General features: G+C 40.7%; 55 protein-coding genes and 1 pseudogene (1 of these 56 only partly in view). 7 read left to right on the top strand and 49 right to left on the bottom strand.

Going from position 1 to position 57,671, the window contains the following annotated elements:
* Positions 1 to 385, bottom strand: the 5' portion of a protein-coding gene (gene tmk, locus HMPREF3108_RS01535) for a dTMP kinase (RefSeq protein ID WP_048777479.1). It extends 254 nt beyond the left edge of the window; only the first 385 of its 639 coding nucleotides appear in the window; the start codon lies at positions 383 to 385; its stop codon lies beyond the left edge, outside the window.
* A 253-nt stretch (positions 386 to 638) separates the two neighbouring features.
* Between tmk and HMPREF3108_RS01530 the strand changes: the two genes are divergently transcribed.
* Positions 639 to 1,502 carry a YitT family protein gene (locus HMPREF3108_RS01530; RefSeq protein ID WP_008809475.1) on the top strand — a complete coding sequence of 288 codons (864 nt, stop codon included), beginning with the start codon at positions 639 to 641 and terminating at the stop codon, positions 1,500 to 1,502.
* Positions 1,503 to 1,544: 42 nt separating this feature from the next.
* Here the strand turns inward: HMPREF3108_RS01530 and HMPREF3108_RS01525 are convergent, their stop codons facing one another.
* The 16 genes from HMPREF3108_RS01525 to HMPREF3108_RS01450 form a co-directional block, all read right to left on the bottom strand.
* A complete protein-coding gene (locus HMPREF3108_RS01525) occupies positions 1,545 to 1,964 on the bottom strand; it encodes a F0F1 ATP synthase subunit epsilon (protein ID WP_111705876.1) in 420 nt (139 codons plus the stop codon).
* 7 nt (positions 1,965 to 1,971) lie between these two features.
* Entirely contained in the window at positions 1,972 to 3,378 is a 1,407-nt protein-coding gene (atpD, locus tag HMPREF3108_RS01520; RefSeq protein WP_008809477.1) for a F0F1 ATP synthase subunit beta, read from the bottom strand.
* A gap of 37 nt (positions 3,379 to 3,415) precedes the next feature.
* The gene (locus tag HMPREF3108_RS01515) at positions 3,416 to 4,297 is read right to left on the bottom strand and encodes a F0F1 ATP synthase subunit gamma (protein WP_048777480.1); all 882 of its coding nucleotides are present in this window, start codon (positions 4,295 to 4,297) and stop codon (positions 3,416 to 3,418) included.
* Positions 4,298 to 4,312: 15 nt separating this feature from the next.
* Positions 4,313 to 5,818: a F0F1 ATP synthase subunit alpha gene (gene atpA, locus HMPREF3108_RS01510; RefSeq protein ID WP_008809479.1), complete on the bottom strand. Its 1,506-nt coding sequence runs from the start codon at positions 5,816 to 5,818 to the stop codon at positions 4,313 to 4,315.
* A 14-nt stretch (positions 5,819 to 5,832) separates the two neighbouring features.
* Entirely contained in the window at positions 5,833 to 6,369 is a 537-nt protein-coding gene (locus HMPREF3108_RS01505; protein WP_008809480.1) for a F0F1 ATP synthase subunit delta, read from the bottom strand.
* The gene (atpF, locus tag HMPREF3108_RS01500; RefSeq protein ID WP_045503861.1) at positions 6,369 to 6,863 is read right to left on the bottom strand and encodes a F0F1 ATP synthase subunit B; all 495 of its coding nucleotides are present in this window, start codon (positions 6,861 to 6,863) and stop codon (positions 6,369 to 6,371) included. Before atpF ends, HMPREF3108_RS01505 begins: the two co-directional genes overlap by 1 nt.
* Before the next feature lie 18 nt (positions 6,864 to 6,881).
* Positions 6,882 to 7,598: a F0F1 ATP synthase subunit A gene (atpB, locus tag HMPREF3108_RS01495; protein ID WP_045503863.1), complete on the bottom strand. Its 717-nt coding sequence runs from the start codon at positions 7,596 to 7,598 to the stop codon at positions 6,882 to 6,884.
* Between the two features lie 35 nt (positions 7,599 to 7,633).
* Complete coding sequence (locus HMPREF3108_RS01490) at positions 7,634 to 7,834, bottom strand: F0F1 ATP synthase subunit C (protein ID WP_045503865.1); 201 nt, start codon at positions 7,832 to 7,834, stop codon at positions 7,634 to 7,636.
* Between the two features lie 305 nt (positions 7,835 to 8,139).
* Entirely contained in the window at positions 8,140 to 8,640 is a 501-nt protein-coding gene (locus tag HMPREF3108_RS01485; protein WP_048777481.1) for a phosphatase PAP2 family protein, read from the bottom strand.
* A gap of 152 nt (positions 8,641 to 8,792) precedes the next feature.
* Complete coding sequence (locus HMPREF3108_RS01480) at positions 8,793 to 11,189, bottom strand: glycogen/starch/alpha-glucan phosphorylase (protein ID WP_070492997.1); 2,397 nt, start codon at positions 11,187 to 11,189, stop codon at positions 8,793 to 8,795.
* Positions 11,190 to 11,403: 214 nt separating this feature from the next.
* Positions 11,404 to 12,834, bottom strand: a complete 1,431-nt coding sequence (gene glgA / locus HMPREF3108_RS01475) for a glycogen synthase GlgA (RefSeq protein WP_070492994.1) — start codon at positions 12,832 to 12,834, stop codon at positions 11,404 to 11,406.
* Complete coding sequence (gene glgD / locus HMPREF3108_RS01470) at positions 12,831 to 13,970, bottom strand: glucose-1-phosphate adenylyltransferase subunit GlgD (protein ID WP_045503872.1); 1,140 nt, start codon at positions 13,968 to 13,970, stop codon at positions 12,831 to 12,833. The genes glgA and glgD overlap by 4 nt, the downstream gene beginning before the upstream one ends.
* Complete coding sequence (locus HMPREF3108_RS01465) at positions 13,960 to 15,102, bottom strand: glucose-1-phosphate adenylyltransferase (protein WP_048777483.1); 1,143 nt, start codon at positions 15,100 to 15,102, stop codon at positions 13,960 to 13,962. Before HMPREF3108_RS01465 ends, glgD begins: the two co-directional genes overlap by 11 nt.
* Positions 15,103 to 15,286: 184 nt before the next feature.
* The gene (glgB, locus tag HMPREF3108_RS01460; protein ID WP_070492991.1) at positions 15,287 to 17,188 is read right to left on the bottom strand and encodes a 1,4-alpha-glucan branching protein GlgB; all 1,902 of its coding nucleotides are present in this window, start codon (positions 17,186 to 17,188) and stop codon (positions 15,287 to 15,289) included.
* A gap of 257 nt (positions 17,189 to 17,445) precedes the next feature.
* Complete coding sequence (ptsP, locus tag HMPREF3108_RS01455; RefSeq protein WP_045773151.1) at positions 17,446 to 19,179, bottom strand: phosphoenolpyruvate--protein phosphotransferase; 1,734 nt, start codon at positions 19,177 to 19,179, stop codon at positions 17,446 to 17,448.
* A 1-nt stretch (position 19,180) separates the two neighbouring features.
* Positions 19,181 to 19,444, bottom strand: a complete 264-nt coding sequence (locus HMPREF3108_RS01450) for a phosphocarrier protein HPr (RefSeq protein ID WP_006596636.1) — start codon at positions 19,442 to 19,444, stop codon at positions 19,181 to 19,183.
* A 446-nt stretch (positions 19,445 to 19,890) separates the two neighbouring features.
* On the opposite strand from HMPREF3108_RS01450, the gene nrdH reads away from it, so the two are divergent.
* The 3 genes from nrdH to nrdF all read left to right on the top strand — a co-directional run bounded on the left by nrdH (position 19,891) and on the right by nrdF (position 23,481).
* Entirely contained in the window at positions 19,891 to 20,109 is a 219-nt protein-coding gene (gene nrdH, locus HMPREF3108_RS01445; protein ID WP_045503882.1) for a glutaredoxin-like protein NrdH, read from the top strand.
* 84 nt (positions 20,110 to 20,193) lie between these two features.
* Complete coding sequence (nrdE, locus tag HMPREF3108_RS01440) at positions 20,194 to 22,353, top strand: class 1b ribonucleoside-diphosphate reductase subunit alpha (protein ID WP_061585646.1); 2,160 nt, start codon at positions 20,194 to 20,196, stop codon at positions 22,351 to 22,353.
* 168 nt (positions 22,354 to 22,521) lie between these two features.
* Positions 22,522 to 23,481 carry a class 1b ribonucleoside-diphosphate reductase subunit beta gene (nrdF, locus tag HMPREF3108_RS01435; RefSeq protein ID WP_048777486.1) on the top strand — a complete coding sequence of 320 codons (960 nt, stop codon included), beginning with the start codon at positions 22,522 to 22,524 and terminating at the stop codon, positions 23,479 to 23,481.
* Between the two features lie 185 nt (positions 23,482 to 23,666).
* Here nrdF and HMPREF3108_RS01430 read toward each other — a convergent pair whose 3' ends face one another.
* The 26 genes and pseudogenes from HMPREF3108_RS01430 to HMPREF3108_RS01305 form a co-directional block, all read right to left on the bottom strand.
* The gene (locus tag HMPREF3108_RS01430) at positions 23,667 to 24,584 is read right to left on the bottom strand and encodes a diacylglycerol/lipid kinase family protein (RefSeq protein WP_048777487.1); all 918 of its coding nucleotides are present in this window, start codon (positions 24,582 to 24,584) and stop codon (positions 23,667 to 23,669) included.
* Positions 24,585 to 24,741: 157 nt separating this feature from the next.
* Positions 24,742 to 25,410, bottom strand: a complete 669-nt coding sequence (locus tag HMPREF3108_RS01425) for a CPBP family intramembrane glutamic endopeptidase (protein WP_070492988.1) — start codon at positions 25,408 to 25,410, stop codon at positions 24,742 to 24,744.
* Positions 25,411 to 25,414: 4 nt separating this feature from the next.
* Positions 25,415 to 25,948, bottom strand: coding sequence for a DUF3267 domain-containing protein (locus HMPREF3108_RS01420; protein ID WP_070492986.1), 534 nt, complete (start codon positions 25,946 to 25,948; stop codon positions 25,415 to 25,417).
* An 18-nt stretch (positions 25,949 to 25,966) separates the two neighbouring features.
* Positions 25,967 to 26,704 carry a DUF3169 family protein gene (locus HMPREF3108_RS01415; protein ID WP_070492983.1) on the bottom strand — a complete coding sequence of 246 codons (738 nt, stop codon included), beginning with the start codon at positions 26,702 to 26,704 and terminating at the stop codon, positions 25,967 to 25,969.
* Positions 26,701 to 26,943 (bottom strand): hypothetical protein, encoded by a 243-nt coding sequence (locus HMPREF3108_RS01410; protein ID WP_060970221.1) that lies wholly within the window; start codon positions 26,941 to 26,943, stop codon positions 26,701 to 26,703. The genes HMPREF3108_RS01415 and HMPREF3108_RS01410 overlap by 4 nt, the downstream gene beginning before the upstream one ends.
* The gene (locus HMPREF3108_RS01405; protein WP_008809497.1) at positions 26,940 to 27,143 is read right to left on the bottom strand and encodes a helix-turn-helix transcriptional regulator; all 204 of its coding nucleotides are present in this window, start codon (positions 27,141 to 27,143) and stop codon (positions 26,940 to 26,942) included. Before HMPREF3108_RS01405 ends, HMPREF3108_RS01410 begins: the two co-directional genes overlap by 4 nt.
* Positions 27,144 to 27,154: 11 nt before the next feature.
* Complete coding sequence (locus HMPREF3108_RS11040; protein WP_008809498.1) at positions 27,155 to 27,484, bottom strand: hypothetical protein; 330 nt, start codon at positions 27,482 to 27,484, stop codon at positions 27,155 to 27,157.
* Positions 27,485 to 27,630: 146 nt separating this feature from the next.
* Positions 27,631 to 28,773 carry an acetylornithine transaminase gene (locus tag HMPREF3108_RS01395; RefSeq protein WP_070492980.1) on the bottom strand — a complete coding sequence of 381 codons (1,143 nt, stop codon included), beginning with the start codon at positions 28,771 to 28,773 and terminating at the stop codon, positions 27,631 to 27,633.
* 2 nt (positions 28,774 to 28,775) lie between these two features.
* Positions 28,776 to 29,513, bottom strand: a complete 738-nt coding sequence (argB, locus tag HMPREF3108_RS01390; RefSeq protein WP_070492977.1) for an acetylglutamate kinase — start codon at positions 29,511 to 29,513, stop codon at positions 28,776 to 28,778.
* 11 nt (positions 29,514 to 29,524) lie between these two features.
* Positions 29,525 to 30,718: a bifunctional glutamate N-acetyltransferase/amino-acid acetyltransferase ArgJ gene (argJ, locus tag HMPREF3108_RS01385; protein WP_070492974.1), complete on the bottom strand. Its 1,194-nt coding sequence runs from the start codon at positions 30,716 to 30,718 to the stop codon at positions 29,525 to 29,527.
* Positions 30,719 to 30,735: 17 nt separating this feature from the next.
* The gene (gene argC / locus HMPREF3108_RS01380; RefSeq protein WP_070492971.1) at positions 30,736 to 31,758 is read right to left on the bottom strand and encodes an N-acetyl-gamma-glutamyl-phosphate reductase; all 1,023 of its coding nucleotides are present in this window, start codon (positions 31,756 to 31,758) and stop codon (positions 30,736 to 30,738) included.
* A 228-nt stretch (positions 31,759 to 31,986) separates the two neighbouring features.
* On the bottom strand, positions 31,987 to 34,605 hold the full coding sequence (alaS, locus tag HMPREF3108_RS01375) for an alanine--tRNA ligase (RefSeq protein ID WP_070492967.1): 2,619 nt from the start codon (positions 34,603 to 34,605) through the stop codon (positions 31,987 to 31,989).
* A gap of 21 nt (positions 34,606 to 34,626) precedes the next feature.
* Entirely contained in the window at positions 34,627 to 35,112 is a 486-nt protein-coding gene (locus HMPREF3108_RS01370; protein ID WP_070492965.1) for an LURP-one-related/scramblase family protein, read from the bottom strand.
* 228 nt (positions 35,113 to 35,340) lie between these two features.
* The gene (prsA, locus tag HMPREF3108_RS01365; protein WP_008809506.1) at positions 35,341 to 36,270 is read right to left on the bottom strand and encodes a peptidylprolyl isomerase PrsA; all 930 of its coding nucleotides are present in this window, start codon (positions 36,268 to 36,270) and stop codon (positions 35,341 to 35,343) included.
* Positions 36,271 to 36,472: 202 nt separating this feature from the next.
* Positions 36,473 to 37,159, bottom strand: a complete 687-nt coding sequence (locus HMPREF3108_RS01360) for an O-methyltransferase (protein WP_045503912.1) — start codon at positions 37,157 to 37,159, stop codon at positions 36,473 to 36,475.
* 1 nt (position 37,160) lies between these two features.
* Positions 37,161 to 38,963 (bottom strand): oligoendopeptidase F, encoded by a 1,803-nt coding sequence (gene pepF, locus HMPREF3108_RS01355; RefSeq protein WP_070492962.1) that lies wholly within the window; start codon positions 38,961 to 38,963, stop codon positions 37,161 to 37,163.
* Between the two features lie 188 nt (positions 38,964 to 39,151).
* Positions 39,152 to 39,537, bottom strand: a pseudogene (locus tag HMPREF3108_RS01350) (DUF1310 family protein).
* A 136-nt stretch (positions 39,538 to 39,673) separates the two neighbouring features.
* Positions 39,674 to 40,069, bottom strand: coding sequence for a DUF1310 family protein (locus HMPREF3108_RS01345; protein WP_070492960.1), 396 nt, complete (start codon positions 40,067 to 40,069; stop codon positions 39,674 to 39,676).
* 152 nt (positions 40,070 to 40,221) lie between these two features.
* Positions 40,222 to 41,175 carry a competence protein CoiA gene (locus HMPREF3108_RS01340; RefSeq protein ID WP_070492957.1) on the bottom strand — a complete coding sequence of 318 codons (954 nt, stop codon included), beginning with the start codon at positions 41,173 to 41,175 and terminating at the stop codon, positions 40,222 to 40,224.
* Between the two features lie 92 nt (positions 41,176 to 41,267).
* Positions 41,268 to 42,623: a PTS cellobiose transporter subunit IIC gene (celB, locus tag HMPREF3108_RS01335; protein WP_070492954.1), complete on the bottom strand. Its 1,356-nt coding sequence runs from the start codon at positions 42,621 to 42,623 to the stop codon at positions 41,268 to 41,270.
* 20 nt (positions 42,624 to 42,643) lie between these two features.
* Positions 42,644 to 43,129, bottom strand: a complete 486-nt coding sequence (locus tag HMPREF3108_RS01330; protein WP_070492951.1) for a hypothetical protein — start codon at positions 43,127 to 43,129, stop codon at positions 42,644 to 42,646.
* A 27-nt stretch (positions 43,130 to 43,156) separates the two neighbouring features.
* Complete coding sequence (locus HMPREF3108_RS01325) at positions 43,157 to 43,474, bottom strand: PTS cellobiose transporter subunit IIA (RefSeq protein ID WP_012130643.1); 318 nt, start codon at positions 43,472 to 43,474, stop codon at positions 43,157 to 43,159.
* A gap of 16 nt (positions 43,475 to 43,490) precedes the next feature.
* Complete coding sequence (locus tag HMPREF3108_RS01320; RefSeq protein ID WP_070493006.1) at positions 43,491 to 45,443, bottom strand: BglG family transcription antiterminator; 1,953 nt, start codon at positions 45,441 to 45,443, stop codon at positions 43,491 to 43,493.
* 90 nt (positions 45,444 to 45,533) lie between these two features.
* Positions 45,534 to 45,848 carry a PTS cellobiose transporter subunit IIB gene (locus HMPREF3108_RS01315; RefSeq protein WP_048777506.1) on the bottom strand — a complete coding sequence of 105 codons (315 nt, stop codon included), beginning with the start codon at positions 45,846 to 45,848 and terminating at the stop codon, positions 45,534 to 45,536.
* A gap of 109 nt (positions 45,849 to 45,957) precedes the next feature.
* Positions 45,958 to 46,197, bottom strand: a complete 240-nt coding sequence (locus HMPREF3108_RS01310) for a SemiSWEET transporter (protein WP_070492948.1) — start codon at positions 46,195 to 46,197, stop codon at positions 45,958 to 45,960.
* Positions 46,198 to 46,286: 89 nt separating this feature from the next.
* Positions 46,287 to 47,720, bottom strand: coding sequence for a 6-phospho-beta-glucosidase (locus HMPREF3108_RS01305; protein WP_070492945.1), 1,434 nt, complete (start codon positions 47,718 to 47,720; stop codon positions 46,287 to 46,289).
* 199 nt (positions 47,721 to 47,919) lie between these two features.
* Between HMPREF3108_RS01305 and HMPREF3108_RS01300 the strand changes: the two genes are divergently transcribed.
* Positions 47,920 to 48,285 (top strand): hypothetical protein, encoded by a 366-nt coding sequence (locus HMPREF3108_RS01300; protein WP_061596273.1) that lies wholly within the window; start codon positions 47,920 to 47,922, stop codon positions 48,283 to 48,285.
* Positions 48,286 to 48,332: 47 nt separating this feature from the next.
* Here the strand turns inward: HMPREF3108_RS01300 and HMPREF3108_RS01295 are convergent, their stop codons facing one another.
* From HMPREF3108_RS01295 to nagB, 3 genes are all read right to left on the bottom strand, one after another.
* The gene (locus HMPREF3108_RS01295; protein WP_070492942.1) at positions 48,333 to 49,505 is read right to left on the bottom strand and encodes an MFS transporter; all 1,173 of its coding nucleotides are present in this window, start codon (positions 49,503 to 49,505) and stop codon (positions 48,333 to 48,335) included.
* 96 nt (positions 49,506 to 49,601) lie between these two features.
* Positions 49,602 to 50,984, bottom strand: coding sequence for a DUF1958 domain-containing protein (locus tag HMPREF3108_RS01290; protein ID WP_070492939.1), 1,383 nt, complete (start codon positions 50,982 to 50,984; stop codon positions 49,602 to 49,604).
* Positions 50,985 to 51,123: 139 nt separating this feature from the next.
* Positions 51,124 to 51,831: a glucosamine-6-phosphate deaminase gene (nagB, locus tag HMPREF3108_RS01285; RefSeq protein WP_070492937.1), complete on the bottom strand. Its 708-nt coding sequence runs from the start codon at positions 51,829 to 51,831 to the stop codon at positions 51,124 to 51,126.
* A gap of 307 nt (positions 51,832 to 52,138) precedes the next feature.
* Between nagB and queA the strand changes: the two genes are divergently transcribed.
* Together queA and HMPREF3108_RS01275 are read left to right on the top strand one after the other, a co-directional pair.
* On the top strand, positions 52,139 to 53,167 hold the full coding sequence (gene queA, locus HMPREF3108_RS01280; protein ID WP_048777510.1) for a tRNA preQ1(34) S-adenosylmethionine ribosyltransferase-isomerase QueA: 1,029 nt from the start codon (positions 52,139 to 52,141) through the stop codon (positions 53,165 to 53,167).
* Positions 53,168 to 53,178: 11 nt separating this feature from the next.
* Positions 53,179 to 53,649 (top strand): arginine repressor, encoded by a 471-nt coding sequence (locus tag HMPREF3108_RS01275; RefSeq protein ID WP_008809514.1) that lies wholly within the window; start codon positions 53,179 to 53,181, stop codon positions 53,647 to 53,649.
* A gap of 36 nt (positions 53,650 to 53,685) precedes the next feature.
* Here the strand turns inward: HMPREF3108_RS01275 and HMPREF3108_RS01270 are convergent, their stop codons facing one another.
* The 3 genes from HMPREF3108_RS01270 to arcC form a co-directional block, all read right to left on the bottom strand.
* Positions 53,686 to 55,020, bottom strand: coding sequence for a dipeptidase (locus HMPREF3108_RS01270; RefSeq protein WP_048777511.1), 1,335 nt, complete (start codon positions 55,018 to 55,020; stop codon positions 53,686 to 53,688).
* An 18-nt stretch (positions 55,021 to 55,038) separates the two neighbouring features.
* Complete coding sequence (locus HMPREF3108_RS01265; protein ID WP_008809516.1) at positions 55,039 to 56,553, bottom strand: YfcC family protein; 1,515 nt, start codon at positions 56,551 to 56,553, stop codon at positions 55,039 to 55,041.
* A gap of 168 nt (positions 56,554 to 56,721) precedes the next feature.
* Positions 56,722 to 57,669 (bottom strand): carbamate kinase, encoded by a 948-nt coding sequence (arcC, locus tag HMPREF3108_RS01260; protein ID WP_070492935.1) that lies wholly within the window; start codon positions 57,667 to 57,669, stop codon positions 56,722 to 56,724.
* Positions 57,670 to 57,671: the final 2 nt, after the last annotated feature.

Here is a 57,671-nt window from a genome sequence, read left to right as displayed (position 1 = left end):
TAAGACCATCCGTTGCAAATTGATTGAGCCATTCAATATCTGCCACATCTAAACCACGACCAAAACCTTGATAGGCAACAGAACTATCAATGAAACGATCCATGATAACTAATTTACCAGCTTCTAAGGCAGGAAGCACTTTTTCTATCAAATGCTGTCTACGACTGGCAATATAAAGTAAAAGTTCTGTCTTTCCATCCATCTCTGTATTATTCTGGTCCAATATCACTTCTCGAATAGCCTCTGAAATTGGCACACCACCAGGCTCTCTAGTCGTCACTACTTGATGCCCTTTGGCTTCTAAAATCGGTACCAGAGCTTCTAAAACGCTAGATTTTCCAGCTCCATCCGGACCTTCTAGCGAAACCAACAATCCTCTTTTCATATGTTCCTTTTCTATGCTTATAGAGCAAGGAATACTCCTATAATGCTCTTATCTGCCTGACAGTTCATTTATCTTCCCTATAGTTTTTATGCAAACGTGGGAAACTTACAGATTCCTTACTGCCAGAAAGCAATACTCGTTCTATTTTTTTACAATTCTTTTACTATTTTATCAAAAAAAATCATTAAATTCATTACATAAGTTAGAAACATTTGATACAATATAAAAAGGAAATTTTTTGGAGGAGATTCTTATGCTGAGATTAAAAAACATACTTTGGATTATATTTGGTGCAGGCCTTTTTTCTTTTGGGATCAATTATTTAGCTATTCCCAATCATTTATTTGAAGGTGGAGTCACTGGGGTTACCCTCATTACCTACTATTTATTTAAACTTCCGGTTTCCGTTATGAACCTAGTGATCAACTTCCCTCTCTTCTTCTTTGCTTGGAAGATTCTGGGGAAACAATCTTTCTACTACAGCCTAATTGGAACATTCTCTGTATCAGCTTGGCTGGCCATTTTTGAAAAAATTCCTTTTGTAGTAGATTTAGACGGAGACTTGGTCATTGTGTCTTTGATAGCTGGTATCATCCTCGGAGCCGGACTAGGAATCATTTTCAACGCCGGTGGAACAACCGGAGGTTCCGATATTATTGCTCGTATTTTAAATAAATACACCCATATTTCTATCGGAAAACTCATGTTTGCCGTTGACTTCTTTGTTCTTTTCTTAGTCGTGATTGTCTTTAAAGACTTGCGTCTTGTAACTTATACACTGGTATTTGTCTTTATTGCTTCCCGAGTTATTGACCTTATCGCTGAAGGTGGTTATGCCGGTAAAGGTTTCTTAGTCGTTACTGGAAAATCTGAAGAATTAGCACAGGCTGTTGTTGAGGAACTGGATCGAGGTGTGACCTTGCTAAATGGAACTGGTTACTACACAAAGCAAGACTACAAAGTCATCTACTGCGTCCTAGCTCGAAATGAAATGCAGCAGATGAAGGAAATTATTCATCGAATTGACCCTCACGCCTTTATCACAATTACAGAGGCTCACGAAATTTTGGGAGAAGGTTTCACCTTAGACGAAAACAAACAACCAATCGCTCGTTAAATAATATCCACACAAAAAGGAATCCAAAATTTGGATTCCTTTTTATTTGCTTCCAACGTTAATCCGGTTAATCGCCCGTTGCAGAGCAATCTTAGCTCGGCGTTCTTGGTCAATCAAATGCTTATCATGTGCTTCTTCGATTTCTTGCTCAGCCCTGAGTTTGGCTCGCTCAGCCCGGCTGATGTCAATATCTCGCTCACGCTCAGCTGAGTCCGCCACAATCGTAATGACATTATCTGCAATTTCAATGATTCCGCCGTTGACTGCTATCCAGTCGATATGTTTATCATCATCGACTCGGCGTACCTTGACCTGATCTACTTCTAAAACAGCGATGGTATTGATGTGACGAGGTAAGATTCCCAACTCTCCATCAATGGTCTTTACGGAAACAAATGCAGCATGGTGGTCATAAACGAGACCGTCCGGAGTAACGATTTGTACTGTCATTTGAGCCATCATTCACCTCTTAGAATCCCATTTTTTCTGCTTTAGCCAGAACATCCTCGATAGAACCCACTCCACGGAAGGCATCTTCTGGTAACTTGTCATGTTTTCCTTCAAGAATTTCTTTGAAACCTCGAACCGTTTCAGCTACTGGTACATAAGAACCAGGTTGACCTGTAAACTGCTCAGCCACATTAAAGTTTTGTGATAAGAAGAATTGGATCCGACGTGCACGTGCAACCAAAGTCTTTTCTTCATCAGACAATTCGTCCATACCTAGGATAGCAATGATATCTTGCAATTCATGATAGCGTTGTAAAACTCGCTTAACTTCAGCAGCTACCGCGTAGTGCTCTTCTCCGACAATCTCAGGTGCCAAGGCACGAGAGCTTGAAGCGAGTGGATCAACAGCTGGGTAAATCCCCAATTGTACCAACTTACGTTCCAAGTTTGTCGTTGAATCCAAGTGGGCAAAGGCTGTTGCTGGTGCAGGGTCAGTATAGTCATCCGCTGGCACATAGATAGCCTGGATAGAGGTTACAGACCCCTTTTTAGTTGATGTGATACGCTCTTGGAGTTGCCCCATTTCTGTCGCAAGTGTTGGTTGGTAACCAACCGCTGAAGGCATACGACCCAAAAGGGCAGATACTTCAGAACCAGCTTGAGTAAAGCGGAAGATGTTATCGATAAAGAGAAGCACGTCTTGGCCTTCTACATCACGGAAGTATTCAGCAATTGTCAAACCAGTTAGGGCAACACGCATACGTGCTCCTGGTGGTTCATTCATCTGACCAAAAACCATGGCTGTTTTCTCAATAACGCCTGATTCTTTCATTTCCCAGTAAAGGTCGTTCCCTTCACGTGTCCGTTCTCCAACACCTGTAAAAACAGAAATCCCACCGTGCTCTTGGGCAATGTTGTGAATCAATTCTTGGATCAAGACGGTTTTACCAACTCCGGCACCACCGAAGAGTCCAACCTTCCCACCTTTCAGATAAGGTGCTAGAAGGTCGATAACCTTGATTCCTGTTTCCAGGATTTCAGATGAAGTTGATAACTCATCAAAGGTCGGTGCTTTCTTATGAATTGGTTGACGCTCTGCATCATCCCCAAACGGTGCATCCAAGTCAATAGTGTCTCCAAGAACATTGAAGACCCGACCCAAGGTTTCTTTACCAACCGGTACAGAAATCGGACGACCTGTGTCAAGAACCTCCAGACCACGTGTCAAACCATCAGTTGACTCCATGGCGATAGTCCGAACCACTCCATCACCAAGCTCAAGAGCTACTTCAAGGACGATTTTTGATTTTTTCTCATCATTTTTATAGACTACAAGTGCATTATTTATCTCAGGTAGCTTATCTCCAGCTGCAAACGCAACGTCTACGACTGGCCCGATTACCTGAGTAATTTTGCCTGAGCTCATGTTATTTCCCTCGTTTAATTTCTAATTAATCAGTGGCCTATTCTAGGGCACTAGCACCCGCCACAATTTCAGTAATTTCCTGCGTAATGGCAGCCTGCCGAGCGCGGTTGTACTGAATCGTCAAATCACTGATGACTTTTTTAGCATTATCAGTCGCTGTCTGCATGGCCGTCATGCCGGCAGCATTTTCAGCTGTCTTAGCATCAATAATAGCTCCATAAATCATGCTCTCAGCAAACTGAGGCAACAATTGGTCCAAAATCGCTTCCCGACTAGATTCTAATTCCAAATTAACGGTATAATCTTTGTCAGCTTCATTTGGATCCAAGTCAATAATCGGTAGCATTTGCTCAATCCGCATCTGACTAGTCAGACTATTGACATGATGATTGTAACAGACATAGAGCTCATCAAAGAGTTCATTTTGATACATCTCGATGGCCTTGTTAATAATCTTACGAACCTCATCAAAGCTTGGTTGATCAGCTAAGCCACGTAGTTCATAAACCGGCTGAACCCCTCTAGCTCGACAAAAGTCCGCACCAACACCCCCAATACAGAGAATCTCAAAATCATCTCCCTTTGGATGGTATTCTGCCTTCAGCTCCATCATGGCTTTAAGAATTGTGGCATTGTAGCCACCAACCAAGCCACGGTCAGAAGTGATAACAATGTAACCTGTTTTTTTGACTGGTCTGCTTGTCAGCATAGGATGGTATTTAGCATTTTCTGCCTCATGTCCATGAAGCAAATCCGTTAAGAGTTTCCGAACCTTGGAAGCATAAATTTGAAAGTTCTTAGCTGCTTCCTCGGATTTTCCTAACTTAGCCGCTGATACCATCTGCATGGCATTAGTGATTTGACTGGTGTTTTTTGTGGATGCAATTTTATTTTTGATATCGTTCAATGAAACTGCCATCTGACACCTCTATTCTTATTTAAAGCTAGACTGATTGACAAACTCAGTAATAGCGGCATCCAGAACTTCCTCACTCGGAAGATCCTTAGTCGTTCGGATTGTTTCATAAATACCTTCTTGATGTGCATCAAAGTAGGCAAATAATTCTTCCTCAAAGCGAAGAATGTCATCAACCGGAACACTGTCCAAGAAGCCATGAGTCAAAGCATAGAGAATGACTACTTGCTTTTCCACAGGAAGCGGCTTATGAACTGGCTGTTTCAATACTTCTACTGTTCGACGACCACGGTTTAGTTTTGCCTGAGTCGCAGCATCCAAGTCGCTACCAAATTTGGTAAAGGCTTCTAGCTCGCGATAGGAAGCCAAGTCAATCCGCAAGGTTCCGGCTACTTTCTTCATAGCCTTGATCTGAGCTGATCCCCCAACCCGTGATACAGAAGAACCTGCATCAATCGCTGGACGAACACCAGCATTGAAAAGGCTGTCGCTGAGGAAAATTTGTCCGTCAGTGATTGAAATCACGTTGGTAGCGATATAGGCTGAGATATCCCCCGCCTGAGTTTCAATAAATGGCAGAGCTGTGATAGAACCTCCACCTAATTCATCAGAAACCTTAGCTGAACGCTCTAAGAGACGACTGTGAAGATAGAAGACATCCCCTGGGAAGGCTTCACGGCCTGGTGGACGACGAAGAAGGAGGGACAATTCACGATAGGCTACCGCTTGTTTTGACAAATCATCATAGACAATCAAAACATGCTTGCCATTGTACATAAACTCTTCCGCCATTGCTACACCAGCATAAGGAGCAAGGTAAAGCAAAGGAGAAGGTTGTGAAGCTGAAGCTGTCACAACAATTGTATAGTCAAGTGCACCATACTGACGAAGAGTTTCTACCTGTGTACGAACTGTTGATTCTTTTTGACCAATAGCCACATAGATACAGATCATATCTTGGCCTTTTTGGTTTAGAATCGCATCGATAGCAATGGTTGTCTTACCAGTCTGACGGTCCCCAATGATCAATTCCCGTTGACCACGACCAATCGGAACCAAGGCATCGATCGCCTTGAGACCAGTCTGTAAAGGTTCAGAAACTGATTTCCGTTGCATAACACCTGGAGCAGGCGTTTCAACTGGTCTTGTTTTATCTGTTGCAATATCACCCAGACCATCTACCGGCCGACCCAAAGGATCCACAACCCGTCCAATCAAGGCTTCCCCTACAGGAACTTCCATGATTTTACCTGTACGGCGGATGGTATCCCCCTCGCGAATGTCGGTAAAATCTCCTAAAATAATAATCCCAACATCGTTTGATTCTAAGTTTTGCGCCATTCCGTAAGAGCCGTTTTCAAAGACTAAGAGCTCTCCACTCATGGCATTATCCAGCCCATGCGCACGCGCAATTCCGTCACCAACATAGGTTACTACACCTGTCTCAGTGACATCAAAATCCGGCTGGAAATTTTCAATTTGTTGCTTAATTAAAGCGCTGATTTCTTGTGCGTTAATTGCCAAAAGAACACCACTTTCTATTTCAATTTTTCTTTAACTGCTTTCAACTGACGCTTAATGCTTGTGTCAATTATCTTATGATTGGCTGTAATGGCAAAGCCTCCAATCAAGCTCCTATCCAAATTTTCCTTAATGGAACGAACCTTGAGGTTCATCTTCTTCTCAATCACAGGAATAAGCCGAGCTTTCTGCTCTTCTGATAATCCCTCTACTGAGTGAATGGTTACCTCAAATTCATTGGTTTCCTTCTCGATTTTCTTCAAGATATCGAGTAGGATTGGATAAAAGAAGTCTTCCCGTCCGTTTGTAATTAGGACTTCGATCAGGTTGTTAACCAAGACCGAATCACATGTTTGAAACAAACGAAGAACCTTACTTTTTTCAGCTTGACTGACGCCAATATGCGATAAAAAGTCAGCAAGATGGGTTTCTTCAAAAATCCCCTTAATCTGACTTAGTTCTCTAAATACATCTCTTTGCTGATTTTTTTCAAGCACTATTTGGACAAATGGAGCAGCATACTTTTCAATGATCGCATCGCTTCTCTTGTCCATTAGGCATCTCCTAGCTTGTCGATATAACTGTCAATCAATTGACTTTGAGCTTCCTTGTCTAAGGTTTGACCAATAATCTTACTAGCCAAATCAATTGACAAATCTGCCACATCACCCTTGATTGATCTTAAAGCTTCTGCCTTTGATTGAGCAATTTCTTGATTTGCCTTTTGCTTCAATCGGCTAACTTCTTCTGTCGTGTCAGCTAAAATACTCGCTTTGTTTTTCTCAGCTGTTTCTTTAGCTGTTTCAACAATAGTAGCAGCTTCTTCACGGCTTCCTGCCAAGGCTTCTTCACGCTTTTGCGCTAAATCTTCTGCCTTTTTGCGAGCAGATTCTGCTCCATCAATATCGTCTGAAATCTTTTGAGCACGCTGGTCTAAAATCCCAATAATATTGCCCCAAGCAAACTTCTTAATGAGAAATACTAAAAGAAGAAAGGAGCCGGCAATCAGGATAAAGTTGCCAATAATTTCACCTACGGTTATATTCATTTTATCTATCCTTTCTTTTTATTCTTCCTCACCATTAATTTTCTTACCAAGATACATAGATGTTAGCATGGTAAAAACATAGGCTTGGATACAGGAAATGAAGATTGAAAAACCAGTCCAAACCATGTTCATAATAAAGGCAATTGGATACCAATACGCTGCTTGATGTGCCCAAGTCAAGAGCAAACCAGCCAATACTTCACCTGCAAAAATGTTTCCATAAATCCGCAAGGCTAGCGAAGCAAAATTAGTAAATTCTTCCAAGATATTCATGGGTGTCATGATACCTGGAGTCACAAAACCTTTTAGATATCCTTTTATTCCTTGACGACGGATTCCCTCAACGTGACAGAATACCGTCACTAAAAGAGAGAAGCCCAAGTCAAAAGCGAGATTGGCGGTCGGCGATGTCCAGAGATTGAAACCATTGGTTGTCTGAACCTTGGCCATTAATCCCAAGTTATTAGCCACCGTTACGAAAAGAAAGAGGGAAAATAGAAAGAGCGAATAATTCTTCATATAATGCTCACCAACATTTCCCTTGGTAAAATCTATAACGAAATCATAGATGTATTCCAGAGCATTCTGCTTTCTTGACGGTTTAATCGTCATTTTTCGACTTGCCCAATAAACAAGTCCAAAAGTTACAAACACCGTTAGCAGAGTCATGGCCAGCAGGGTCAAATCAAAGGTCACAGGACCCACATTGATAGTTGGATTAATACTTTCTTCCAACAGATGACACCCCCTTTTCTAAAGAGAATACTTTCTTATTTGATAACAAAGGACATAGCCAACGTTACAAAGAAAGTACCTTCAACAAAGGCTACTCCCAAGATTAGGAGACTTCTCAATTGACCGATAATTTCTGGCTGACGAGACGCCGCCTTAAATAGATTACTCATAATCATACCTTCAGCAAGCGATACGCCAAAGCAGGCCAAACAAAGTCCTAAATATGTTAAATTCATGATGAATTCTCCTTTTGTGTTTTTAAAATTACTTCCTTAGTTTAGTCCTAAAAAACTGTTTTGTCAAATGTTTTTACACATTGTAAGCGATTTTAATTTATTAGCCTTTTCTTCATTAAATATGGTAAATAAAACAAGCTTTTTTTCGCCATTTCTTTCTTGTTTTTTCTAAAAAATAACTATCAAATAGGACAAAAGTGCTAAAAATGTTCTTCTTTTTTAAATCAATAATAATAAATTGACGACTGCTACTAAGTATTTTTAGTTAAATTAGCGGTAGAAAAATCGAAAGTCCCTTAGGCATTTTATAATAAGAAAAGAATACTTCCCCAGAAAATTCCACAAAGATAGCCGACTAGAACATCCTTTGGATAGTGTACCCCGCCAATCACGCGCACCGTAGCTAAGCCTGCTGAAAGCAAGAGGCAGAGGAGCCCCGGTAGCCAGAAAAAGTAGAGCAAGCACATGGATATCACTGTCGCCGAAAAAACATGGCGGCTGGGCATGGACTTGCCTGATGTATCCTTGGCCAGCAAAGGTTGAATAGCCCATTTTTCGTAAGGACGTGCTTGATTCAGCCGTTTACGAATAGCCGACAACAGAGCAAATCCAATAGCTGGTAGGAGTATAAAAGCAAGCAATCCTTTCCACCCTTTATTTAGATAGGTACTAAGCAGGACTAGTCCATAGACTAAGGGCATGAAAAGTGTCATCGCCCGATTAAAACAAGCAAATCCCTTCACCCACTGAGGACGACTACGAAAGGGAGCCGTTAATTGTTGATAGAAAATTGTGTAGTCTTTCAAATCCTACCACCGTTTTTCAAATAAGTTAAGCTCATATGTTCTTTCTAATTTCGGTTTTAATTTTGGTAGTTTAAAATGAGATCCCAGTTGAATACCAAAAGAGACTAAGTACAAGGTCTCAATCTTTTAATATTCATGATTGCCAAAGAGTACTACTTCTCTAAGTTCCAGATTTCCTTAGCATATTGCTCAATGGTATCATCTGAGGTAAACTTGTCAGATGTAGCGATGTTGATCAAGCTCATGCGAGCCCATTTTTCTTTGTCACGATAGAGAGCATCAATCTTCTCTTGAGCTTCCACGTAGGCATGGAAGTCTTCCAAGAGGAAGTATTCGTCATTGTGGGTGATGAAGGCTTCGTAGATTTCAGAGCCTTCTTCACGAACATTTGGAATAGTGCCATTGACAAAGGTGTCGACCACTCGACGAATGTCTGAATTGCTTTCATAGACACCGCGTGAGTAATAATCGTGGCGGGCATAGTGCTCGTAAACCTCGTCCTTGTCCATCCCAAAGATGACAATGTTGTCGTCGCCAACCTCGTCCTTGATTTCGATATTGGCCCCGTCCAGAGTAGCTAGGGTGATGGCACCTGTCATCATGAACTTCATATTGGAAGTACCAGAAGCTTCCTTGGAAGCCAGAGAAATCTGCTCTGATACATCCGCAGCCGGAATGATGAGCTCAGCCAGGCTGACCCGGTAGTTTTCCAGGAAAACAACCTTGAGTTTGCCTTGAAGGCTTTCATCCTTGTTGACCAGATTGGCCACTTCATTGATCAGTTTGATAACAGACTTGGCAAAGTGGTAGCCCGGAGCAGCCTTGGCACCGAAAATAAAGACACGTGGCACCATATCCTTGTCAGGATTGTCCTTGAGGTCCCAGTAGAGCTTGATGATATGAAGCAAGTTAAGGAGCTGACGCTTGTAGGCGTGGAGCCGTTTCACCTGGACATCAAAGATAGCTTCTGTAGAGACTTCCACACCTGTTGATTCCTTGATGAAGTCAGCCAGACGAGCCTTGGCTTCTTGCTTCACTCGGTAGAAATCACCCAGCACTTGCTGATTGTCCTTGAATTCCAAAAGCTTACGCAGCTCATGGATATCACTTCTCCAGCCCTTACCAATTAGTTTATCAATCTCAGCTGATAAAGGCTCATCCGCAATTTGCAACCAGCGGCGTTGGATAATCCCGTTGGTTTTGTTATTAAATTTCTCTGGATAGATAGCATAAAAGTCACGCAAGGTATCTTCTTTGAGCAATTCAGTATGGAGTTTGGCAACCCCGTTAATCGAATGACCGCCAATGATCGCCAAATGAGCCATGTGGATTTGATTGTCTTTGACAATCCGAGTATTTTCAATGATTTGCGGAGCAATACCGCGACTAGCCATTTCTGTCACATAACGGTTATCGATTTCCAAGATAATTTGATAGACCCGAGGCAGGACATTCTTAAAGAGTTCAGCATCCCATTTTTCCAAAGCTTCAGATAAAATAGTGTGGTTAGTATAACTCATGGTCTTAACCGTTGCATTCCAAGCATCAGCCCATTCAAGACCATATTCATCCATCAAAAGACGCATAAATTCAGCTGGTGAAACAGCTGGATGGGTATCGTTGATATGGACAGAAACCTTCTCATGAATATCCTTGAGCGGACGACCTTGCTTGAGGTAGGATTTGATAATTGTCTGCAAACCTGCACTGGTCATAAAGTATTCCTGAATCAAACGTAGTTCTTTACCTTCATGACTAGAATCATCTGGATAAAGAATAGCTGTTATATCCTGCACACGGCGACGAGCTTCGATTGTCGGATAGTCTAGCTCATATTCTTCTGGAATCTCAACATCCCAAAGTCGCAGGTTATTGACATTATCATTGCCAAAACCAATCTGAGGTACATCATAAGGCACCGCACGCAAGGTTTTAGAATTCTCATAAACCGGTACAATTCTTCCTTCTTCGTTAGCACGGAGATAAACATTACCGAAAATTTTAACGTCTACAATATCATGATCCTTTCGAGTCTCCCAGACATTCCCCAGTCTTCCAAACCAGTCATCGGGAATTTCAACCTGGTATCCATCTACGATCCGTTGTTTGAAGAGACCATAGCGATAGCGAATCCCATTTCCAAAACCAGGATAGCCCGTTGTAGCAAGAGAATCCATAAAGGCAGCAGCCAAACGACCGAGACCACCATTTCCTAAAGCCATGTCATGCTCAGCATTTTTTACAGCTGTAAAATCTACTCCCATTTCTGCAAAACCATCTTTGACAGTATCAAGGATCCCAAGATTGAGTAGGTTAGTTTCTAACATACGACCCGGTAAAAACTCAATAGAGAAGTAATAAGCTGTTTTTTGGCGGTGTTCGACCAACTTTTTACGGCGTTCCAACCATAGTGGAGTAATATACTTACGAACAGTATTAGCCAGAGCTTGGAAGAGTTCTCTCGGCGTTGCATCAGCTACTTTTATTAGTTGTCTTTCATGTAAAATATCCTTAAAATCTCGGATAAATTGCTCTTTTGTCAGTTCCATAGTGGACGATTATCTCCCTTTCTTGATAGCGGGAAACAGTTTTTTAATATAGAAATACTTTTTTCAATCAAGATGGGAAACACTCGCTTCAGCTACAGGCTAAAAACAGAGCTCCAAAACAGCATGATAATATATAAAAATGTAATTCTCACGGAAATCCTCCCTTGTCCCATGGTCAAGAGAGGATTTGCTTATACTGATTCCAAAGTAAATGTTATAGAAGTGATTGGTACAAATCACTATAGGCTAAACTAGCCGTGTCCCAAGAAAAATCTCTTTCCATGGCCTGTTCTTGCATGGATTTCCATGCCTCCTTATCATGGGTATAGAGGTTAAGAGCTTCTTTAAAAGTCCAGCTCAACCAATAACCAGAAAAATTATTAAAGCTAAATCCAGTTCCTTGACCTGTATAAACATTATAAGGTTCTACTGTGTCTCGCAGACCGCCAACTTCATGTACCAAAGGCAAGGTTCCATAACGCATAGCCATCATTTGTGACAGGCCACAAGGTTCGAAGCGACTAGGCATCAGGAAAATATCACTGGCAGCATAAATCTCTTGGGCTAATCCCACATCAAAGAGAATGTTAGCCGAAAGCTTGTCTGGATAAGCTTGACCAAACCAAGCAAAGGCTTGTTCAAAAGCTGGATCACCTGTCCCCAAAAGGACGATTTGTACATCTTGCTGAAGAAAATTATGCAACTCTTCAACCACTAAGTCAAATCCTTTCTGCCGAGTCAGGCGTGATACAATTCCGACAAGTGGAACATCATCTCTAACAGGCAAGCCTACGCGTTCCTGTAAAGCTCGCTTATTTTTTAGTTTACCAGATAAATCAGATTTGTCAAAGTGATGGGCTAGCAATGGATCTGTTTCAGGATTGTAAATCTCTGTATCAATACCATTAACAATACCCACTAGCTTACCGGATTCCATCCGCAGAATCTGATCCAAATTGCAACCAAATTCCGGAGTCCGAATTTCACCAGCATAGCTTGGTGATACAGTTGTCACTCGGTCTGCGTAGAGAATACCAGCCTTCATCCAGTTGAGACAGTCATTCCAGCGAAGGGTTCCATCTTCGTAACGTTCATATCCCACGCCAAATAATTCCCACAACATACTATCAGAGAATTGTCCTTGAAACTCCAAGTTATGGATGGTTAGAACTGTCTTGATATTGTTATAAGCTTGAATCCAACGATATTTCTCTTTCACCAAGAAAGGGATCATAGCAGTATGGTAGTCATGTACATGGAGGACATCTGGAATGAAATCAATCCGCTCCATTAATTCTACCGCTGCTAGTTGGAAGTAGGCAAAACGTTCCCCATCATCAAAATCTCCGTAAACGTGGCCACGGAAGAAATAATGCTGATTGTCTATAAAATAGAAAGATACACCGTTCAAGACCAGCCTTTTAACTCCAGCATACTGGCGACGCCAACCAACACTGACTTCAAAATAGAAGAGATCTTCTACCTGATCGCCAAATTTAGCATCTGTCATATCATAATAAGGAAGAATGACACCAACTTGGTGGCCATGTTTGACCAGTGATTTTGGGAGAGCGCCGATAACATCTCCCAAACCACCTGTCTTCGAAAATGGTGCTCCTTCTGCTGCTACGAATAAAATCTTCATCGAATTATGTCCTCTGTAACTTTTTGGCCCTTCTTGACTACGATTGGGTCTTCTGCTGTTCCACGTATTACAACGCCTTCTGCAACCTCAACACCTTTGTCAAGGATGGCATATTCAACTGTTGCATTTTCCCCAATTTCAGCTCGAGGAAATAGAATGCTATTTTTTACTTGACTACCAGCTTTGATATTAGTGTTACGTGAGATCACTGAATTATCAACTTCCCCTTCGACAATACTTCCAGATGCAAATTGGGCGCGAGACACCTTTGAAGAAGGAGCATAATAGGTAGGTTCCTCATTCTTAACCTTGGTATATATTTTTTGATTTGGGCTAAAGAGTGAATAGAATTTTTTGCTTTCTAACATATCGAGGTTAGCCTGATAGTATGTTGCTACAGAGTGGATATTGGCCAAATAGCCAGTATATTCATAGGCAAAAGCACCTTCTTCAACCGCTAAATCACGTAGGACATAGCGAAGCTTTTGAGGGTGTTCTTTCTTAGCCTCTTCCTCCAACTTTTCAATTAACCATGGAGTATCCACAACAAAGATATCCGTAGACATATTGAAGAGTTCTGCATCTTCCCGCTCATCAAAGAGCTTATGTCCTCTGACGTGGTCCGTTTCATCAATATTTAAAACAGAGTTTACTTCAGAAATATTTTCTTTATGCAGTTTCTTATAAACAACTGTGATCGGTTGCTGCGTTGTATTGTGTAAGTGGAAAACTTGATTGAGATCTATATTGATCAAAATATCACAGTTGAGAGCAACAGTTTGGTTAGAACCAGAACGTTTGAGATAAGTCAAGAGCTGATCATAGTATTCCTCACCGACTGTAGAGCTTTCTACACGAGTATTGTAGATTCCCAAATAGTAGTGACTGAGGAGAGTAGATAGCCCCCATTCACGACCTGAACGGATATGGTCGAATACTGAGCTAATGTTGTCCTGTTGGAAGATACCAAAGACGCTACGAATTCCTGCGTTAGCCAGACTTGAAAGAGGGAAGTCGATCAAGCGGTATTTTCCACCAAACGGAAGGCTGGCCACTGGACGATGATCTGTCAAAGTAGACATGTCGTGGAACCCGACTGTATTTCCTAAAATCGCTGAATATTTATCAATCTTCATCTTTTGGTACCCCCACTTTCTCGTTGTATCCAACCACAAATACTTCCTCTGTGCCATCTATTTCTACACCTTCAGCAATGATGGCGCCTTCTCCGATAATAGCTCGCTTAATCTTAGCACCCTGACCAATAATAGCACCACTCATGATGACAGAGTCCTCAATAACAGCATCCTTTCTAACCTGAGCCCCAGTAGAAAGGATGGAGTGTTTAACAGTCCCATCAACAAAGCAACCATCAACAACCAGAGAATCTTCTACTTTGGCATTTTCACTGAGGAAGTTTGGCGGAGAAATCAAGTTACGAGAATAAATCTTCCAGCGACGGTTACGACTATCCAAAGCATTTTCTGGATTGATATATTCCATATTAGCCTCCCAGAGAGACTCAACCGTACCAACATCTTTCCAATAGCCAGCAAACTCATACGCATAAACGCTTTCGCCAGATTCAAGGTAGTTAGGGATAACATTCTTACCGAAGTCAGACATATCCACATTGCTATTTTCAGCAGCTACCAGCATATTGCGCAGGCGCTGCCAGTCAAAGATATAAATCCCCATAGAAGCCTTGGTTGACTTAGGATTTTCTGGTTTTTCTTCAAATTCAACAATCCGATTATTAGCATCTGTATTCATGATACCAAAACGGCTGGCTTCTTTGAGAGGCACATCCAGTACAGCTACTGTCAAGCTGGCATTATTGTCCTTGTGAGACTGGAGCATATCATCATAATCCATCTTGTAGATATGGTCACCAGATAAGATCAAGACATATTCTGGATTGATGCTGTCAATGTAATCAATATTTTGGAATATTGCATGGCTAGTTCCTTCAAACCAGCGATTCCCTTCACTAGCAGAATAAGGCTGAAGAATGGACACCCCTGTATTAATGCCATCTAATCCCCAGCTGGACCCATTTCCAATATGGCTATTCAAAGCTAGAGGCTGGTATTGAGTAATGACACCGACATTGTGAATGCCGGAATTAGCACAGTTAGACAGGGCAAAGTCAATAATACGATAACGTCCACCAAACTGTACTGCAGGTTTTGCAATACTCTGTGTAAGCTTTCCAAGACGTGTTCCTTGCCCACCGGCAAGAATCAAAGCTAGCATTTCATTCTTCATAGACTACTCCTTGCTAAGGTTCGAGTGCATTAAACATCAAAAACAGGAAATGTGTTGACGGAACGGTACTCCAAGGAAGACTTATACCTTACAGCATCCGAACTTATATCTCATTTCATTTCGCAAATTGCGTATCTTTCTCCGATATTTTAATACAAGTTCAATTACAACAAATGGGATAACCCTATTTTTTATTTTTAGTTGACTTTGATTTAATACGACGCTTGATCTTCCAGATGCTGGCTCCAAGAGCTGGCAGTGTAAAGGTCAAGGTCTGTGGATAATCTTTCCAAAGCCCTTCTTGAGACTGAACTGTTTCGTTATGTTCCTTCCAAACACCTCCCCATTCTTCTAATTCAGTGTTCCAAACTTCTTCATAAATGGCTGCCACTGGAACACCAATGGTAAAGTTCTTCCGCTCTACCGGCGCCATATTGAATACACAAACTAACATGTCACCTTTTTCAGTCTTACGAATAAAGGAGAGAACACTTTGATCAACATTATCTGCATCTATGATTTCGATGCCATCATAGCTCAGATCAATCTCCCAAAGCGGACGATTGTCTTTATAGAAGGCATTGAGTGTAGCAGTAAAGCCCTGCATCTTCTTGTTCATCTGATCGTCCAGATTAGACCATTCAAGTTGCTCTTCTGACTTCCACTCTAAGAATTGACCAAACTCTGATCCCATAAAAAGTAATTTCTTGCCCGGATGACAGATTTGATAGGTCAGCAAGTTGCGGAGCCCCGCAAATTGATTGTAACGGTCGCCCCACATCTTGTGCATGAGGCTCTTCTTGCCGTGAACCACTTCATCATGCGAGAACGGCAGGAGGAAGTTTTCAGAGAATACGTACATAAAGCTAAAGGTCACTAGATTAAAATCGTACTTACGATAAATTGGGTCTTCCTCGTAGAAACGAAGGATATCATTCATCCAGCCCATATTCCACTTGTAGTCAAAACCTAGACCACCCAGCTCTCTCATACCCGTAATCTTGGTGCCTGAGGAACTTTCCTCTGCAATCATCATGACATCTGGATGGGCTAGTTTGATGACCGTATTGAGGCGTTGCAGGAAGTAATACCCTTCATAGTTGCGATTGCCTCCATCTTTGTTTGGTTGCCAAGGTCCGCTATCATAGTCCAGATAGAGCATATTGCTGACAGCATCAACCCGAATACCGTCCAGATGATAGAAATCAATCCAGAATTTAATGCTGGAAATCAAGAAAGACTGAACCTGATTCTTGCCCAAATCAAAGTTGAGAGCACCCCAACCATAGTTATGAGCCCGATCGTGGTCCTGATACTCGAAAGTCGGTGTCCCATCATAGTAGGCTAAAGCATCATCATTAATAGTGAAGTGACCTGGCACCCAGTCCACAATGACCCCGATATTGTTCAAGTGACACTCTTCGACGAAATCTTGAAATTCTTCAGGCGTGCCGTAGGTATGCTCAAAGGCAAAGTAGCCCATGAGCTGATAGCCCCAGCTAAGTCCCAGTGGGTGAGCCATAAGTGGCATAAATTCCACATGTGTGTAGTTCATCTCCACTAGATAAGGAATCAAGTCTTCTTTTAACTGAGAAAAGCTATAAGGACTGCCATCTTCATTGCGTTTCCATGAGCCAGCATGCACTTCATAGATATTGACAGGTCGTGAGAAGAAGCCCCAGCGCTTCCGACGGGCTAGCCAGAGACCATCTTTCCATTTCTTTTCAGGAATAGTACGGATAACTGCTCCAGTTCCAGGACGCTCTTCCAAATAGATAGCCAGTGGATCAATTTTCAAAATTTCTTGACCACTGCTACGTTTGACATTGTACTTGTAAATATCTCCTTCCTTTGGTAGGTCTGTAAATACTTCCCAGACCCCTGCTTCATTACGTGCCATAGGAATTTGATTTTCATACCAATTAGTGAAATCACCAATCAAATGAACACTCTGAGCATTGGGAGCCCAAACACGGAAAGAGTAGCCGACTTTACCATCTACTTCTTCCTGATGTGCTCCTAGATAGTGTTGCAAATGAAAGTTTTCACCAGTTGTAAAGGTTCTTAATGCTTCGTTTTTGTCCATGCAATCACCTCTTTGTAAGCGTTTTCTATGTTTCTATTTTATCTTAATTTCGACATTTTTTCAAGTAAATTTCATAAATATTGGCAAATTTTTCCAAAAACCGAACGATTGCCCTCTCTCCGTTTTCTTATATACCAATTTCCTGTTGATCCATTTTCATCCATATATAAGTCGCTGTTTTGACGAACGAAATTTAAAGAAAAAACTATTTTGAAAATGGTTCTAAAAAAGAGCGGTTTCCCGCTCTATAAAATTAATTAATCAAAGTCCAGATATTCTTTTTCAAGCTTCAAGACTTCTTCCAACGTTGCACATTCTGTCAATGCACGTTGAGCCAGCTCTTCCATCTTCTTAGTATCTAGCTTCTTCATGAGGCTACGAGTCCGAAGAACAGATGTCGCACTCATAGAGAACTCATCCAAGCCCATACCAACAAGCAATGGTACTGCAGTTTGGTCACCGGCCATTTCTCCACACATACCTGCCCACTTACCTTCAGCATGGGCTGCCTTGATAACATTATTGATCAAACGAAGGATAGATGGGTTATATGGTTGGTAGAGGTAAGAAACTTGTTCATTCATCCGGTCTGCTGCCATAGTGTACTGAATCAAGTCATTGGTACCAATAGAGAAGAAGTCAACTTCCTTAGCAAATTGATCCGCCAGCATAGCTGCAGCCGGAATTTCAATCATGATACCTACTTGAATGTTGTCCGCTACAGCAACACCTTCAGCCTGCAACTTAGCCTTTTCTTCTTCGTAAACCGCTTTAGCTTTACGGAATTCTGTCAGAAGAGCTACCATTGGGAACATGATGCGCAATTGTCCATGTACAGAAGCACGCAAGAGAGCGCGAATTTGTGTACGGAACATTGCATTACCAGTTTCAGAAATAGAGATACGCAAAGCACGGAAGCCAAGGAATGGGTTCATTTCATGTGGCATATCGAAGTAAGGGAGTTCCTTATCTCCACCAATATCCATCGTACGAACAACCACTGGTTTTCCATTCATTCCTTCAAGAACAGCTTTGTATGCTTCATACTGCTCATCTTCTGTTGGGAAATCTTGAGAATCCATATAGAGGAACTCAGTACGGTAAAGGCCGACAGCTTCTGCACCATTTGCATTTACACCTTCAACGTCTTTTGGTGTACCAATGTTAGCCGCCAACTCGAAGTGTTTGCCATCTGCAGTTACAGTTTCGGCATCCTTAAGCAATTCCCATTCAGCCTTTTGTTTTGCATAAGCTTCACCAGCTGCTTTAAAGTCTGAAATTTGATCTTCAGTTGGGTTGATAATCACTTCACCAGTGATACCATTAGCTGCAATGATGTCCCCGTCTTTTACCAATTCTGTAATATTATTAGTACCGAGAACAGCAGCAATTTCAAGCGTACGAGCCATAATTGCTGAGTGACTAGTCCGTCCACCGATATTTGTTACAAAAGCCTTAACAAAGTTTTTATCAAGCTGTGCTGTATCAGATGGAGTCAAGTCATGTGCAATGACAACCACTTCCTCGTTAATAGAAGCTGGGTTTGGCAATTTTTTACCCAGAAGGTTTGCAAGAACACGTTTTGTAACGTCACGGATATCCGCTGCACGTTCCTGCATGTACGGATTGTCTTCCATACCTTCAAAAATTGTGATAAACATATCCGTTACTTCTTTAAGACCCGCTTCAGCGTTCACTTTTTTCGTACGGATTGTTTCTTTAATCTGACCAACCATTTCAGGGTCAGAGAGAACCATTAAGTGAGCATCAAATACTTGGGCTGCTTCTTCACCAAGGCTACCTACTGCCTTCTCGCGGATAACAGAAAGCTCGTTCTGTGAAGCTTCAAGAGCTGCATCCAAACGAGCCTCTTCTGCATTCGTATCTTCGACTGAAACAGTCTCAAATGACAAATCCGGTTGGACTAATAGATATGCCTTAGCAACAGCAACACCATCAGATGCCGCAATTCCTTTAAGCATTTCTGTCATATTATGCCAATCCTTCTTTTTCCATTGTTTCTGCAATTGCTGCAAGTGCGTCATCAGCGTCTGCACCTTCAGCAGAGATAACTACGTCTGCACCTTGACCAACACCAAGGCTCATTACGCCCATGATTGATTTTAAGTTTACTGATTTACCTTTGTATTCAAGAGTGATATCTGAAGCAAATTTACTTGCAGTTTGAACCAACAAAGTTGCTGGACGAGCGTGAATACCTGTTTCTGCCACAATGTGGAAATCTTTAGAAGCCATAATTAGACTCTCCTTTAAATAATTCTTTTTTAGGATATTTTGATAACCCTTACAATTTCTGATTATATCATTTTTTGAAATCTTTTTCAAGAATCAGTATCAGTTTTTTCAAATTTCAACAGCATTTTTCAATCTAAAATCTTATCTGACACCTTATTTTACAAGATCTATCTAGCTATGTCTCCAGCTAACTTTTTATTTGAGAATCGTTAGTACAATTTTCAAAAATATTAGAAAAGAATTTTATTACCTATGTAAAAACCTTGATATATCAATCTTTAAGATGCTTTCTCTCTTTTTTCTTTCCTTGCAAAACACCATATCTTGTATTCTACACTGTGTTATAATAAAATATAACACAATATTTAGTCTAATCCATTGACAAGATTTTTTCTTTGAGATATACTAAGAAAGAATTAAATTTTTAATAAACAGGAGTTCCTTTTATGGTAACGATTTACTCAAAAAATAATTGTGTTCAATGCAAAATGACCAAACGATTCTTGGATACAAATCATGTGGAATATAGAGAAATTAATCTTGACGAACAACCAGAATACATCGAGCACGTCAAAAACCTAGGCTTCAATGCTGCTCCGGTTATCCAAACAGCAACTGATGCATTCTCTGGTTTCCAACCAAATAAATTAAAACAACTATCATAAGAATAGCAAGACAAAAAGAAGGAGGAGCTTCTATAGTATATAGGAGCACTTTCTTTTGCAGAAAAAAATATAAAGGAAACGATTATGGGTTTAAAACACTTAGAAGACGTTACTTACTTCCGTCTTAATAATGAAATTAACCGTCCTGTCAACGGTCAAATCATGCTTCATAAAGACCAAGAAGCATTGGAAGCTTTCTTTAAAGAAAACGTTGAGCCGAATACTAAACAATTTTCTTCAATTACAGAAAAAATTAATTATTTAATGGAAGAAAACTATCTAGAAAAAGAATTTATCCAGCTTTATTCTCCTGAGTACATCGAAGAGCTGGCTGCTTTTATCCATGCACAAGATTTCAAGTTTAAATCTTTCATGGCGGCCTACAAATTCTACAACCAGTATGCACTAAAGACAAATGATGGTGAATACTATCTGGAAGGCATGGAAGAGCGTGTTCTCTTTAACGCCCTATACTTTGCCAAGGGAGACGAAGCCATTGCTAAGGATATTGCCAATGAAATCATCCACCAACGCTATCAACCAGCTACACCAAGCTTCCTTAATGCAGGTCGAGCTCGTCGCGGTGAATTGGTATCTTGCTTCCTCATCCAAGTAACAGATGATATGAACTCAATCGGTCGCTCTATCAACTCTGCCCTTCAACTATCTCGTATCGGAGGCGGAGTCGGTATTTCCCTCAGCAATCTGCGGGAAGCTGGAGCACCTATCAAGGGTTATGAAGGAGCTGCGTCTGGCGTTGTGCCTGTTATGAAACTCTTTGAAGACAGCTTCTCCTACTCTAACCAGCTGGGACAACGTCAGGGAGCTGGAGTTGTTTATCTCAACGTCTTCCACCCAGATATCATCGCTTTCCTTTCAACTAAGAAAGAAAATGCTGACGAAAAAGTTCGGGTTAAAACCCTCTCACTCGGTGTTGTCATTCCAGATAAATTCTACGAATTAGCTCGTAAAAATGAAGAAATGTATCTCTTCAGCCCATATTCTGTTGAACGCGAGTACGGAGTGCCATTTGCCTACCTTGACATCACTGAAAAATATGATGAATTGGTCGCTAATCCAAATATCACTAAAACCAAGATCAAGGCTCGTGATTTGGAAACAGAAATTTCTAAACTCCAACAAGAATCTGGCTATCCTTATGTCGTAAACATCGATACAGCTAATCGTTCAAATCCAATTGACGGTAAAATCATCATGAGTAACCTTTGCTCTGAAATCCTGCAAGTGCAAGAACCTAGTCTTTTAAATGATGCACAAGAGTATCTCCACTTGGGAACAGATGTATCATGTAACTTAGGTTCTACCAACGTTGTGAACATGATGACTTCTCCTGACTTTGGAAAGTCTATCCGGACTATGACACGCGCTCTTACTTTCGTTACTGATAGTTCACACATCACAGCTGTGCCTTCTATCGATCACGGAAATAGCCTAGCTCATACTTTTGGTTTAGGTGCTATGGGGCTACACAGTTATTTAGCTCAGCAGTTGATCGATTACGGATCAGCGGAAGCTGTAGAGTTCACCAGCATCTACTTCATGCTCATGAACTACTGGACTTTGGTTGAGTCTAATAATATCGCTCGCGAGCGTGGCGTGACCTTCCATAACTTTGAAAAATCTGACTATGCTAGCGGAACTTACTTTGACAAATACCTGACAGGTGAATTTGTACCTAAGTCTGACCGTGTCAAAGAACTCTTCGCAGGCATCTTTATCCCGTCTGCAGAGGATTGGGCTGAGTTGCGCGACAAGGTCAAGGCTGATGGTCTCTACCACCAAAACCGCCTAGCTGTTGCACCAAATGGCTCTATCAGCTACATCAATGACGTTTCTGCTTCAATTCATCCAATTACTCAACGGATCGAAGAACGTCAAGAAAAGAAAATTGGTAAGATCTACTATCCTGCTGCTGGTCTGTCAACTGAGACTATCCCTTACTATACTAGCGCTTATGACATGGATATGCGCAAGGTTATTGATGTCTATGCAGCTGCAACCGAGCATGTGGACCAAGGTCTTTCTCTGACTCTCTTTATGCGCAGCGATATTCCTAAAGGTCTCTACGAGTGGAAAAAAGAAAGCAAGCAAACAACTCGTGACCTTTCTATCCTGCGTAACTACGCCTTCAACAAGGGTATCAAATCCATCTACTACGTCCGCACCTTCACTGACGATGGTGGCGAAGTAGGTGCCAACCAATGTGAAAGCTGTGTGATCTAGTTTTTCTCTAGGAATCAGTCATCTCGTTTTTACTTACTGACTTGATTACCATCATCAGCTAGCAACTCAAAAGTCGGTTCGCCGACTTTTTGTTCGATCCCCTTATAAAATTGTGATAAAATAATAATGATTCTTTATCACATCACAACACATAGAAAGAGATTTCAAATGGAAACTTACTACAAAGCCATTAACTGGAACGCTATTGAAGATGTTATCGATAAGTCCACCTGGGAAAAACTGACCGAGCAATTCTGGCTAGATACGCGGATTCCCCTATCCAATGACTTGGATGACTGGAGAAAGCTGTCTCACAAGGAAAAGGACTTGGTAGGCAAGGTTTTCGGTGGTCTGACCCTTTTGGATACCCTCCAGTCTGAATCTGGTGTAGATGCCCTGCGTAAGGACGTCCGTACAGCCCACGAAGAAGCTGTCTTCAACAACATCCAATTTATGGAGTCCGTTCACGCCAAGTCTTACTCTTCTATCTTTTCTACGCTTAACACCAAGTCAGAAATCGATGAAATCTTTGCTTGGACCAATACAAACCCTTACTTGCAAAAGAAAGCTGAAATCATCAATGAGATATACTTAAATGGTACAGCTTTAGAAAAGAAAGTAGCCAGCGTTTTCTTGGAAACCTTCCTCTTTTACTCTGGTTTCTTCACTCCACTTTACTATCTGGGTAATAATAAACTGGCTAACGTCGCTGAGATTATCAAGCTAATCATCCGTGACGAATCTGTCCACGGAACCTACATCGGCTACAAGTTCCAGCTAGGTTTTAACGAACTGCCAGAAGACGAGCAAGAAAAACTCAAAGAATGGATGTATGACCTACTCTACACCCTCTATGAAAATGAAGAAGGCTATACTGAAACACTTTATGATGAAGTTGGCTGGACAGAGGAAGTCAAGACCTTCCTACGCTACAATGCCAATAAGGCCTTGATGAATCTAGGCCAAGACCCTCTCTTCCCAGATACAGCTGATGATGTAAACCCTATCGTTATGAACGGTATCTCAACCGGCACTTCTAACCATGACTTCTTCTCCCAAGTTGGTAACGGATACCTACTTGGTGAAGTGGAAGCTATGCAAGATGAAGACTACAATTACGGTTTATAAGATTATGAACCAAATAAAAACATATTTCATACGTTATAACATATGAAATATGGCGATTATAATTACGCTTCATAAAACAAAGAACCCCTCTTTCCTTCGTTGGAAAGAGGGGTTTTGTAATCTAAACTAGCAAGGAGAACAGATAAAGCAAACATCATCTAGCTTTTCTGATTTTCCCAAAATATTTAGTAATAAACATTCAAGTGGGATGGTAAGACACGAATCGTCACTGGCAGTTGGTCTCCCTCATCTCCGTCAACGTTGACGCTGAGTTCTGCTTTTGCATCAGCCAACTCAACTGTGATTTCCTTAAAGGTTAGATACTCGATATTATCACTTTTCTCACCATTGCCCGAAATCAAATCTGGCACAGAAACCAAGGTGTCAAAGAGATTTTTATCCTTAAGATACAAGAGGTGAAGCAAGCCGTCATTGACAGTGGCTTCAGGGAGAATACTCTCGAAACCTCCGATTGAGTTGGTAGAGCCAATCAAGAGTGTACTGCTCTTTATCGTGCGCTCCTCTCCATCAATCTTCAAATGGAATTCGTAAAAACTAGTATCCATCAACTGCTTGAAACCAGAGATAAAGTAGGCAAACTTGCCCCACTTGGTCTTGTCTTCAGAATCTACATTATTGATCGACTCTGGAATGGTTCCAATGGCAACCACATTCATAAAGTACTGGTCATTAATCTTGCCGATATCAAGCGGCTTGACCTTGTTGATATCCAGATTTTGGATGGCTTCTTCAGCGTCTAGAGGAATGCCGAGAGCACGCGCCAAGTCATTGACCGTACCAAGTGGAAAGAAACCAAAGGTCGGACGATAGTCTAGTTCAGCCAGACCACTGATCCCTTCATTGACTGTTCCATCGCCGCCCATGACAAAGACGCTATCATAATGGTCTTCTGCGGCTTGCTTAGCAAAAGCTGTTGCGTCTCCGCCTTTTTCAGTATGCTTGACTACTACCTCATCGAAACATTCTGCCAGCTTTTCTCTCGCCAAGTCTTCATAGGACTTGGCTTTTTCTCCTCCTGAACTAGGGTTGACAATTAATAGGACTTTGGACATAAGGAAACCTCTTTTCGTTTGATAGCTCATTATACCATCCGGAAAACACTTTCACAACTATTTGAAACTGCTAGCTTTCGAAAGTCCAGAAAAGTAGTTTGGTATTTAAACTCTATTCCAAAGAAAACACTTCTACCGTTAGACTTTTCTGCCTAACTTTAGAAGTGCTGTCTTATATTTCGTTATTCTATTGAAAGAAGACAAAGAGAACAAAGGCAAACAAATTATTGGCCATATGCAAAGCAATCGCATACCGTATATCTTTCCTACATAAATAGCCTAAGGCAAAGATAACTCCCATAATAAAATACGTTAGAAATTGACCTGGGGTTGCTGGTCTATGAAGTAGAGAAAATAAAGTAGAGGAGGCAAGAATATAGAGTAACTTTCGTAAGGAGGTCACTTGCTTTGAGAAAAAAAACTTAGCCATAAAACCTCGAGTCAGCAACTCTTCAACAATCGGAGCAAGGAAAACAACAAAAATAAAAGCAAATGCAGGCTGATAGGCAATCAGCATTTCTACATTATTTTGATTTTCCGACGGATTCGTGGGCATTAATTCTTGGAAAATTATAAAAGCAATCAAAAGAATGACCGGTAGCCAAACAGAAGAGATTATCCTTGTTTTTTTCACCTCTAATTTCAAATCATGCTGATACCATTTCCACAAAGGAATAATATATAAAGCCGATAAGAATAAAAGGATCGGGAGAGCAATATATTGAGAGGTTCCCATCATCAGAGATTCTAAGACACTAGAAATGATGCTTGAAAAAATAACAAAATAAGACAATATAACTAATGAATAAAGTCCTAAATGGACAAGGAAGGTTTTGATGTTCTTTGTATTCTTCATATTTCTAATCCTTTCGATAAATATTTAGACCAACTTCGGTATCTTCAACAAGAATTTCTTCCTTTTGACTAATGAGGATATAAGACAAATAAAAATCACAGATACAAGAGGCTGCATGAATGCTAGCCAGAGCAATGTAGGAAGGGCTGGATAGCCATTCAAGTTCACAACAGACTGTTAAAAAGAGACTGATCAAAACAAAGGGTGCCAGAGCAATGATCAACATCTTACTCCTACTATAAAAACTCCCAGGGCTAGTCGCGTAGGCCATACCGTTTTTAAAACCAAATTTGACCTTCGTTTTTTCATCACCAAAGATCTTGAAGAAAAAGCCATGGATCAACTCATGCACAACCAGCAAGGCGAACAAGTATAAAAAGTCTGTAAAGACGAACAGCCCCTCGTCTTCTTCTAACAATTCAAGTGCTACCCAAGCAAAGAAAAAGAGAAAAGGAAGGATTAATAAAAGAGCTCCTATATTAAGCCAAAGGTTCGTTTTCTTATCCGTTAAAAAATCAATCTTTCTCAGTAATTTCATAGTCAATCCTTTCTTCTTTTATTTAAAGTACTTTTTAACCATAGGATAGAACATGACATTGATATAAATGAAAATAATGGTCAGTACGTAAGCTGAAACAACATTCATCGGAGTCAGCAAGCCCACCAACCACATAAGAACATATAGGCTAGGAATGACCCGCTGATTTAGGTTAAAGAGGATCAAAAAGCTCTGTTCATAGTTAGCTTGTAGTTCTCCCTCGTCAAAGGAAAAAGCAAATTTCTTCATTTCTTCAACGGTAGGTGCCATGGATAGTTTATATTTTCGGATTTTCTGTGTCGTCTTGAGCAATACTATTTGGGCAATTACAAGAGCTAGAAGAATAACTCCATCATATAGATTAATCCAAAACACCGCACCAGCTTCTAATAATGGAAAAACATAGTTTACACCAACAAATAAAGTAAATAACGTCAAAGCGGAGGTGACATTAAATAAGATTGTCACAGATTCTAACGTTTTAAAGCTTCGACGATAAAGCTCATATTCTTTATCTTCATCCTCTTCTTTCTCCATAGACAGATGATACTTATTTGCTTGGTAGATTAAATAAAAGGTTAAAGGATAAAGAATGGTCAAGCAAACACGTCCTATGTTTTGTAGTAGTCCTACATTCAAAAAACTTGGCCAAGAGACATGTTCAATGCGAGCAGCAAAGGAGCCGATTGCTCCTCCAATGATTATGGCTAGAATTAAGAAAATTACATTTCTCATTATTCTTTTTTTCGTTGTCATGATTTTCCTTTCCTATCTCTCAATTTAGAGCCTACACTAGACTTACAGCTAGCTTTTCTTTTATGGCTTATTCTTTTATCTAGGATAGCTGCTAGAGTGAGATAAAGCACAACAGCCCATTCTAACCTCAGGGGCAATTCTATTTGAAGTAGCCCTGCATCTTTTAAAACATAAGACAAGACATAAACAATAAACAAAGATAAAAGCAAAAGTTGACGATTATTTCTAAGTTGTTTCATTCTTCCTCGATTCTAAAAACGTTCTCGACAGTTTCTCCAAAAATATGAGCAATTTTCAACGCAATGATGATAGAGGGAGTGTACTCGCCTCGTTCCAAGAGACTGATAGTCTGTCTGGATACTTCTGCTCTCCTTGCTAACTCTGTCTGATTGAGGCCATCTCGTGCTCGCAACTCCTTGAGACGATTCTTTAATTTCATGAAATTTCCTCTCAATTCTCCAGCAATTCAACAGACCGAATATCTTCAATGCGCATAAGCTTCGTTTTTTTCTGGCCTTTTTTATCAGTTTTACTAAGCTTAACCCAGTCTTCATCCACATCCACTACAAGCCAATCATTTGTCCCAATCAATTCACTTGTAATCATTGGTTTCTTTCCAATCATCTCTTTTAAAAATCGTGACATTGTTTTCTCTCCTTTTCTATTTCTTTCTAAAGACTTTATCCGTCCCTGCATCCGTTTTAACTTATTGGAAGAATCAATCCCAAAGATAAAAACCATAAAAGTCATCGGAAACAAGAACCATAAGAATACATTCATAAGCGTCCCTCCATTTCCTGTTCAAAAGTATTGTAACAGATTCTTTTCTTTTTGACAAGTATCTTTGTCAAAAAAATAATAATCATTGTCAAATTTTCTATTATCATAGACAAAAAAGAATCCAGCTCAAACTGAATCCTTTTCCTTTATTCATCTACTTCTGAAAATACTTCTTTTAAAACAGTAATCCCCTGCTGGATTTCCTCCCTGCTGATAGTCAAAGGCGGCAGGAGACGGATAACATTCTCTCCGGCGGTCAGGATAATCAAGCCTTTCTGACGAGCACCTTCAACAATCTTTGACAGACTGGCGCTTGTCTCAATCCCAATCATCATGCCCAGACCGCGAACAGCAGAAATCTTTGGATGGTCCTGAAAAGCAAGCTGTAGCTGCTCCAGTAAGATGGCACTCTTAGACCTGACTTCTTCCAGAAAGCCCATCTCTTTCATAATATGCAAGGTCTCCAAGGCAGCTGCCATGGCTAATTTATTGCCACCAAAGGTAGAACCATGACTGCCAGGTCCAAGAGCGGAAGCCAATCTGGATTTTCCTAATAGAGCACCTGCAGGCAGGCCATTGGCCAGACCCTTAGCCAGTGTCACAATATCCGGTATAATCCCATAATGCTCAAAGGAATAAAGCTGACCAGTGCGCCCCATACCTGTCTGTACCTCATCAACAATCAGCAAAATCCCCTCTCGTTGGCAAAAATCAGCCAAAACTTTGACAAAGCTTGCTTCTGCTGGACAAACTCCCGACTCACCTTGAACCAATTCCAGCATGATAGCTGCTGTATCCTGATTGACCAAGTCTTCTACGCTGGCCAAATCATTGTAAGCTGCATAGCTGAAATGAGGCACCCCATCACCAAATCCTTCCTTGATCTTATCCTGTCCTGTTGCGGCCATAGTGCCAAAGGTACGACCGTGAAAGGATTGCTGAAAGGTGATAATGCCTTGCTTGCCAGTAGCCTTACGAGCTAGCTTAATAGCTGCTTCATTGGCTTCCGCTCCGCTATTACAGAAAAATGCCAAGTAATCATAAGAACCTGCCAACGCTTGAGCCACCTGCTCTTGCAGGGAGCTAAGATAAAGATTGGGGCTGTGCCAGATGCGCCCTGCTTGCTGGATCAAAGCCCGCTGAACCTGAGGGTGAAAGCCAAGATTGGTTACGCCAATCCCCGATGAAAAATCCAAATAAGCCTTTCCCTCACTATCAATCAGATAGGTGCCCTCTGCTTTAACAAACTCAATAGGTGCCCGCTTGTAGTTTTCAAATAAATAAGTCATAATTATCCCTCTGCTATCAAGGTGCCCGTCAAAAGATTATCGCCAATCAAAACCTGCCCGACACCGGAAAGCACAGTCTGAACAGCACTCTCAATTTTGGGAATCATGCCACCCTTGATGACACCTGTCTGAATCTTCTTGGAAACCTGACTGGTCAGAAGCTGGGGCAGGACTTTTTTATCCTCCAGAACCCCTTCTATATCTGTCATCAGGATCAGCTTCTCTGCCTGCAGGCTGCTGGCAACAGCTGCTGCCAGATAGTCTGCATTGATATTTAAGAACTCGCCAACAGCATTTTCTCCTAGCGAAGCCAGCACTGGGACGATGTTCGCAGCCAGCAGCTGCTCTAGATAAGCAGTTTGAATCGCCGTCACTTGACCGACATAGCCATAGAGATCTTTATCGATAAAATCTGCCGAAACTGTCTTTCCCAAATGTGAAACCAGCTGAAGGCTTTCAATATCTGAGTCGTTCAGTTCTTGTGTCAGCGTCCGGCCGACTTGACCTAGCAAAGCCTGCTCAATAATGGGTAAGTCAGACTTAGCTGTCACACGCAACCCCTTAACCTTGCGAGTAGGCAGCTGGCGCTCTTTCATGAGTTGATTTATGACCAGACCGCCCCCATGAACGACCACGATTTTCTTACCAGCTGCTATCCACTCTTGCATCTGCTTGATAAACTTATCAGACAGCTTTTGCGCAGCAACACCGCCAATTTTTATAACAATCACATCTTTCATCGCATTTCTCCTTAGGTTCTATAGAGGGCATTGATTTTCACATAATCATAGGATAGATCGCAGCCCCAGGCCTGAGCTTCAGCGTCCCCATCGTGTAGGTCAATGGTCAAGGTCAGCAGCTCTCCAGCCATGGCATCACTAGTCTCCTCGGGGTCAAAAGCCACAGGGCTAGAAGCCTGCATGACTGGAATCCCCTCAATCCAAATATCAATATTATCTACTGAGACATCTGCTCCCGCATAGCCGATAGCTGCTAAGATTCGGCCCCAATTGGGATCTTGACCAAAAATGGCAGTTTTAACCAAGCAAGAGCCAACAACACTCTTGGCAATCATACGCCCGCTCTGTTCATCCTTGGCGTGCCGCACATTAACTTCAATCAACTTGGTCGCTCCCTCGCCATCCTTGGCAATTTTCTTAGCCAAGTCAGCCATAAGATAGCGGAGCATCTTGGAAAACTTTTCAAATTCTTCCGTATCTGGTAGAATTTCTTCATTTTGCCGGCAGCCGTTCGCCATGACTAGCACCATGTCATTGGTCGATGTATCTCCATCCACCGTGATTTGGTTAAAAGTTGTCTCCACATGCTGACTGAGAGCCTTTTGCAAGGTAGCACTGGAAATATTAGCGTCACAGGTGATAAAGGCCAGCATAGTTGCCATATTCGGATGAATCATGCCCGATCCCTTAGCCACCCCCGCCATAGTCACCAGGTCTGAGCCAAACTCTTCTGTGACTACACAGGTCTTTGTACAAGTATCTGTCGTCAAGATAGCCTCAGCAAAATCTTCTGCCTTCCCACTCACCAGAATCTGTGACAGACCATTTTTCAGAGCATCCATCGGAAGCTGCTCGCCGATGACTCCTGTAGAAGCCAGACCAACCAAGTCGGGCTCAATCTTCAGCTTTTGGGCAGTCAAACGCTGCATCTCATAGGCAGCGTCCAGTCCCTGCTGGCCTGTACAGGAATTGGCAACACCAGAATTAACCACTATTGCCTGTAATTTCTTACTCTTTTGGATTGAGGCTTTGGTCACTAGAAGCGGAGCAGCAATGACTTTATTGGTCGTATAGACCCCTGCCACACTGGCCGGTACTTCTGATACAATCCAGCCAAAATCCAACTTCTTTTTCTTAAAGCCAGCGTGCAAACCGTCAGCCGAAAATCCTAACGGACTGGCAATCGTTCCATCAATAATCTTCATATCTAACCCTTTCTCATCTAGGCATAGGACGATTGACTGAGCAAGCCATCTGTTTCAGGAAAACCCAACATCAGATTCATATTTTGAATCGCCTGACCAGCAGCCCCCTTAATCAAGTTATCCAGCACAGCTACTACCGTTAAAATGTTTGTGACAGGATTATAGTCAAAACCAATATCTGTATAATTAGTACCTACAACCTGGTGCAGATTCGGAAGAGCTGCTTGGATACGGACAAAAGGCTTGTCCTGATAGCATTCCTGATAAATAGCAGCAAATTCTTCCCGAGTCAAAGGTTCTTTCAACTTGCTGTAAACCGTCGCTACAATACCACGATTGACAGGAATGAGAGAAGTTGAAAACTGAATCTGCTGCAATCCCTCATCAAAACGCTGTAACTGCTGTACAATCTCAGGAATATGCTGATGCTGATTCAGCTTGTAAGTCACATAGTTGTCGTGCACATGAACAAAATGGCTGGATGCAGCTGGATTTTTCCCAGCCCCTGTCAAACCGCTCTTGGCATCGACAATAATGGAGTCCAGCTCAATAGCCTGAGCCTGTAGCAAGGGAATCAAGGCCAACTCTGTAGCCGTCGCATAACAGCCGGGATTGGCAATAAATCGCTTCCCTCTGACATCTGTAAACTCAGACAGTCCATAAATAAACTTTTTTTGAACATGGTCTTCAGCTGGCTCTTTCTGATACCATTTTTTATAAATATTCCCTGGCAAACGATGATCGCCAGATAGGTCAATAACTGGAAATCCCGCTTCTACAAAATCTTTTGACAAATCTTTAGCCACTCCGCTTGATGTTGCAAAGAAAACAAGATCTGCTCGTCGCATTATTTCCTGACTGTCGAACGCTTCTATTTTCAAGTCGCATATACCCTTTAAATGAGGATAAAGCTCTGACACAGGGGCCTCCATATCTTGGCTGGCATGAAGGGAAACGACCTCCACCTGCGGATGTTGCAGTAAAATACGGAGGAGTTCCATTCCTGAGTAACCAGTAATTCCCACAATCGAAATTCGCATATTTTTAAAACACCTCCGTATAAATATGCGTTTTATTTTACGTATATTTCTTCACTTTGTCAAGTATTTTATGTATTTTTATACAAAAAAACTTCGGAAATAACATTATTTTTTGAAAAAACATTCATACTTTCTTTCCTAAAAGCAAAATATCTTCTTCTCATATAGAGAAGTAAGGAAGCTGAGAGCACGGAAAAAGACCTATCCAAGTGGATAGATCTTTTTTTCTTACAATTTACCTGCTACTGCATCCAAGAGTTCTTGGATTTTCGCTTGGTTGCTTCCTCCTGCCATGGCCATGTCAGGTTTACCACCACCACGTCCATCGACGATTGGAGCCAATTCTTTAACCAAGTTACCCGCGTGAATGTCTTTGGTCTTGCTTGCCACAAGGACATTAACTTTGTCACCGATTGCTGCGACAAGAACAAGTACGTCAGAGTAGTCTTTTTGTTTCCAGTTATCCGCAAAGGTACGAAGGGCACCGGCATCTGATACAGAAACTTGACTAGCAATGTAACGGTGTCCGTTGACTTCCTTCACATCCTTGAAGACATCGCCTGCTGCTGCAGCTGCAGCTTTTTCTTTCAACTCAGCATTTTCTTTTTGAAGTTGACGAAGTTGCTCTTGAAGTCCTTCCACCTTGTGAGGTACTTCCTTGAGTTGAGGTGCTTTCAAGGTTACTGCGACGGCTTTCAAAGCATCTTCTTGTTCGCGGTAGGCTTCAAAGGCTTCCTTACCAGTCACTGCCAAGATCCGACGAGTTCCTGATCCGATTCCTTCTTCCTTGACAATCTTGAAGAGACCAATCTCAGAAGTGTTGCCAACATGGGTACCACCACAGAGTTCCACTGAGTAGTCGCCGATGGTCACAACGCGGACTTCCTTACCATACTTCTCACCAAAGAGGGCCATAGCTCCCATTTCTTTAGCAGTGTCAATATCTGTCTCAACAGTTTCTACTGCAATTGCTTCCCAGATTTTCTCATTGACCTGCTGTTCAATAGCGCGCAATTCTTCAGGAGTTACTGCTTGGAAGTGCGTGAAGTCAAAGCGAAGGAATTCTACTTCGTTAAGGGATCCTGCTTGTGTCGCATGATGGCCAAGGATATTGTGAAGAGCCGCATGGAGCAAGTGAGTTGCTGTGTGGTTTTTCATGACACGGTGACGACGATTGGTGTCGATCGCCAAGGTGTACTCTTGGTTCAAAGCAAGTGGTGCAAGTACTTCAACCGTATGAAGCGCTTGTCCATTTGGTGCTTTTTGAACATCTGTCACAGTAGCAACAAGGTTTCCTGCAACATCCAAGATTTGACCGTGGTCAGCTACTTGTCCACCCATTTCAGCGTAGAATGGAGTTTCCGCAAAGATAAGAGAGGCAGTTCCTTCTGAAACAGCTGCTACTTCAGCGTTTTCAGCTACGATAGCCACCAACTTAGAAGGCAATTGACTGGCATTGTAGTTGAAGACACTTCCCACTGTAATGTTTTGGAGGGTTTCATTTTGCATGCCCATAGAGCCGCCTTTGACAGCTGATGCACGCGCACGTTCTTGCTGCTCTTTCATGGCTGCTTCAAAACCTTCACGGTCTACAGTCATACCCGCTTCTTCAGCGATTTCTTCTGTCAATTCAACTGGGAATCCATATGTATCGTAGAGTTTGAAGACATCTTGTCCAGCGATAACGTTTTGACCTTTTTCTTTCAAGTCAGCTACAATGGTTTCTGCAAAGTGTTGACCTGAGTGAAGGGTACGGGCAAATGACTCTTCCTCGCTCTTCACGATTTTCTCGATAAAGTCACGTTTTTCAAGCACTTCTGGGTAGTAGCTTTCCATGATTTTTCCAACAGTTGGAACGAGTTTGTAAAGGAAAGGTTCGTTGATGCCCAATTTTTGACCGTGCATAGAAGCACGACGAAGAAGACGACGAAGGACATAACCACGACCTTCATTTCCAGGAAGGGCACCATCACCGATAGCGAATGAAAGGGAACGAATGTGGTCCGCGATAACCTTAAAGCTCATGTTGTCGCCATCTTGGTCATAGACCTTACCAGACAATTTCTCAACTTCACGGATAATCGGCATGAAGAGATCCGTTTCAAAGTTTGTCTTAGCCCCTTGGATAACCGCTACCAAACGCTCCAAACCAGCGCCCGTATCAATATTTTTGTGAGGCAATTCCTTGTATTCGCTACGAGGAACAGCTGGATCAGCGTTAAATTGTGACAAAACGATGTTCCAGATTTCAATGTAACGGTCATTTTCAATATCTTCTGCAAGAAGGCGAAGACCGATGTTTTCTGGGTCAAATTCTTCTCCACGGTCGAAGAAAATCTCTGTATCAGGTCCAGAAGGTCCAGCACCGATTTCCCAGAAGTTGTCTTCGATTGGGATCAAGTGGCTTGGGTCCACTCCTACTTCAATCCAGCGGTTATAAGAATCCTTATCGTCTGGATAGTAGGTCATGTAGAGTTTTTCAGCAGGGAAATCAAACCATTCTGGACTGGTCAAAAGCTCATAAGCCCAGGTGATGGCTTCGTCACGGAAGTAATCCCCGATAGAGAAGTTCCCCAACATTTCAAACATAGTATGGTGGCGAGCCGTTTTTCCGACATTTTCGATGTCATTGGTACGGATAGCTTTTTGCGCATTGGTGATACGTGGATTTTCAGGCTTGATAGTTCCGTCAAAATATTTCTTAAGAGTTGCCACACCTGAGTTGATCCACAAAAGAGTTGGGTCATTTACAGGAACCAAGCTGACTGATGGTTCTACAGAGTGGTCTTTACTTGCCCAGAAATCTAGCCACATTTGGCGTACTTGAGCACTAGATAGTTGTTTCATAATATCTCCTTATTTACTTGTTTAATTTGATTGGCTTTCCAGCATTTCCACATAGTCAATCGCGACACAGAGGGAAATGACCAGGTCTGCATAAGAGTCTTCATAGACAGTTACGGTGTAAGTTGAGGTCAAATGGAAAATCTCTTTTCGAATCTCGGCGACAAGCTGATCACGATCATCCAGCAATTTGAAATTCAAATCCCAGATGTTACCTTCAATTCGAAGACCTAATCTATCAAACTCATACTTATCACGCAAGAAGGTCAACTTCTTCCGAATGAAGAAATTCGAACCGTCACGTAGCTGAATATTAAAGCGAGGAAGCAAGGTGAAAATTTCTTTACTGATTTCACTGACTTGCTCCCCATGGGCGTCATAGATGGTAAAGGTCTTAGGAATTTTGAAAAAAGATCCCTCCACCTGATAGTTTATTACTCCTCTATCATCTTTGATATCGAAGCGTTCGCCTCCAAAACGAAACTTTTGTTTCACAAGAAATGTCTTCATAAACACCACCAAAAATCAAAAGACAAGTCCATATCACGAAGGGCGAAAAACCGCGGTACCACCTTCATTCAATGAACTTGTCATTCTCATTTCATATTCAATTTTGCAGGATGAGTAGCATGATTTTTCGTCTCAGATGGCTTGCAGCACCGCCAATTCTCTGAACTAAGAACTTGAAAAATCAATTCTCACCATTTCATTATACTTGCTTATGCTTTCTTCGTCAACTTATTTTGATGAAGAAGATGAAGTATTTGTTTGGGTGTATTGAGAAAAGAGATTTTGGAAAGCAGCATCTTTAACTTTGATGTTTGCATCTTTCAATTCTTTTGCTACAACACTTTGGATGAAGCTTGTATTGTTTTGCTTAGCAGTTAAGATAACTTGCTTCAATTTGTCTTTATAATCTTCCCACTTAGAAGACTTCTCTGTCTTGCTGACCAACTTAACGATATAATAGCTTGCTTGTCCTTGATTGCTACGAACAGTTACAAGATCTGAAACTGCATTAGCTTCTAATCCAAAAGCTGCTTTTTTCACAGCATCTGGCACATTAGTAGCTGCAGAGTCAAACTTGATTTCGCCACCTTTATCTTTGGTATCGCCATCGGTTGAATTGTCTTTAGCCAACTGTGCGAAATCAGCTCCTTCAGCTTTAGCAGCTGCTAACACTTCCTTAGCCTTATCTTCACTGTCCACCTTGATAATTTGCGCAGTTACCTCTGGTGTATAAGATTCATAGGCAGCTTTATAATTTTCATCAGTAAGTTCTTTTTCTGCAGCTTTTTTAACGGCGTACTCTACAAGCTTATTGGTTCTAATTTGTTCACGATAAGCATCTTCTGTCAAACCTGCTTGAGCCAAGACACGAGCAAAATTATCTCCATAAGCCTTTGAACTCTTTTCATAAGCTTCTTCGACTTCTTTATCAGTCACTTTCTTGCCGTATTGTTTTTCAAATACTTCTTTAATCGTTAAATTCAACAAAACTTGCTGAGCAGAAGGGTTGCTTTTCACTTTATCATAAAACTCAGATACTGTAATAGTATCACCCTTCATAGTAATGATGTCCTTGTCAGAACCTGATGTTTTTCCACAAGCAGCTAAGACAGCTACTGACAAAAGGGTTACTGCCCCAGCGACAATTTTTTTCTTCATTTTAATGAAAACTCCTTTGTAAAATTGTTAGACTTGAAACAATTCATTCCATTGTCTCTATTCTTGATTGAGTTACTGCGTTCTTTATTCTCTAAAAATGAAGTACACAGCTTGGTTTACTCACTTTTCCTATTGTACCACAAATTAAATTTGATGGCTTAAATTTTTCTAAAAATTAGATAAAATCCTATAAATCTACAGCTTATTTTGATTTTCTAAGCATCAGAAGGCCATCTCCTAACGGTAACAGACTCGCAGTCAGATCAGGACTGTCCAAAGTTGCATCAAAAAGACTATGTAAACCTCGGTAAATAGCCCGTTGGCCGCGTTTAATTTCTTCAAAAGGCTTAGCAACGTCTCCTCCTTGGAAGACATCATCAATGAGGACCAGACCGCCAGGATTGAGGCGCTTGAGGACCTGAGGCAAAAAGACCACATACTTGGACTTGGCAGAGTCCATAAAGACAAGGTCGTAGGAATCCTCTAGTGTCTCAAGCAGATCCATCGCATCACCTTCCAGCAGAGTGATTTGCTGGCGGCTGTCATACTTAGCAAAATTAGCCTTAGCCAACTCAATCATCTCTGGATTGCGATCAATAGTCGTAATCTGAGCTTGAGGTGCATGCTCCGCCATCAAAAGGGCAGAAAATCCAATAGCCGTCCCGATTTCTAAAATCTTCTCTGGCTGGAGACTTTCGAGAAGCAGGCGAAAGTAAGCCACTGTTTCATGGGGAATCACGGGTACATTTTCGGCTTTAGCAAAATCCTCCAGCTCCTTGAGTCCACCAGCGACCGGCTGGAGACGCTGTCTCATAAAGTCTACAATTTCTTCTTTAACCACTGGCCGACGCATATTGGGATTAGAGTTTTGGTTATAAGTCTCGACCATCTTATGCTAATCCCAACTTTTCTACCAAAGCTTCAAATTCATTCAAGCGGCGTTCGAAGACTGCAAAGGCTGCATTTAGATAGTCTTCTTTTTCCATATCCACACCTGCTTTTTTGATGACATTGAGCGGATAGTCAGAGTTCCCAGCTTTGAGATAGTCCAGATATTTGTCCTTGTCTTCTTGGCTACCATGGACAATCTTTTCGGCCAAGGCCGAGGCAGCTGCAAATCCTGTAGAGTATTGGAAAACATAATAATTATAGTAGAAGTGAGGAATGCGTGCCCATTCATACTGAATCTGCGGATTGTCTTCTTTTTTCAAGCCGTAGTATTTCTCGTTTAAGTCTGCATATAGCTCATTGAGAAACTCGCTAGTCAACACTTGTCCTTCTTGATCAGCCTTGTGGATAGCATGCTCAAACTCCGCAAACTGGGTTTGACGGAAGACCGTACCTCTAAAGCCATCCAAGAAGTGATTGAGAATCGCAAAGCGAGTTGCGTCGTCTTCTACTTCTTCTAAGAGTTTCTCTGTCAAGATATTTTCATTGGTCGTTGAAGCAATCTCAGCTAGGAAGATAGAGTAGTCTCCATAGACATAAGGCTGGGTTTCGCGAGTATAGCTGGAGTGCATACTGTGACCTGTCTCGTGCACCAAGGTAAAAAGATTATCTAGTGTATCCTGCCAGTTGAGCAACATAAAGGCATTGGTATCATAAGATCCTCCTGAGTATGCTCCTGAGCGCTTACCTTGATTTTCATAAACATCAATCCAGCGCTCTGAGAAGGCTGTCTTCACTCGACTCAAATAGTCCTCACCCAAAATTGCCAAGACTTCCTCAGACTTAGCCAAGGCTTCCTCATAAGTGAATTTGTAATCTGTTTCTGACAAAGGCGTGTACAAATCGTACATCTTCAAATCAGAAATACCCAAAATCTTTGCTCGCAAGGCAATATAACGCTGTAAAAGCGGAAGGTGTTTGTCTACAGCAGAAACCAAGCTATCATAGACACTTTCCGGGATAAAGTTAGCCGATAAGGCCGCCTCACGGGCAGATGAGAACTTGCGGACTTTCGCATTGTAATTTTGAACCTTAACATTTGTCTGCAAGGTCTTGGCATAAGTATGCTGATACTGTTCATAAACGCTATAAAGAGCTTCATAAGCTTCCTTACGAACTTCCCGATTTTTAGACTCTACTAAAGAAATATAGTTTCCATGTGTCAACTGGACTTCTTCGCCCTTTTCATTGTGAACCACCGGAAAGACGATATCCGCATTGTCCAAAATAGCAAAGGTTTCACTGGCAGCACCAAAGATTTCTCCAGCACCAGCCAACAACTCCTCTTCACGCTGGGTCAGGATGTGTTCCTTCTTCTGCAAAAGCTTATCAAAATAATGTTGATAGGTTTGTAGTTCAGGTTTTTCAGCCAAAAAAGCTTGGTATTGATCTTCTGTAATTTCCATGAATTCTGGCTCATAGAAAGCAAAAGTTTGGCCAAACTCACTGTAAATAGTCATTCCTTTAGCTTGGTATTCCTGATATTTTGCCACACGAGTATCCTGGTCATTCTTCATGTGAGCATAGGAATAAAGTTTCTCAATACGTCGCATCAAATCTAATTGAATTTCCGTTGTTGTCAAAAGGCTTTCTGCCGAATCCAGCAGATGTCCTGCTAGATTACTTGCATTTTTTAATTCTTCAGAAACCTGAGCAAATTCAGTCTCAAAGGCTTCATCTGTAGGGAAAATCGTACTTAAATCCCATGTATATTTTTCTTCAATTTCATTTCTTTGTTTAGCCATAAAAAATCCTCCATTCCTTTTATTTTATCACAAATTCCTTGTTTATATAAAACTCAAGTTTGAAAATGGCTGTATATTTCAATTGATAAAGCATATTAAAAAATCTTTGGATCCGTTTCCCTACGATGTAGGACTCGGATCCAAAGAGGTCGTTTTTCTTATCACTAAATTATTTATCATACGCCATATTATTCTCCTCTCAATTTCTTTGCGAGTTCACCAGAGATTACATAACCTGAATGCTCTAGCTTTCCATCAGACTCTTCCATCAATGTTGTGGTAATTGTTAATTCCGGGTCATCGTTTATTATAATCTCAACTATTAAGCCACCCATAGGATTATATTTAAGATTTTTTCATTTATTGTATATTTTTTTATTATCCCCTTTTCTGTTAACGCTTCAGGATCTTTCTTCCTTAACATTTCCTCAACTAACTTTTTAGCTTTTCGACTTTGCGCAATCTGAAGCATTTCTTCTTTTTCTGAACGACTGTTTACCACACTACAAACTCCTAAAATCATGCCTGAACTGACAGTTAGAATACTCAGAATGATGACAATCATTTTCTTCATGACGACCCCTTTCGTTTCCCTCTTCCCCAATTACCACATCCTTAGTTTTTGAATCAATACGATATTCTCTTAATGCAATATCCACATATTGCTTATCATTTAATTATTCATCATCTATTAATACCTTGCCAAACTCCTATCTTTCCAATGCTTGGGATAACTTATCAGAATAAGTGGCACTAGTGCTTTCTATCTCTCCGTCACTATTTTTATTTATATTGCAACTGATAATAAAATCAGAATTTCCATTTATTATAATATTGAAGTCTATCCCACTCATTGGATTTTTTGAAACTGAGCTTCTATCTATTTCATAACTTTGTATAAAGCCCTCTTTTTTAAATGCTCGAGGATCAACATAAGTAAACCAATGATAAAATGCTTTTTCAGCCTCTTTACTTTCTACTAGTTTAATCATTTGCATATTTTCATTCTTTTTTTCTGACTGACTGTTTACCACACTACAAGCTCCTAAAATCATGCCTGAACTGATCGTTAGAATACTCAAAAAGATGACAAAAATTTTCTTCATGATGGCTCCTTTTACTTCTGATACCTTTTGGGACGGAGACTTAATATAAAGTCTAACGTCTTAATCCATTTGGTAGTAAGTTTATTTTATTATACACGATTTTGATAGATTCTAGAATGCCCCAAAAATAGACAACTGGGCTACACCAATTTTCAGCAAGACTGATCTAAACTTGCGTAAAAGGCTGGTGGGTAGACAATCTGGTACTTTTTATCTGGAGAATTTTGATAATAACTCTGAAAGTTTTCATAATAAGTAGATAGGTCTTGGGAAATCTGACACAAGGGCTGGTCTGAACGAATCGGGCGCACTTGCGGATAAAATTCTTCTCTGGACATGGTTAAAAGATTTTTTTCTTTTTGATAATAGCTGGCCTGTATTTTCATCCACTTGGGATTTCGATAATAGAGTTGCTGACGGATATAGTGACAAATATCAGGATCTGACTTCACTAAGAAACTACTCATTTCCTGCTTGCTAAAAGGCAGGCGTAAGATATCTAATAATTCTCCTTTTTCAAAAGGAAATTCTTTTTCTTTATACTGGATTCTCCCATGAAAGTCTTCATGAATCAAATACTTCAGCCTTAGTGTCTTTCTTTCCTCGTCCAATTCCCAGATATGAAAACCCATGTTTTGACTGAAATATAGGAATTGCTTCTGCAAGGGGGTTAGTGTTTGCCTGAGCCAGAGTTTCTTTCCCAAAAGCCAGAGAACTTGATAGCCAGCTTGGCGATATCTTTGACTCCGCTCCCAAAGTCTATCTTGAGAAAGACTGCTACACTGAACCTCTAAAGCAAGGCGCTCATCAACTAAGACATCCGCTACCTGTTGCAAGTCTGGTAAAAACACTTCTACATCTACCCCAGTCGTTTGATTGGCCCAGCGAAAAAGGGCCGCCTTAAGGTTTAGATGTTCTCTACTTTCATTTTCGACACTATAATGGCAGTCGGATAAACGAATATGTGCAAAATGAGGCTGCATGATCTTCCCCTTTTTCAAACGGACAGGCCCTCCACACCCTGGGCAAAAATAATCTCCTTTTGAAACGGATGACTCCTTTAGTAAATGAAGGATCTTCCCATCCTTATCACGCGCTGAAAACATGAACACCTCCTCAAACATTTACCTCCTTTATTCGTAAAAGAAAAGAGAAACTCGTTATCAAGTTTCTCTTTTTCTATATCTAACTGCGCTTATTAAAGACTTGCTCCTTGTTCTTCTTTAAGAAGCTTTTTGTCATAAGCACGGATGAATGGATAGTAGACTAAGAAGGCTGCTAGAGCACAGACAAGGGCTACAATTATCGCTTTTAGGTCACCTGTTCCCAAGAAGGCTCCTATTCCGACAGGAGTTGGCCAAGGAACTTGGCCAAAGACTGCCTTGATCAAGTTTAGCTCCATCGCTAAATAGTAGATGGTAGCTGAGGTCATTGGTGCCAAAATAAATGGTACAGCTAGGGTAGGGTTGTAAATAATAGGAATACCAAAAATAAGAGGTTCGTTGATGTTAAAGATACCGGGAACGATTGAAGCCTTACCAATAGCGCTTAATTGCTCAGATTTGGCACGAGTTGCAAGCCAGATACATAGACCTAGAGTCGCACCAGAACCACCTGCAATAACAAACATATTAGAAAACTCGCCGGCTACAATGAAACGGGTTCCCTCTGATGCATTACTTGCCATATTTGCAAGGGCAATTGGATTAACAAAGGCAAAGATAATGTTTGCACCGTGAATCCCAACAATCCATAGCAATTGGGTCAAGAAATAGATGATCATCAAACCAATCCATGAATTGGTTAAGTGAGTTACAAAGCTAAAAGGAATCGCAATCACTTTGAAGATGTCTGTCCCCATCATCACAAGAGCACCATTGATGAAGAGAACTGTAAAGGCAACTACAAAACCAGGAATCAAAGCAGAAAAACCACGAGACACACCTTCTGGAACAGCTTCAGGCATCTTGATGACCCAGTTTTTCTTGAGACAGAGACGGTAGATCTGAACGGTTACCACCGCCATGATAATGGCTGTGAAAATACCTGTTGTGCCAAAACGAGTCACTCCATTACTAATTGCCCAACCATCAGCAATAACAGCACCTTTTTTGAGACTAGTCACCGCTGTCATAGCACCTTTTTCAAAAACAATTTGAGGGATGGTCATGATGAAGGCAAAAAGAGACAACATAGCTCCGTTGAGCGGATTCATGTTTAGACCTTCTTCTTCGGCATAAATCTTTGTCAATTCATAGCCCATAGCTAGAACGAAATAAAGTGATAAGACACCCATAGTTGCATAATAGGCAATCATGTAGAGCGATTGGAACTTATCAAATGAAGCTGCAAAAATATCTGCAACGATTGGCCAGAATGAGAAGGATTGTGGCAGCACACTAAATACTAAAAACATTGAGCCAACAATGGTAAATGGTACTGCCCCCATACCTGCAGCTGTGATCGCCCGCACTATTTTGTACTGAGCAATTTTCCCCATTGGTCCCATGAGATATTTCTCTAAGAAACCAAATAGTCCTCCTTGTTGTTCCATAACGAAACCTCCTTATATTTTTACATTATTTTTTCTAATTGCTGAAGTCTTAACAAAGCTCGATCTCGACCTTCCAAAATTAATCTTATTCTATGAAGGCTAAAAAGACTAATCAACAGGCCTACCCCCAGTATGAAAGCAATAAACAACTTGCTATTTAGCTTAGCAGTGAAGATAGGAAAAATGATCGAGATTTGATCAGTGCATAATACAAGAGCGATCAATAGAATTTGAACGATTAATTGTAAATTGAAAAACAATCTTGTTTTAGTCAAATAAACTTCTTTTGTGCCATACATTTTAAACTGCTCAGCTATTGCTAGTATAGATGAAATCAGTAAAACGATAGGAATGACTGCATATAAAGTCCAGTTAAAGAGCTGGACAAGCAACCAGTACAAATTTCCAAAAAACATGGCTGCTAAAGAATATCTCAGCATCAAATAACGGTTGAAATAAGTCGATTTCAGGCTATTTTCTTTCCGTTTTTGCTCTTGTGTTTGCATGTTCCACTCCCCTTCATCCAGTTTGTCTTATTGTTCAATCTTACGATATAGACTCAGCATCTCAAGAGCTACTTCCCGAAGCGTCATAGTTGTCATAAGGTGGTCTTGAGCATGAACCATAATGATTTCCATCTTCATCTCAATTCCACTTGCATAATCCTGCAATAACTTTGTCTGAGCTCGATGGGCTTCTACTAATTCTGTATTAGCTAGCTCTAATTTTTCCTCTGCTTCAGCATAATGACCCTCACGCATTTCCGAAAATGCTTCATGGACGGTCGCTCTAGCATTGCCACTATTCAAAATAATTTCAAAAGCGACCACTTGTAGCTCTTCTTGATTCATAAAAAGCCTCCTTACGTTATCGAATTCTGAGAAATAGTTTTTTAAAGTCTGTGAAAGTTTGACAGTTGATCATCTGTTCTTGTAGCTCTTCTTGCTCAAGCAAGAGGATAATTTTGGAAGTCAGGTTAGATAAGTCTTCGTTCCCAAAAACGGAAGGCGAAGGGAGGAATACCAGTTTTATCTTTGGATACTCTGGAGACCACACTACTCCTTCAGGTACGAGTGCAACTCCAATCTTATGACCTTTCGCATAAGCTTTGATTGGATGGGGAACAGCAACAGTATCAGAAAAAACAATCGAACTCATCTCTTCCCTTTGCTCAATCAGGTCCTTCATTTTAGGTACAAATTGTTCATCTTCTCCCTGGGACATTCTTTGTAAAAGACTGTCTATTACTTGATCTTTATTAACTTCATTAAGTACAGCAAAACATTCAGGTGAGAAATAAGCATCAAATATTCTCTCTTGATCCGACTCAACTACATTAGTTTCTTGGTCTAACTTGTAGTTTTTTATCGGTTTTAACAAAGAAATTTTATGTCTGATTTCCCTAATTTCATCCGAATTAAGAAAGATACTGACAGTAAAAACCGGAATATTAAAGACCAGGTTTGATAAATCTATAGAAGATATGATAAAATCAATATTTTTTAGACGTTCATCATTTATTTCGTAGTAACCAATCACATCAACAATACGAACCAGGTTCCCCAATTCATTATCAATTCGATGTTTAATCATTTGGGCTGAGCCATAGCCAGTTGCACAGATGACTAGTATATTAAACTTTTGTTTTTCTTTCAGGCGCTCCAAAGAAGTCATAAAATGTAGAGCTACATAAGCCACTTCATCGGCAGACAATTTTTCGTTAGCAAATATCGGCATGGCCGATAAAATATTGCCTGTCATTTCTAAGACTCCTGCATAATGATTTTGGATTTCTGCCAAAAGAGGATTGTCCATTTTGACATGATTTTTCAGCCGTACAAAGAGGGTAGACAAATGAGCAACCAAACCTTCTATTAATTGAAAATCATTCTTGAAGGGGTATTCATGTGTAAAATTACTTTGCTCTAAAACAAATAATAATTGCTTTCTGATTTGCTGAGCAACATCTTCTTTTTCACACTTATTCGTTTGTAAATTTCCCTTTGAAACCAGGTGCAGAGTTATATAATCCACTTCTTCTTTTGGAAATTTGAGTCCCGTTGAATGATAGACGCGTTTTAAGATCTTCTCTGCAATTTTGCCTTCTTCCCTATATTCATCCATTGACCAACTATCTAATTGCTTAATCTGAAAGCCTTCTCCAATTCTTTTGAGAGAAAGAGCTATGTGAATGACTAAGTTTTGAATGACAAAATCAGAGAGTTTTAATTGACCTTCCCGGCATTCATCAAGGACGATAATTGTTAATTCTTCAAGGCTAATCGGTCTACCAGAAACCTCTAGCTTAATATAATTATGAAGAATTTGGAAAAATTTGTCATGAAAGAAAAATTCAATAATAAACCGTCTAATATTACGCTCATCTCCTGTGACATAGACACCACGTTTAGGCTTACTTTCGATTTCTAAGTCGTACTTGGATAAATCCTGTCGAATCTTTTTAAAATCAGAAGACAAGGTAGATCGACTAACATATAATTCGTCAGCCAAATCATCAAAATAAATGGATTCCTGCTCAAAGAGGAGCTTATTTAGGATATAATTATATCGATCATCGATTCCTTCAATAGCTTCTGTTGACGCTTCTCCCAATACTTCTTTTTGAAGAAATTTTTGGTATACATCTTTATTATCAATAATGAATCGATAGCCATGCCCCTGTTTAGCAATAATTTTCCAGCCAGTTTGGCTAGTAGGCATCCCGACTAAACTTTTGAGGTAGTTTCTAACAGTTCTATCCGAACAGGTTAAGTGTGTAGCCAATTCCATACTAGTGATGTATTGGTCGGCATTATCCATCAAATACTGAAGAATTATTTTTTCTTTTTGATGCAAAACACTTATCCTCCTTCTTTACAAAATCAGTTGTCACTACCTCTAGTTTACCACTTAAATATTTTCTTTAATCAAATTAGCCATTTTTTCAATACCCATTGGAATTGGAATATAGGCTTGAGGAGGAATTTGAACGATTGGTTTTCCTACTTTAGCGGCAGCATCTTCAAACTGTTTATAGTACATTTTAGTTTGAGGACTAATTAAATAAAGATCAAATTTTGCATCTGCAATAGCCTTACCACCTTCAGTCGCGCTAATGGCATCTACTTCAACATCTTCTCCTTTCGCTTTCAAAAACTCTGTTGTTTTCTTTGCCATCAGTGATGAAGACATTCCTGCCGCGCAGATAATTAATGCTTTTGACATGATCATTCTCCTTTTAAAACTTATTTTTGATAACTCAATTATATATGAAAACGTTATCAATCTCCATTTAAGCTTTTTCCGTATCGAAACGGAAATGGTTTCTAAACAGCTACTTATATCTTATTTTATAGACTAAAATTATTCCTGAAAGAATAAAAGAAACACTATTAGCTAAAATGAGCGGTAAATCCTGAATGACTAGGCCATGTGCTAACCATAAGGCGATTCCTAGAACCTGCATCAGATACATACCAAGCGCTATAGATTCGGTATCTTTCGTTTTGATGACCTTAATGACCTGTGGCAAAAAGGCGAAGGTTGTTAAAACTGCTGCAATACTTCCAATCATGTTTTTCTCCTAATTTTTCCAAAAAAAGAGGCGGAAAACAGCACACTTACCATCTCCTCCTCTATATTTTGTGGTAATTTTATAGCTTACTAAAGATTAGCTCCATTTGATGCAATGACTTCCTTATACCAGTTAAAGGACTTCTTCGGTGAGCGTTCATAGGTTCCCTTGCCATCATCATACTTGTCAACATAGATAAAGCCGTAGCGTTTGCGCATTTCACCCGTACCTGCTGACACTAGGTCAATACAGCCCCAAGGCGTGTAGCCCATGAGATCCACACCGTCTTCTACTACGGCCTTTTTCATCTCGCGGATATGGGCGCCCAGATAGTCAATCCGGTAATCATCGTGAACCATACCGTCCTCTTCCACCTGGTCAATGGCACCAAAGCCATTTTCCACAATGAAAAGCGGTAGATGATAATGATCGGTAAACCAGTTGAGAGCATAGCGTAAACCTTCTGGGTCAATCTGCCATTCCCATTCAGAAGCCTCAACGAAGTTATTTTTAACCAAGTCTTCAGTCTCTATATAGTCGAAGTAAGGGTTATTCTCCCGATGGGAGTCAATAGCAAAGGACATGTAGTAGCTAAAGCCAATATAGTCAACAGTGCCCGCCAGCAAGTCTTCCTGATCCTGCTCGCTAAAGTCCACCTTGATACCCTTTCTTTCCCAGTATTTGAGAATATGCTTAGGATATTGACCAAAGACATGCACATCTGTAAAGTAATAACGCTTCTGCATAGCTTTCATAGCCATGAGAATATCCTTCGGATTGCAAGTAGCCGGATAAATAGGACACATGGCAATCATACAACCAATTTGGAAGTCAGGATTGATTTCGTGACCAACCTTAACTGCACGCGCTGAAGCCACTAGCTCATAATGAGCAGCCTGATACATGATTGCTTCACGATCATCGCCTTCCTTGTAGACAATCCCAGAGTTGGTGAAGGGAGCAAAATCCTCCTGATAATTAGCTTGGTTATTGATTTCATTGAAAGTCATCCAGTATTTGACTTTGTCCTTATAACGCTTAAAAACAACTTCTGCAAAACGAACAAAGAAGTCAATCACCTGACGATTTTTCCAACCACCGTACTCGGTTACTAGATGATAAGGCATTTCAAAGTGAGACAAAGTGATAACAGGCTCAATACCATATTTGAGACATTCATCAAAAAGGTCGTCATAAAATTGGAGACCAGCTTCATTAGGCTCCTTTTCATCTCCCTTAGGAAAAATCCGCGTCCAGGCAATAGAAGTCCGAAAACACTTAAAGCCCATTTCCGCAAAAAGAGCGATATCTCCCTTATAACGATGATAAAAATCAATGGCCTCGTGATTAGGGTAGTACTTGCCTTCTAGGACGCCCGGCGTGATTTCTCGAGGCACTCCATGGCGAGCTGCAGTCATAACATCAGCTACACTAATACCTTTCCCACCTTCCTGCCAGCCACCTTCCAATTGGTGGGCTGCAACAGCTCCACCCCAGAGAAATCCATCTTTAAATGTTGACATTTTGCATTTCCTCCTAGTTTTTACTACTTCCATTATAGGAAAAGAAAGCGCTATTTTGAATAGCAAGATTTTCCATATCAAAACGGAAAAAAGCTTTTATTTTATCCTTTAAAAAATAGAACAAAAATTTGACAGCGTTTTCAGGAAGTGTTATAATGCTCTCAACATAAATAGACTAAAGGAAAGGTGGTTTAAATTTATGTCTTTCTTAACATTTTTATTTAGTTTTTTAGGCATGGTCATTCTGATACCTGCTATTTGTTATGGCTTTTTTAAGCTATCCATTCTCTTAAAAAGCAATATACTATCGCGGGGAAATACCTACTATACTCTGATTCGATTTGAGCATTTGGACAGCATTCCTCCCTTACTAGACAATCCAAACTTCCTTAAAACAGGTAAATGGGAATACTTTCCTGAAGCTAATTACTTCAAAGGATTCTCAAAACTCTCAGACAGAGAGCTTCAAAACTGGATAGAAAAGGAATATCATCTGAATCCTGGCCAAGTGCTTGTTACTGTACCAGAAACAATGAAAGTTGCTTCTGCAGCAATCAGATTCTAAATCATAAGAATAGAAAAAGGAGACTAGGATAAACCCTAGCTCCTTTTTTATGAAAACAACTTCTGGTCTTCTTTTTCGGGTACCTTTAAAAACCAAGCTAAAGCTATCACCAAGACCATTAAACCTGCTAGAAAGAAGCTCATCATCTCATATCCCGCTGCATCAATAACAGCTCCAGCAAAATGTTGAATAAAAATGGAGCCAAGACTTCTAACCGTCTGTACTAGGGCAATAGCAGTCACTAAGTACTTGGAGTCTACAATTGCCGAGACAATCTTTAAAGTGACCATAATGAGAAGCATACCTGAAACATGCTTAGAAGCCAGGGTCAAAATGATTTTAGAGGCTAGCCCTAGATTGAGGCCATAAATTATGTATTGGACTAACATAATCAGTAACGGACACAATAAGAGCTTTTTAGCAGACAGCTTATCCATAAAAAGATAAGAATAAAAGATCAGTGGTGACTCACAGATAACAGAAATTGATACAACTGTTGAGGCCATTCCAACACTCAGACCGCTATGCTGCAACATGGCAGGAATATAAGTATGACCTGCATTTCCAACTCCTGAATAAAGAGCAACAATCAGTAAATAGTAGAGATAGGTTTTATTGGTCAAAATCTGACTGATATAAGAGTCTTTCTTGGTTTTGGGGACTTCATCTGATTTGGGGGATTCAGAGCGGATTTTAATGGAAAGGACACCGACAATTGTAATGATCATTGCTCCGATGAAAGCAATAAAAATAGCCATAGGAGAAACATACTGGTACAGTACACCAGCCAGTTGAGAACCTAAAGCATAGCCAATCGTTCCCCAGATTCGAATTTTTCCATAAGTATAGGGACTTCGTGCAGCAAGTACATCCATAACTGGATTGACACCATTAATCAGCATAACCACCAAACTGTATCCAATAGTTAAGCCTAACAAATCTCTAACTTGCATAAAATAGATTGCAATAAAGATAATGGCTCCAAAGCTAAACAGGGTCACCTTCTTGATACTCAAGCGGTCATTCAAAATTCCCATAACCGGTTGAGCCAGCATCGAAGCAAAAAAAGCGACCGATACGACCACAGATGTCTGACCAGCTGAAAAGCCCAACCCCAACATATAAACTGAAATCAAGCTTGAAAACAAGGCAAAGGATAAAAAATAAAAAGTATAAACCAGGATATAAGCTAGATAGCTATTATAAAACTTTTTAAACATCGTTCTCTCATTCTTTATAATATTAAATCTTATTAAAAAACATTGGAGTGTATTTCTAACATTACAAAAGGGCTGGGAAATCCCAGCCACTATACATTATCGCCCATTTCGACGCGAATAATTCTGAGAATCATCTTCCAGGTTATCGCGTCCAGCAAGAGGTCGATTCCGTTTTTTTCTTCGACCAGATTCAAGAAAAACAATCGCAAAAAGTACCAAGACTGGAACTAATAAAAGCAATTTGGGATCTAATAAAAGTCCAGATTTTGCCTTATTTGAAGAATTTGCTCCTTGATCATTTTTAGAATCCATAACTGGTGAGTCTCCATCGTCAGCCATTTCGACTTTCATTCCATCGCTAATTAATGTAGACAGGGTTAAAAGTCCATTATCGACTTCCAAAACGCCATCCTTCACAACTAGCTTTGGATTCGTTCCTTTTTTGACAGTCCCATAAAAATCTTTTTCAAGCTTATAGGTTTTTCCATCAATTTTGTGCTCTCCTGCAGTCAAGAGTTTCTTATATTCGTAATCTGCGTAGGCTTTTTCAATCAAAGCATTTCCAAATGGATGACGATAGTACTCACCATCCTGATCAGACCAATCTCCGACCCCCATAATCACACTGATAATACGTTGTTCACCACGTTTGACAGTTGCAATATAGTTGAAGGCTCCTCTAGGACTGGAACCTGTTTTTAAGCCATCCACTCCTTCCAGTCCATACTTGGCTCCTGGGACTGAGTAATTGTATGTCTCAAAGGTTTCTTCATAAGGTGTTCCTTTTTTGACAGTAACTACTGGCTTGTTTGTGTATTTTAAAATACCAGGATATTTCTTAACAAAATTATAAGCAAGGATTGCTAGATCGCGAGCTGTTGTCTGGTTGGCCGCATTATTATCATATCGTTGAGGAGTGTAGAAGCCTTTAAAGGATGAAGCCGCCGCTCCACTCGCATTGTACCAATGTGTATTGGTCATGCCAAGTTCTTTAGCCTTACTATTCATTTGGTCCAAAAAAGCGTCTGGATCATTATTAGATAAGTAATTCGCAATCATAACCGTCGTTGCATTAGAAGAAGGAACGACTGTCATAGTTATCAGCTCAGATATTGTATAATCTACACCCGCCACAATTTTGTTATTGGAAATTTCATAAATTCCAGCAATATTCTGGTCTGTCTGGCTAGCTTTGATGATGGTATCTTCTGAAAGCTTTCCTTGCCCCATAGCCTCAAACAAAAGATAAAGTGTCATCAATTTACTCATACTCGCTGGATCTCGAACTTCATCAATGTTATCCTGCCAAAGGACATCTCCCGTGTTCCCATCTATAATCAGTGAAGATCTGGGACGGTTGATATCTTTTACGTCTGGATAAGCTTTCCGAGTAATATCCATGAGCTCATCTGCACTAACTGTAGCTGCCCCAAATAATAATGTTACCAAGCAAACAAGTGCTAACCATTTCTTCTTCACCAGAAGCCTCCTAATTTTTCATCGTTACTAATTAGTATATCATATTTCCCAAACAAAATAGAAAATATTTTAGAAAATACATCTGAAAAGTAGATATATTTTTTCAAAAAAATCCCACCTGATAAACAGGCAGGAATTTTTAGTTATCTAATAGGCTAAGTGCTTCAGCATCTGCAATAATCGTAACATCCTCATGTCTCTGGAGTACGCTGGCTGGCAACTCCTCAGTAACAGGTCCTGCTACTGTTCCAGCAATTGCCTGAGCTTTTCCTTTCCCATAAGCAAACAAGACAATTGACTTGGCAGCCATAATATTTGCAATCCCCATCGAAATTGCCTGGGTCGGAACTTGGTCAATCGTTTCGAAGAAACGAGCATTTGCTTCGATTGTGGAAGGAGTCAAATCAACCAGGTGGGTTTGACTATCAAAACTTGTTCCTGGCTCATTAAAACCGATATGACCATTGGTTCCAATCCCTAAAATTTGGAAATCGACTGGATTCTCCGATAAAATTCTGTTGTAAGCTGCTGTCTCTTCTTCAGCATCCTCAGCTTTGCCATTTGGTAAAAAACTCTTTTTAAAAGGTTTATGAGAAAAAAGGTTTTCATTCATAAAGTAATGGTAAGATTGGGGATCATCAGCCTCTAAGCCAACATACTCATCTAGATTTACACTGACTAAATCAGAGAGATCAATATCGCTTTCAATTAATTCCTTATAGAAACTAAGCGGACTACTACCAGTAGCTAAACCAAGTGTTTTAGCGCCTTCTGCTAGCTTGCTTCTTAAGATTTCTACTGCTACTTTCCCGCCTTCATTTTGGTCAGCTACTTGAATAATTTTCATCAGAATCCTCCTGAACTTTTCTCTAATATTATTATATGGTATAGACCAATTTTTGTCAAGATAGAAATTTCCATATTTTAAATTTTGCCAGCAAAGAAAGATAAAATCGTGATATAATATAAGAATGTTACTGTATTTATTACTTTTATTTTTACTGGGTGTTGTCTTTCTCGTACTCAGCCTATTTTTTAGAGCCATCAAAACATTAAGAATGATAGCTCTTTGTATTGGGATTTTACTAACGAGCCTTCCAATTTTATGTTGTGCTTACTTTTTATGGATTATATGGACTGTTTAAGGAGAAATAATGAACACTTCCGATTTTGACTTTCACTTACCAGAGGAGCTTATTGCCCAAACTCCTCTTGAAAAACGCGATGCCTCCCGTTTATTGGTTGTAGACCGATCAAGCGGAGAATTTTCTGACCAGCATTTTGACTCAATTATTGATCAACTCCAGCCTGGCGACGCCCTTGTCATGAATAACACTCGGGTCCTGCCTGCTCGTCTCTACGGTGAGAAACCTGGAACTGGTGGTCACGTTGAACTCTTACTTTTAAAAAACACCGAGGGAGATCATTGGGAGGTCTTAGCAAAACCAGCTAAACGTTTGAAAGTTGGTGCTCAAGTTTCCTTTGGTGATGGTCGACTGACAGCTACGGTTGTGGATGAACTAGAACACGGGGGACGGATTGTCCGCTTTGACTATCAAGGGATTTTCTTAGAAGTGCTAGAGAGCTTGGGTGAAATGCCTCTGCCTCCTTATATTCATGAAAAATTAGCAGATCGCGAACGCTACCAAACTGTCTACGCTAAAGAGAATGGCTCCGCTGCTGCTCCAACAGCCGGACTTCATTTTACTAAAGAACTGCTTGCACAAATTGAAGCCAAGGGAGTTAAGTTGGTTTATCTGACCCTTCACGTCGGACTTGGCACCTTCCGACCCGTTTCTGTTGACAATCTAGATGACCACGAAATGCATTCTGAATTTTACACTTTGTCTGAAGAAGCTGCCGCTACCCTCCGTGAGGTTAAGGCAAATGGTCACCGTGTTATCGCTGTCGGAACAACTTCAATCCGAACTCTAGAAACCATCGGAAATAAGTTCCAAGGCGATATTCAAGCTGATTCTGGGTGGACCAATATTTTTATCAAACCAGGCTACCAGTGGCAAATTGTCGACGCCTTTTCAACCAATTTCCACTTACCAAAGTCGACTTTAGTTATGCTAGTCTCAGCCTTTGCCGGACGAGACCTAACCTTAAAGGCTTACGAACACGCTATTGCTGAGCGCTACCGCTTCTTCAGCTTTGGAGACGCTATGTTTATCAAATAGTAGGTAATTTTATGAACAAAATAGAAAGTAGACATCGTTTAATTCGTTCCCTGATTATGGAGAAAAAAGTCCATACTCAACAAGAACTTCAGGAACTCCTCGAAGCCAATGGTGTTATTGTTACCCAATCGACCTTATCACGTGATATGAAGGCCCTCAACCTGGTCAAGGTCACTGAGAACAATATTTCTTACTATGTTATAAATAGTATTGCTCCTTCTCGCTGGGAGAAGCGTCTGCGTTTTTATATGGAAGACGCCCTCATCATGCTACGGCCCGTTCAGAATCAAGTGGTCATGAAAACTCTACCCGGCCTAGCCCAGTCATTTGGAGCGATTCTGGATGCACTGGAATTACCTCAAATCGTTGCAACTGTCTGTGGAGATGATGTCTGTTTGATCATCTGCGAAGACAATTCATCTGCCATTGAATGTTTTGATAAGCTTAAAGAATTTGCCCCACCATTTTTCTTTAGTAAATAAGCAAAAGGAGTTGAAATTTTCAACTCCTTTTTATTTTTATTCTCCAGCCAAACGGAAGATCGTTTCCGCATAGATATCCATCGCTCGGTAAAGATCATCTAGTTTAGCTCGTTCATTAGCCTGATGTTCCGTCTGCTCAGCACCAGGGAAAAGAGCACCAAAGGCAACACAGTTTGGCATAGTACGAGCAAAGGTTGCTCCACCCGATGACATAGCTGGACTATCATCACCAGTTTTTTCTTGATAAATACTCATCAAAGTACTGACCAACTCGCTATCTTTTGGTACATATAAAGGCGCTAGATAATCAAACTCCTCATAAACCAAGCGATAATCAGATGCCTTGTCGGTCAATGTTTGAACTAATTTTTCTTTATCTGCTAAAACAGGAATTCGAATATCAATTCGGATTTCTGATTTTTCGGAACTGACTGTCAATCCGGCAATATTAAAAGATAAACTTCCGGATGGTTCATCTGAAACGGGACCAAATAAGTGGGCTCCTGTTGCATCTTCTCCTACAGCTTCAGCAATAAAAGCTAAAGCAGGATGTGGAGCAAGAACTTGGAGTACTTTAGCCAATCGAACAATTGCATTGACTCCCTCAACAGCATCTTTAGCATGTTTTGGAACACCAAGAACCGTCACCTGATTAGCTGATACTTCGTAATCAAAGCCTGTTGCTCTTAGGCCCGCAATTACTTTCTCTAAGAAAGGACCCTGGTAACTAGCTTTAGCTGGTACAACATTAAAAGCATCCCCAGCTTCAAGTTTGATAAAATCGGACCCCGGTCCATGTAACTTGACCTGTAAAAGCCCCTTTTCAGCATAGGTCAATGGGAAGGATGAATCAGGAGCGAAACCAAGAGTCGCCCTTTCTTCCAATTCATTGTATCTACCCATGCAACGCCAGAGCGTTTCCTCATCTGTTCCGAAAATGAAACGCACCCGTTTTTTGAAGCGAACTCCACTATCCAGCAATGCTTTAACTGCATACAAAGCCGCCATTGATGGTCCTTTATCATCTTGAACACCACGTCCAAAGAGATAGCCATCTTTTTCAGTTGCCTCAAACGGTGGTGTTTGCCAATCTGCTTCTTCACCTGATGGAACAACATCCAAATGACAGAGAACGGCCAGGAGTTCTTCTCCCTGACCGATTTCTGCATATCCATAATAACCTTTAGGATCGAGATAGGTTGTAAAGCCTATTCCTCGACATATTTCTAAAGTTTTTTCTAGGACATCTTGAATAGCTTGTCCAAAAGGTGTTCCATTTTCATTTTCATTAAGAACAGATGGGTAGGAAATAAGAGTTTTCAAAGATTCGAGAAATTCTTTTTTTACTTGTTCTGTTAGATAATTTTTCATGGAAGCACCTCACATCACTTAACCAATAGCTGGAATGAAGGTACCCAAGAGAAGCAACAAAATGCTGACAACGATAATGGCTACAATCAATTTACCAATGAATTTCCACCAAGTACCAAGGCTGATACGGCCAAGAGCAAGAGCTCCCATAACGATACCTGAAGTTGGTGCTACCAAGTTAAGAACACCTGAAGCTGATTGGTAAGCAGTGATAATCAAGCTTCCTTTCACATTGACAAACTCTCCTAGAGGTGCCATGATACCCATTGTTGCGCTGGCAAGACCAGATGAAGATGGGATTAAGAATGACATTGGCAAGTAGAAAATGTAAGTCAAGATAATGAATAGTTGAGATGACAGACCTTTAAGTCCTTGTTCACCCCAGTGAAGGATAGTCGCAGTAATCATACCATCGTTCATGATAACTTGGATACCACGCGCAATCGCAACGATAAGGGCAACACTGAGCAAGTCTGCAGCACCATTCATGAAGGCTGAGATAATCTTGTCTTCTTTAAGACCATAAACGATACCAATCAAGATACCCATAAAGGCAAAGAGCATTGCGCCTTCTGGGAAGTACCAAGTACCTAAAGCCCCAGTTGAAGAACCAATAATTTTACCAATTACAGGAAGACCTGTTAACCAAGAATTAAAGTTTTCAAAAAGATTGATATGAAGGTCTGTCCAAGGGATAAAGCTGGCAACCATGATAACAAATGTTGCAATGAAGAGATATAAAACATGTTTTTGTTTCTTACTCAAGACAGAAGGTGCATCATCGTTATCTGTTACATTGAAGTGTTTCAAATCTTCTTCTCTTTGGCTATATACCAAAGATTTGGTAGGATCTTTTTGAATCTTATCCGCATAACGATAAACAAAGTAAGTGCTCATTGCAACCATTACAAACCAGAAGATAAGACGTAGCACAATACCATCTGCTGTCGGCACGCCTGCTGTATCCGAAGCGATAACTGTTGCAAATGGATTTAGAGTGGATGCCAAACATCCAATTTGAGATCCAAGTAAGATAATGGCTACGGCCGTAATACTATCAAAACCAACCGCCATCATAACAGGAACAAGAAGTGGGTAGAAAGCCATAGTTTCTTCACCCATACCATAAGTTGTACCACCAAGGGCAAACAGAGGCATAAGGATGACAATCAACATTTTTTCACGGCCTTTGTACTTCTTCACGATAGAAGCAATCCCTACATCTAAGGTTCCAGTTTCATTAACAACACCAAGGAAACCACCTACCATCAGGATAAAGAAGGAAACGTCAATCGCTGCCTTTGTAGGTTCGTGTCCAAGCATCGCACGAATCGGTGCCATGAGAACATCCCAAATCCCTTGAGGGTTAGAAGCAACCTCTTTATATGTTCCAGCAATCAGGTTTCCTTCTTTGTTGACATCATACTGACCAGCCGGAATAATCCAAGTTAGTGCTGCCATAACAGCAATGATAATAATCAACACGGTATAGGAAGAAGGCATCCTAAACCCTTTTTTTGTTTCTTCACTCATTGTTTTCTCCTCCTAAAATCTAACAAAGTGCAAAAAACCAAGCTCTCTTCTCGAATAAATATCCAAGAAAATGTTTATTTATCACCAATATTTTATCATATTGACATGAAAAATACCAGTGTTTTTTAGAGCAAATCTTTTAAACTAGTCTATAGTTCAAAATTTATTTCAGTCTTTTTGAATAATTGTTCCGCTTTCAGATTCAATCAAAGCACCCAGATTTTCTAGTGAAGTAATAACCGCTTTACCCTCTGGACGACCGTTAACGAAGGCAATAGCTGCTTCAACTTTTGGAAGCATACTTCCTGGAGCAAATTGATCTTGTTTGATATATTCTTCCAACTGAGCAACATTCACATGTTCTAATTTTTCTTGATCAGGTTTATTGTAATTTACAAAGACATAGTCTACTCCTGTCAACACGATGAAGAGGTCAGCTTCAACTAACTCAGCCAAACGTTGAGATGCAAAGTCTTTATCGATAACAGCTTCAACTCCTGAAAGATGACCGTTGTCTTCCTTAATGACAGGAATACCGCCACCACCAGCAGCTACCACCACTTGGCCATCATTTAAAAGAGTACGAATTGTGTCAATTTCCTTAATGTCAACCGGTTTTGGTGAAGCAACGACCTTACGCCAACCACGTCCAGCGTCTTCTTTGAAAGTTGCTCCGCTCTTTTCAGCTTCTGCTTTTGCTTCTTCTTCTGAATAGAAAGGTCCAATTGGTTTGCTAAGGTTAACAAAAGCTGGGTCTTTCTTATCTACAACCACTTGTGTCACTACTGAAGCAACGTTTTTGTCAATTCCTTCATCCAAGAGAGCATTTTGCAAAGCATTTTGCAACCAGAAGCCGATGCTTCCTTCTGTCATGGCTACGAGAGAGTCTAGTGGGAAGGCAGGGTTCTTTTCAGAGTCTGCTGCCAAATGTTGCAACAAGAGATTTCCTACTTGAGGACCATTCCCGTGAGTAATGATGAGGTCATCTCCATTTTTAATCAGTTTCACCAAATGCTTAGCAGTTTCAACCAGAGCTTCCTGCTGTGCTTTTGCTGATGGATCAGATGAAAGGATGGCATTTCCTCCCAAGGCTACAACGATCTTACGATTTGCCATAT

The organism is Streptococcus sp. HMSC10A01, from assembly GCF_001807785.1.
GTDB lineage: Bacteria > Bacillota > Bacilli > Lactobacillales > Streptococcaceae > Streptococcus > Streptococcus gordonii.
The sequence above is the reverse complement of the archived record's forward strand: the minus strand, read 5'-3'. Positions and strand labels throughout refer to the sequence as shown.

What these genes read in the sequence shown, in the direction of transcription:
- HMPREF3108_RS01530 (WP_008809475.1), top strand. Translation starts at nt 639, where the DNA reads ATGCTGAGATTAAAAAACATACTTTGGATTATATTTGGTGCAGGCCTT.
- HMPREF3108_RS01525 (WP_111705876.1), bottom strand. Translation starts at nt 1,964, where the DNA reads ATGATGGCTCAAATGACAGTACAAATCGTTACTCCGGACGGTCTCGTT.
- atpD (WP_008809477.1), bottom strand. Translation starts at nt 3,378, where the DNA reads ATGAGCTCAGGCAAAATTACTCAGGTAATCGGGCCAGTCGTAGACGTT.
- HMPREF3108_RS01515 (WP_048777480.1), bottom strand. Translation starts at nt 4,297, where the DNA reads ATGGCAGTTTCATTGAACGATATCAAAAATAAAATTGCATCCACAAAA.
- HMPREF3108_RS01505 (WP_008809480.1), bottom strand. Translation starts at nt 6,369, where the DNA reads ATGGACAAGAGAAGCGATGCGATCATTGAAAAGTATGCTGCTCCATTT.
- atpF (WP_045503861.1), bottom strand. Translation starts at nt 6,863, where the DNA reads ATGAATATAACCGTAGGTGAAATTATTGGCAACTTTATCCTGATTGCC.
- HMPREF3108_RS01490 (WP_045503865.1), bottom strand. Translation starts at nt 7,834, where the DNA reads ATGAATTTAACATATTTAGGACTTTGTTTGGCCTGCTTTGGCGTATCG.
- HMPREF3108_RS01480 (WP_070492997.1), bottom strand. Translation starts at nt 11,189, where the DNA reads ATGGAACTGACAAAAGAGCAATTTATCCGAGATTTTAAGGATATTTTA.
- glgA (WP_070492994.1), bottom strand. Translation starts at nt 12,834, where the DNA reads ATGAAGATTTTATTCGTAGCAGCAGAAGGAGCACCATTTTCGAAGACA.
- glgD (WP_045503872.1), bottom strand. Translation starts at nt 13,970, where the DNA reads ATGAAGATTGATAAATATTCAGCGATTTTAGGAAATACAGTCGGGTTC.
- HMPREF3108_RS01465 (WP_048777483.1), bottom strand. Translation starts at nt 15,102, where the DNA reads ATGAAGAATGAAATGCTAGCTTTGATTCTTGCCGGTGGGCAAGGAACA.
- glgB (WP_070492991.1), bottom strand. Translation starts at nt 17,188, where the DNA reads ATGGACAAAAACGAAGCATTAAGAACCTTTACAACTGGTGAAAACTTT.
- ptsP (WP_045773151.1), bottom strand. Translation starts at nt 19,179, where the DNA reads ATGACAGAAATGCTTAAAGGAATTGCGGCATCTGATGGTGTTGCTGTT.
- HMPREF3108_RS01450 (WP_006596636.1), bottom strand. Translation starts at nt 19,444, where the DNA reads ATGGCTTCTAAAGATTTCCACATTGTGGCAGAAACAGGTATTCACGCT.
- nrdH (WP_045503882.1), top strand. Translation starts at nt 19,891, where the DNA reads ATGGTAACGATTTACTCAAAAAATAATTGTGTTCAATGCAAAATGACC.
- nrdE (WP_061585646.1), top strand. Translation starts at nt 20,194, where the DNA reads ATGGGTTTAAAACACTTAGAAGACGTTACTTACTTCCGTCTTAATAAT.
- nrdF (WP_048777486.1), top strand. Translation starts at nt 22,522, where the DNA reads ATGGAAACTTACTACAAAGCCATTAACTGGAACGCTATTGAAGATGTT.
- HMPREF3108_RS01430 (WP_048777487.1), bottom strand. Translation starts at nt 24,584, where the DNA reads ATGAGCTATCAAACGAAAAGAGGTTTCCTTATGTCCAAAGTCCTATTA.
- HMPREF3108_RS01425 (WP_070492988.1), bottom strand. Translation starts at nt 25,410, where the DNA reads ATGAAGAATACAAAGAACATCAAAACCTTCCTTGTCCATTTAGGACTT.
- HMPREF3108_RS01420 (WP_070492986.1), bottom strand. Translation starts at nt 25,948, where the DNA reads ATGAAATTACTGAGAAAGATTGATTTTTTAACGGATAAGAAAACGAAC.
- HMPREF3108_RS01415 (WP_070492983.1), bottom strand. Translation starts at nt 26,704, where the DNA reads ATGACAACGAAAAAAAGAATAATGAGAAATGTAATTTTCTTAATTCTA.
- HMPREF3108_RS01410 (WP_060970221.1), bottom strand. Translation starts at nt 26,943, where the DNA reads ATGAAACAACTTAGAAATAATCGTCAACTTTTGCTTTTATCTTTGTTT.
- HMPREF3108_RS01405 (WP_008809497.1), bottom strand. Translation starts at nt 27,143, where the DNA reads ATGAAATTAAAGAATCGTCTCAAGGAGTTGCGAGCACGAGATGGCCTC.
- HMPREF3108_RS11040 (WP_008809498.1), bottom strand. Translation starts at nt 27,484, where the DNA reads ATGAATGTATTCTTATGGTTCTTGTTTCCGATGACTTTTATGGTTTTT.
- HMPREF3108_RS01395 (WP_070492980.1), bottom strand. Translation starts at nt 28,773, where the DNA reads ATGACTTATTTATTTGAAAACTACAAGCGGGCACCTATTGAGTTTGTT.
- argB (WP_070492977.1), bottom strand. Translation starts at nt 29,513, where the DNA reads ATGAAAGATGTGATTGTTATAAAAATTGGCGGTGTTGCTGCGCAAAAG.
- argJ (WP_070492974.1), bottom strand. Translation starts at nt 30,718, where the DNA reads ATGAAGATTATTGATGGAACGATTGCCAGTCCGTTAGGATTTTCGGCT.
- argC (WP_070492971.1), bottom strand. Translation starts at nt 31,758, where the DNA reads ATGCGAATTTCGATTGTGGGAATTACTGGTTACTCAGGAATGGAACTC.
- alaS (WP_070492967.1), bottom strand. Translation starts at nt 34,605, where the DNA reads ATGAAACAACTATCTAGTGCTCAAGTACGCCAAATGTGGCTAGATTTC.
- HMPREF3108_RS01370 (WP_070492965.1), bottom strand. Translation starts at nt 35,112, where the DNA reads ATGAAGACATTTCTTGTGAAACAAAAGTTTCGTTTTGGAGGCGAACGC.
- prsA (WP_008809506.1), bottom strand. Translation starts at nt 36,270, where the DNA reads ATGAAGAAAAAAATTGTCGCTGGGGCAGTAACCCTTTTGTCAGTAGCT.
- HMPREF3108_RS01360 (WP_045503912.1), bottom strand. Translation starts at nt 37,159, where the DNA reads ATGGTCGAGACTTATAACCAAAACTCTAATCCCAATATGCGTCGGCCA.
- pepF (WP_070492962.1), bottom strand. Translation starts at nt 38,963, where the DNA reads ATGGCTAAACAAAGAAATGAAATTGAAGAAAAATATACATGGGATTTA.
- HMPREF3108_RS01345 (WP_070492960.1), bottom strand. Translation starts at nt 40,069, where the DNA reads ATGAAGAAAATTTTTGTCATCTTTTTGAGTATTCTAACGATCAGTTCA.
- HMPREF3108_RS01340 (WP_070492957.1), bottom strand. Translation starts at nt 41,175, where the DNA reads ATGTTTTCAGCGCGTGATAAGGATGGGAAGATCCTTCATTTACTAAAG.
- celB (WP_070492954.1), bottom strand. Translation starts at nt 42,623, where the DNA reads ATGGAACAACAAGGAGGACTATTTGGTTTCTTAGAGAAATATCTCATG.
- HMPREF3108_RS01330 (WP_070492951.1), bottom strand. Translation starts at nt 43,129, where the DNA reads ATGCAAACACAAGAGCAAAAACGGAAAGAAAATAGCCTGAAATCGACT.
- HMPREF3108_RS01325 (WP_012130643.1), bottom strand. Translation starts at nt 43,474, where the DNA reads ATGAATCAAGAAGAGCTACAAGTGGTCGCTTTTGAAATTATTTTGAAT.
- HMPREF3108_RS01320 (WP_070493006.1), bottom strand. Translation starts at nt 45,443, where the DNA reads ATGGATAATGCCGACCAATACATCACTAGTATGGAATTGGCTACACAC.
- HMPREF3108_RS01315 (WP_048777506.1), bottom strand. Translation starts at nt 45,848, where the DNA reads ATGTCAAAAGCATTAATTATCTGCGCGGCAGGAATGTCTTCATCACTG.
- HMPREF3108_RS01310 (WP_070492948.1), bottom strand. Translation starts at nt 46,197, where the DNA reads ATGATTGGAAGTATTGCAGCAGTTTTAACAACCTTCGCCTTTTTGCCA.
- HMPREF3108_RS01305 (WP_070492945.1), bottom strand. Translation starts at nt 47,720, where the DNA reads ATGTCAACATTTAAAGATGGATTTCTCTGGGGTGGAGCTGTTGCAGCC.
- HMPREF3108_RS01300 (WP_061596273.1), top strand. Translation starts at nt 47,920, where the DNA reads ATGTCTTTCTTAACATTTTTATTTAGTTTTTTAGGCATGGTCATTCTG.
- HMPREF3108_RS01295 (WP_070492942.1), bottom strand. Translation starts at nt 49,505, where the DNA reads ATGTTTAAAAAGTTTTATAATAGCTATCTAGCTTATATCCTGGTTTAT.
- nagB (WP_070492937.1), bottom strand. Translation starts at nt 51,831, where the DNA reads ATGAAAATTATTCAAGTAGCTGACCAAAATGAAGGCGGGAAAGTAGCA.
- queA (WP_048777510.1), top strand. Translation starts at nt 52,139, where the DNA reads ATGAACACTTCCGATTTTGACTTTCACTTACCAGAGGAGCTTATTGCC.
- HMPREF3108_RS01275 (WP_008809514.1), top strand. Translation starts at nt 53,179, where the DNA reads ATGAACAAAATAGAAAGTAGACATCGTTTAATTCGTTCCCTGATTATG.
- HMPREF3108_RS01270 (WP_048777511.1), bottom strand. Translation starts at nt 55,020, where the DNA reads ATGAAAAATTATCTAACAGAACAAGTAAAAAAAGAATTTCTCGAATCT.
- HMPREF3108_RS01265 (WP_008809516.1), bottom strand. Translation starts at nt 56,553, where the DNA reads ATGAGTGAAGAAACAAAAAAAGGGTTTAGGATGCCTTCTTCCTATACC.
- arcC (WP_070492935.1), bottom strand. Translation starts at nt 57,669, where the DNA reads ATGGCAAATCGTAAGATCGTTGTAGCCTTGGGAGGAAATGCCATCCTT.